This window comes from Reyranella sp. (assembly GCF_004296935.1).
Classification (GTDB): domain Bacteria; phylum Pseudomonadota; class Alphaproteobacteria; order Reyranellales; family Reyranellaceae; genus Reyranella.
The window spans coordinates 111,301-165,469 of sequence record NZ_SCVH01000075.1 but is presented as its reverse complement, the minus strand read 5'-3'; the positions used below and the strand labels follow the sequence as shown (position 1 = coordinate 165,469).

Here is a 54,169-nt window from a genome sequence, read left to right as displayed (position 1 = left end):
GATCTCCGAAAGCACCGCCTTCAGGCGCTCCTCGAATTCGCCGCGGTACTTGGCGCCCGCCACCATGGCGCCGAGGTCGAGCGACATCAGCTTCTTGCCTTTCAGCGATTCCGGCACGTCGTCGTTCACGATACGCAGCGCCAGGCCTTCGGCGATCGCCGTTTTGCCGACGCCGGGCTCGCCGATGAGGACGGGGTTGTTCTTGGTGCGGCGGCTCAACACCTGGATGGCGCGGCGGATTTCCTCGTCGCGACCGATCACCGGGTCGAGCTTGCCTTCGCGCGCCATCTGCGTGAGGTCGCGGGCATATTTCTTGAGCGCATCGTAGCTGCTCTCGGCCGACGCCGAATCGGCGGTCCGGCCCTTGCGCAGATCCTGGATGGCCTTTTCCAGCGCCGGAGCCTTTACGCCGCCCTTGGCCAGCGCATTGGCGGCCTCGGTACCCTTGGCGAGCACCAGTGCCAGCAGCATCCGCTCGACGGTGACGAACGAATCGCCGGCCTTCTCGGAGATCGCCTCGGCCTGCTCGAACAGCCGCGCCGTTTCGGGCGCCAGATAGACCTGCCCGGCGCCCTGCCCCTCGACCTTGGGCTGCTTGGCAAGATTGGCTTCGACCTCCCGATGCACAAGGCGTGAATCGCCACCGGCGGCCGTGATCAGGTTGGCCGCCAAGCCTTCCGGATCGTCGAGAAGGACTTTCAGAAGATGGTCGGGAACGAAGCGCTGATGACCGTCGCGCAGCGCCATCATCTGTGCGCTCTGCAGGAATCCCCGCATACGTTCGGTGTATTTCTCTTGGTTCATTGCTCTACCCTTTCATTCACGCCCCCGTCATGCGGCAGGCGAAAGAGCGGACCCCTATCCGGGCATCCTGCGACCGATATGGGAAGGGATCGCGCAGGTACAAGACCGGATCGAAGGTGCGGCTTTCCAGCGTAACTATGCCGGTCTATGGAGACCGGCCGATACGATCTGGATCAAGTGGACGGAGGGAAACAGCAATGTCTGGTGGACACGGTCACGTCGAGACGTCGAACAAGAAGATCGCCCTGCTGGTTGCCGTCCTGGCCGCCCTGCTGGCGGTCTCGGAGATGTCCGGCAAGAGCGCGCAAACCCATGGCCTCTCGAGCCATATCGACGCGTCCAATCTCTGGTCGTTCTTCCAGGCCAAGACGATCCGGCAGACCACGATGCGTACGGCCGCCGACGGTGCCGACGCCCAATACAAGGACAATCCCGCAAGCATGCCGGCAGCCCTGAAGGCCCAATCCGAGCAATGGCGGCGCACCGCGCAACGCTACGAGTCGGAGCCCGAGACCAACGAAGGCCGCAAGGAACTGATGGCCCGGGCCAAGGCGAAAGAGGAGTTCCGCGACCGCTCCCTGGCGGCCTACCACATGTTCGAGTACGGCTCGGCCTGCTTCCAGCTGGCGATCGTGTTGGCCGGCGCCGCGGCGCTGACCACGGTTGCCTGGCTCACCTTCGTCTCATTCGGCCTGGGGGCAGTGGGCATCGGTTTCACGATCCTGGGCTTCGTCGCGCCCAACCTGCTCCACATCTAGGAGCAACGAAAAACACCCGAAGGCAGCTACCCTCGGGTGTTTTTGAAACTCTCGTCCGGATCGACTATCCGCCGCGCCGGCCAGCCGGGGGCGTGAACGCCGGGATTTCGGGCTGATCGTCGGCTGCCGGATCCTCCTCGGATGATGCACTGCGTCCATTTTGCAGGAACGCGACACCGCCCAAACCGGGCTCGGCTTCGTTGACGTCGTCGCCTCGGCCGCCCATGCGCTCGCCCGGCGCATGACCGTTGGCATTGCTGGGCGGCGGGCCGGCCTGTTGGCCGCCCTGCTGACCTTGCTGGCCCTGGGGATTCGGTTGACCGCCGCCACCTTCTTCGTCGCCATAGCCGACATTGTTGCGCTGGCCGAAGCCGCCCATGGTCTGAATCATGCGGAAATAATGGTCGGCGTACTGCCAGTAGGCCTCGGCCTGGATGCGATCGCCTGAAGCGGCCGCCTCCCGGGCTAGGGCCTGATACTTGTCGAATACCTGATGCGCATTGCCGCGAACCCGGACGTCGGGGCCGCTGCTGTCGAACATCTGGTTCCGATTGGGCGGGCGATTGGGATTGTGGTGCTGCTGCTTGTGGTGGCCACCGCCACCGCCGCCACCATTGCGACCGCCGCGCGATCGCTGACGATTGTTTGGTCTCATTAACCTAGGGCCAGTTACACGCCGGACGGGGTTGTTGTTGTTTGCGACCCTCTGCCCTTCATGGGCGCCGTCACGGCTAAATTTCAGAGGGATATATTTGCCCGCCACCTCGCGGCTCGGGCTAAGCCCCCTAAGGGACAGTTCACAAGCTAGTCCTATTCCCCTCCCTTGCCAACTCCTTAATGCGTCGCGGCGACGATGCGATCGATCCCACCGAGATCCTTCCAGGGGGCCTCGACGGCGAACCCGGCCAACGAGAAAAGCGCCGATATTTCAGGGGCTTGTCCTTCGCCAGCTTCGACGAGGACCCGGCCGCCCGGAACGACCAGCCCGGCCGCTCCACGGGCGATGGCGCGATATGCCGAAAGTCCATCCCCGCCGCCGTCCAGGGCGAGCCTGGGCTCGAAACGGGCAACATCGGGCATCAGCCCCTCGATTGCACTCGTCTCGATATAGGGCGGGTTGGAGACAAGAAGGTCGAACGGGCCACCCAACCGCCCGGCCCAGCCCGGCTCTCGCCAATCGCCACCGGCAAGGCTCACCCGGCTGCCGACCCCGAGCGCATCCGCATTGGCTTCGGCCATCGCCAGCGCCGCCGGTGAGACATCCATGCCGATGCCGCGGGCGTTGGGAAACTCCCGGAGCAGCGTGAGCAACAGACAGCCCGAGCCGACGCCGAGATCCAGAATACGCCACGGTTCCGTCCGCCCCGGCATCAGCGCCAGCGCCGCCTCGATCAGCGTCTCGCTGTCGGGCCGAGGCACGAGGACGGCGGGAGAAACCTTGAACGGCAAACCCCAGAATTCGCGCTCGCCCAAGATATAGGCCATCGGCTCGCGCCGGATACGGCGCGCAGTGAGCGCACGCACCGCCTCGGCCACCGCGGGTGCCGCGACCTCGTCACCGTGGGCGATCAGCCATTCGCTCGGGACTCCACCCGCATGGGCCAGCAACAGGCGGGCTTCGAAGCGGGCATTGTCGATGCCTGCCGCGGTCAGGGCGACGGCGGCATCGCGGAGCAGCGCGTCGTAGCGCGCGACCCCGGACACCGACTAGGCCGCCAGCTCCGCCAGACGACCCGCCTCGTCGTCGGCGGTCAGTGCGTCGATCAGCTCGTCCAGCCCGCGGCCCTCGAGCACCTCGTCCAGCTTGTAGAGCGTGAGGTTGATGCGGTGATCGGTGACGCGGCTCTGCGGAAAATTGTAGGTGCGGATGCGTTCGCTGCGATCGCCGCTACCGACCTGGCCCTTGCGGTCGGCCGAGCGAATGTCGTCACGGCGCTGGCGCTCGGCGTCGTAGAGCCTGGCGCGCAGGATCTTCATCGCCTTGGCCTTGTTCTTGTGCTGGCTCTTCTCGTCCTGCTGACTGACCACGACGCCGGTCGGGATGTGCGTGATGCGCACCGCCGAATCGGTCGTGTTGACCGACTGTCCGCCCGGTCCGGAGGAGCGGAAAACATCGATCCGCAGGTCTTTCTCGTCGATCTTGATGTCGAATTCCTCGGCTTCCGGCAGCACAGCAACGGTCGCCGCCGACGTGTGGATGCGGCCCGAGCCTTCGGTAGCCGGCACGCGCTGCACGCGATGCACACCCGATTCGAATTTCAGCCGGGCGAAGACATTGCGGCCCGTCACGGTCGCGATCGCCTCCTTGTAGCCGCCGATACCGGTGTCGGAGAGTTCCATGATCTCGAACTTCCAGCCATGCTCGGCGGCATAGCGCTGGTACATGCGGAAGAGATCGGCGGCGAACAGGGCGGCTTCGTCGCCACCCGTGCCGGCGCGGATTTCCAGGATGGCATTCTTCTCGTCGGCCGCGTCCTTGGGCAGCAGCATACGCTTCACGGTCTGCTCAAGTTCGGGCAGGCGCTTGCGCAGCGCCGCCGCCTCTTCCTCGGCGATCGCTTTCATGTCGGGATCGGCCGCCATCGCCTCGGCGTCCTTCAGCTCCTGCTCGGCCTTGTGCCATTCGTTCACCGCCTCTACGAGCGGACCGAGATCGGCATACTCCTTCGAGGCCGCCACGAACTTCTGCGAGTCGAGCGTGCCTGCGGAAAGTGCCGCCTGCAGCTCGGCATGGCGGGTCACGATCTGGTTGAGCTTGAGCAAAAGCGACAAGACGTTCAGCCCTTCAATGCGCCGGCGAGGGCATCCAGTGCCACTTCGCGCTGGTCGCCGCTATCGAAATCCTTGAGCTGCGCCACGCCCCTCGCCAGTTCGTCGTCGCCGATGATGATGGCGGCCCGGGCATTGAGCTTGTTGGCCCGCTGCAAGCGCCGCTTCATGTTGCCGCGATAGTCCTGCTCGACCGTGATCCCCTGGCGGCGCAGCGCCCGGGCAATTCCCAGCGCCCTGGCCTCGGCGGCGGCGCCCAAGGGCGCGATCACGACCGGACGCGGCTCGGCCGGCGGCTCGTTGCACAGCATCATCAGGCGCTCGATCCCGCCAGCCCAGCCGATGCCGGCCGTCGGCGGTCCGCCCAGCTCGGCGATCAGCCCGTCATAGCGGCCGCCACCCAGCACGGTGCCCTGTGCGCCGATATGGGTGGTGACGAACTCGAAGGCGGTGTGGGTGTAGTAGTCCAGCCCGCGCACCAAGGTCGGATCGACCTCGAAGGCGATACCGGCGGCCACGAGGCCGTCCTTCACCGTCGCGAAGAAATCCCGGCTGGCCTGGTTAAGATGATCGGCAAACGACGGCGCCCCGGCATTGATGGCCTTGTCGCCCTCGTCCTTGCTGTCGAGAATGCGCAGCGGGTTGCGCTGCAGGCGGCTCTTGGAGTCCTCCGAGAGCTTGTCGAGGTGGCCAGAGTAGTAGTCGACCAGCACCTTGCGATAGACGCCGCGGCATTCCGGGTCGCCCAGCGAATTGATCTTGAGGACACAGCGCTCGAGGATGCCCAGCCGGTCGAGAATGTCGGCAGCAACCGATATCACCTCGATGTCGGCGCCGGGCTCGGGTGCTCCCAGCACCTCGATGTCGATCTGGTGGAACTGGCGCTGGCGACCCTTCTGCGGTCGCTCGTAGCGGAACATCGGACCGGCGGCGAAGACCTTCAATGGCAGCTGCTGGGACAGCTCGCCGTTCGATACGAACGCGCGGCAGATGCCCGCAGTGTACTCAGGCCGGAGCGTCAGCGATTCGTTGCCACGGTCGCTGAACGTGTACATCTCCTTGGAGACCACGTCGGTCGCCTCGCCGATGCCGCGCGCGAACAACTCGGTGAACTCGAAGATCGGCGTAGCCATCTCGCGGTAGCCGTAGAGCCGCGCCACATCGCGCGCTGTGCCCACCACATGGGAAAAGCGCCTGAACTCGTCGGGAAGAAGATCGTGCGTGCCACGCACGGGCTGAAGCTTGCTCACGGTAAATCGCCTTGGAAAAATGTCGACGGGAGGAGGTCGAAGGTCGCTACTCGGCCGCCGTACGATGTCGGTCGGCTTCGGCGACCTCGCCGGCCTTGGCAGCTTCGATCTCGGCCGCCTTCTTCTCGATCAGCGCCACCAGGTGGTCGACGACATTTCCATCCTTCAGCCGATGGTGCGGGACGCCGGCGATATAGACCTGATGGTTGTTGGCGCCGCCGCCGGTGAAGCCGATGTCGGTCTCGCGCGCCTCACCGGGGCCGTTCACGACGCAGCCGATCACCGAGACCGTCATCGGCGTGGTGATGTGGCCGACGCGCTTCTCCAGCGCCTCGACGGTACGGATCACGTCGTACTGCTGGCGGGCGCAAGACGGGCAGGAGATCACGTTGACGCCGCGGTGGCGCAGATTGAGCGCCTTCAGCATCTCGAAGCCGACGCGGACCTCTTCCTCGGGCTCGGCCGACAGCGACACGCGGATCGTGTCGCCGATGCCAGCCCACAAGAGCGAGCCCATGCCGATCGAGGACTTGACCGTACCGGTGCGCGTGCCGCCCGCCTCGGTGACGCCGACATGCAGCGGGTAGTCGCAGGCGTCCGCGAGCTGCTGGTAGGCCGCGACCGCGAGGAAGACGTCGGACGCCTTCACGCTGATCTTGAACTCGTGAAAATCGTGATCCTGCAGGATCCGAGCATGATCGAGCGCGCTCTCGACCATCGCCTCCGGACAGGGCTCGCCGTACTTCTCCAGCAGGTCCTTTTCCAGCGACCCGGCATTGACGCCGATGCGCATCGAGCAGCCGTGATCCTTGGCCGCCTTCACGACTTCCCGCACCCGCTCGGCGCTGCCGATGTTGCCGGGATTGATGCGCAGGCAGGCCGCACCCGCCTCGGCCGCCTCGATGGCGCGCTTATAGTGAAAATGGATGTCGGCAACGATCGGCACCTTGGACGCGCGGACGATCGCAGAGAGCGCCGCCGTCGACTCCTCGTCGGGGCAGGAAACACGCACGATATCGACGCCGGCCTCCTCGGAGCGGCGGATCTGCGCGATCGTGGCCTCGGCATCGGCCGTCAGCGTGTTGGTCATGGTCTGGACCGTGATCGGCGAGTCGCCGCCAACCGGCACGGACCCGACCATGATCCGCCGCGATTTGCGGCGCACGATGTCGCGGTAGGGTCTGATGCTCATGCCCGGCAATGTAGCTGTGGGTGGGCGGCTTATCCAGCCGCCGGGTCAGCCGTCCGGCCTAGCGCGCGTCGATGACGCGGTAGGCGATTCCAGCCGGCACGACATAGCTTTCGCCGGCACGAACGTAGGTCTGGGCGAGCACGTCGCCGTTGGGCGCCCGCAATTCCACCCAGCTGTTGATGCGCACGCTGATCGGCGTGTCGAACTTCACGGGCAGGCTCGGCGCGGATTCGGCAGCCGGCGTGCGCGCCACGGCTTCCTCGGTTGCTGGAGCCGTCGGCGCGGGTGTCGCCGGCGCGGCGACGCGCGGCGGCGCCTGCTCGACCTGTGCCGGCGGCTGCGCGGCCTGGGCCTGACCGATGGCGGGAACCGTCATCACGACTGGCGGCGGCGGCGCGGGCACGGCAACGACGACAGGCGGCGCGAGAGGCGCGGGTTGCACGACGCTATCCTGCCGCGGTGCCGGCCAAACTTCAGCGGGCAAAGCGCCTGAGGTGCTGCGAACTTCTTGAACGGACGGTGCCGCGGGAGCGGCCGTCGTTGATTGACCGTTGACCGCGGGCTGCGGCGCAGCGGGCGGCGGCGCCACGGGCCGCGTCGCCAGCAGGCGATCCGGCACGGGCGGAACCTTCTCGGCGATCACCGACTGCTCGCGCGGCAGATAATTCCAGACCGCGTAGCCTGCGCCGACGACGAGCAGGATGGTCAACACGGCGAGGCCGATCGGCGCACGCTTTTCGACAATCGGAAAATCCGCCGGCAGCGACACGGGGCGCTTGATGGGAACCGGACCGGAGAGATGATAGGCGGTCAGCACCTTCTCGGGATCGAGTCCGACGTGGGCCGAATAGGCGCGCAGGAAGGCCGGGATGTAAGCGGCACCTGGCAGCTTGTCGAAGCGACCATCCTCGATCGCCTCGAGGTGACTGCGCCGAATGCGCAAACTTTTCTCGACATCGGACAAGCCGAGGCCACGCGCCTCGCGCTGATCGCGCAGCAAACGACCGACCGCGCGGCCCGGTGTGGCCTCGCGTTCAACCGCTCGCCAATCGACCTGATCCGGCATGAATAGAACCTGCTTTCCCCTCGCGGCTAACTCTTAGCAGAGGCGCCATGGCAGGGCAAAAGCGATTCGACTTCTTGTCGCTAAATTTCGATCGCGTGGTCGGCTGCGAAGAGGCGCAGCGTCTCGCGCATGGGTCGGTCCGGTTGTGAAAGCGCAGCATCCATGAAACCAGTTGCCTCGGCGAGATCGAGTGACCGGATCATCGCCTTCACCGGTCCGATCGACCCGGGCGACATCGAGAGCGAACGCACGCCGACGGCCAGAAGTGCCAGCGCCTCGACCGGCCGACCGGCCATCTCGCCGCAGACAGCGAGGTCGACGCCGGCGGGCCGCGCCTTCTCGACCACAAAATGTAGCAGTCTCAACAGCGCGGGAGACAAGCTGTCGTAGCGGCCGGCCACGCGGCTGTTGCCACGGTCGGCGGCATAGAGGAACTGAAGAAGATCGTTCGTGCCGACCGAAATGAAGTCGACCTGAGGCAACAGACTGTCCAGCTGCCAGGCCAGCGCCGGCACTTCGAACATAACGCCAACACGCAACTGTTCGGGCATGGCCTGGCCACGCCGCCGGGCCCGGTCGAGCTCGAGGTCGAGCAGCTGCCGGGCGCTCTGAAGCTCGGCCACCTCGGCGATCATCGGAAACATGACCGACAGCGGCCGGCCATTGGCGGCCTGGATCAGGGCCCGAAGCTGCCGGCGCAGCATCGCCGGCCGGTCGAGGCCGATCCGGATGGCCCGCCAGCCCATCGCCGGGTTGTCGTCGCCGAAGGCCCCGACATAGGGAAGAACCTTGTCGCCGCCGACATCGAGGGTGCGAAAGGTCACTGGCCGGCCATCGGCGAGGTCAAGGACACGGCCATAGAGCCAGGCCTGGGCATCGACGTCGGGAAACTCCGAACGCACCATGAACGGGATCTCGGTCCGGTAGAGGCCGACGCCGTCGGCGCCGGTGTCGTCGAGATGCTGCATGTCGATCAGCAGGCCGGCATTCATGTTGAGCGCGATCCGCGCCTGGTCGCGCGTCGCCGACGGCAGGTCGCGCAGCGTCGCGTACTTGCGCCGCCGCTCGACCCGCGCCTCGATCGCGACATGGACCGTCTGCAGCACGTCCTCGGCCGGCCGCACCAGGACCTGGGCGTTGTCGCCGTCGACGACGATGGAATCGCCGGGCTCGACCCGCGACAGCACATCGGGGGCGCGGCCGACCACGGGGATGTCGAGCGCGCGCGCCACGATCGCGACATGGCTCAAGGCCGAGCCTTCCTCGAGCACGACGCCGCGCAGGCGCGTACGGTCGTAGTCGAGCAGCTCGGCCGGTCCCATGTCGCGGGCGATGACGATCATGTCGTCGGGCATCGAACTCGGATCGGCGGCGACCCGGCCGGTCAACCGGAGCAGCAGCCGGTTGCTGAGGTCCTGGAGGTCGCTCAGACGTTCACGGATGTAGGGATCGGTCGATTGGCCGAGCCTGGTGCGCACGTCGTCAAAGGCGCGCTGCACGCCGGCCTCGGCGGTGAGGCCCGAGGTCACGGCCTCGCGTACGCGCTCCATCCAGCCGCGATCGTCGACGAACATGCGAAAGGTCTCGAGAATCTCGCGCTGCTCGCCCGACTGCATGTCATGCGCCTCGAGCATGCGGTCGACGTCGGCCCGCACGCCATGCACCGCTTCCTCGAAGCGCTCCTGCTCCAGGGTCACGTCCTCGGCGACCACCCGCTGGATCACGATGCGCGGCTCGTGCAGCACGGCGCGGCCGACGGCGACACCGGGCGTCAGCTGCACGCCGTCGACGCGCAGCGGCAGCAGGCCGATGCCGTCGACCTGTTGCATCTCGTTGGGGCTCACGATGTGGCCGGCCGCGATCAGCTCGGCCAGCACCATGGCGATGGTCTGCAGCGTCTCGGTTTCCTCCTCGTCGTACTGGCGGCGGGTGCGGTTCTGCACGACCAGGACGCCGAGCACGCGACCGGCGCGCAGGATCGGCACGCCTGCGAGCGAGTGATAGATTTCCTCACCCGTTTCGGGGCGGTAGGCGAACTGCGGATGGGCCTGCGCGTCGTCCAGCGCCAGCGGCCGGCCGTGGGCGGCGATGTCGCCTACCAGGCCCTCGCCGACACGCAGCCGGGTGCGGTGCACGGCCGAGGGATTGAGGCCCTGGGTGGCGAACAGCTCGAGGACTTCGCCGGCGCGCAGCAGGTAGATCGAGCAGACCTCGGCCACCATCTCGTTGGCGACCAGGCGCACGACCTCGCCCAGCGTATCCTCGACGGAACCGGCACGCGCCATCGTGTCCCGGAGCCGCTTGAGGAGCATTCGCGGTCCGGCCAGTGGAGTTGCTCTCTCCATGGTCAGACCGCAGGATGCTTGAGTCGGATGACGACGAAGCTACGGTCGATGGCGCAGGCGCAAGCTCGCCACGCCGCCAACGGCCGGGCGTTGAGGGGGCGGGCGTTGAGGCAAGCCTTGCAGGTGAGTGCCGCGCGCATGGCCCGCTTATAGCAAGACCCGCGCCGAACTGCCTACCGGCTAATTCGCATAACCACCAAGGAAACTAATGCGATCAGGCGGCGTCGAGATCGTAAGCCGTATGTAATGCGCGGACCGCGAGCTCGGTGTACTCGGCCGCCACCAGGACGCTGATCTTGATCTCCGACGTCGAGATCACCTGGATGTTTATGCCCTTGGCCGCGAGCGTCTCGAACATCTTCAGCGCCACGCCGGCATGGCTGCGCATGCCGACGCCGATCACCGAGACCTTGGCGACGTTGATGTCCGACTTGACCTCGGCGAACTTGAGCTGGGCCTTGGCCTCCTCGAGCCGCTGCACCGCCCGGGCGAGATCGGCCCGCGGCACCGTGAAGGTGATGTCGGTCGAGCTGCCGTCGAGCGAGACGTTCTGCACGATCATGTCGACGTTGATGTTGGCCGCCGCCAGCGGCCCGAAGATCGCCGCCGCCACGCCCGGCTGGTCGGGCACGTGGGTCACGGTGACCTTGGCCTCGTCCTTGGAGAAGGCGATGCCGCTCACCACGGATTTCTCGAGTCCCTGAGCCATGATTTCGTCCTCGTCCACAACCAGCGTGCCAGGCAGATCGCTGCCCAGTGCGGCGTCGAACGACGACAGCACCTGCACGCGCACATGATGATTCATCGCCAGCTCGACCGAGCGCGTCTGCAGCACCTTCGAGCCCTGCGAGGCCATTTCGAGCATTTCCTCGTAGGTCACGCGGTCGATCTTCTGCGCCTTCTCGACGATCCTGGGATCGGTCGTGTAGACGCCATCGACGTCGGTGTAGATGTCGCAGCGGTCGGCCTTGAGCGCCGCCGCCAGCGCCACCGCCGAGGTGTCCGAGCCGCCGCGCCCGAGCGTCGTGATGCGGCCGTCGGGCGAGAGGCCCTGGAAGCCGGCCACGATCGGGACCTCGCCCGCCACCATGGTCCGCGCCATTTCGGCGGTCTCGATGTCGACGATGCGCGCCTTGGCATGCGCCCCGTCTGTGCGGATCGGGATCTGCCACGACACCCAGGAGCGCGCCTTGACGCCCTCCTGCTGCAGTACCAGCGCCAGCAGGCCGACGGTGACCTGCTCGCCGGTCGCCACGACGACGTCGTACTCGCTGGGATCGGGCAGGCTGGCCGCCTCGTTGACCCACTTCACGAGCTGGTTGGTGGCGCCCGACATGGCCGAAACCACGACCGCGACCTCGTTGCCGCGCGCGACCTCGGCCTTGACCTTGCGCGCAGCATTCCTGATCCGGTCGATGTCGCCGACCGAAGTCCCGCCGAATTTGAGAACGATGCGCGCCATGAACCTACTCGAAGGACAAGCCTCTGCCCGGAAAGCGGGCTATAGACACCGATGGCGCCATATGGGTCAAGGGTAGCCATGAGCCAGACCACGCATACTCCGCACAACTCCACGGTCGATCCGGCCGAGATCGAGCGCTTTTCGCGCATCGCCGAGGAGTGGTGGGACCCCACCGGCAAGTTCGCGCCGCTGCATCGCCTCGGCCCGGTCCGCATCGGCTATATCCGCGACCGCGCCGCCGCCCACTGGGGCCGCGAGGCGCTGTCGGGCCAGCCGCTGAAAGGCCTTTCCGTGCTCGACATCGGCTGCGGCGGCGGCCTGCTCAGCGAACCGATGGCGCGGTTGGGCGCCACGGTCACCGGCGTCGACGCCTCGGCCCGCAATATCGCCGTCGCCGGCCTCCATGCCGGCAAGCAGGCGCTCGAGATCGACTACCGCCAGGGCACCGCCGAGGCCCTGGCCAGCAGCGCCGCCCAATTCGATGTCGTGCTGGCGCTCGAGATCGTCGAGCACGTGGCCGACGTCGACCTGTTCCTCAAATCCTGCGCCCGGCTGGTGAAGCCCGGCGGGCTGATTTTCCTCTCCACCCTCAACCGCACCGCCAAGGCCTGGGCGCTCGCCATTGCCGGCGCGGAATACGTCCTGGGCTGGCTGCCGCGCGGCACGCACGACTGGAAGAAGTTCCTCAAACCCTCCGAGGCCGTGCGCGGCCTTGAGGCCGGTGGCATCACCACGAAAGAAATCGTCGGCGTGGTCTACAGCCCGCTCAGCCGGGCCTGGAGCCTGAACAAGACCGATCTGGACGTGAACTACATGCTGCATGGGACACGGGTTCACGTCGCCGGCAGGGTAACAACTTAGCTAACAACTCGTTGATTTACCTGGAAAATCATCCCATCGAGACAGTGACGCCGTGGGACACCGAATGACCTGTTTCACGTCGCCAGCCCCTGTCCTGGCCTATCAGTGCCCGGACAGACAATAGGATTACACGGCGGAAATCCTATCTTTTCCTGCTGCCGATGTCAATTGCCCCTGGGGATCCAGGGCAGGCGGCCGAACTCGATGCCCTCGTCGGCCAGCGCCTCGGCTTCCTCGTCGGTGGTCTGGCCGTAGATGCCGCGCTTGTCGCTTTCGCCGTAGTGGATCTTGCGCGCCTCCTCGGCGAACTTCTCGCCGACCGGCTCGAGGTTCTTCTCGACCTGCTCGCGGAGCTTGAGCAGCGTCTCGCGCATCTCCTTGGGAATGGCTTGGGCGAGTGCCGCCATCTGAGGATCGGGTGCCGGGGCCGGCGCGGTCTGGGTCGGCGCCTCGACAGGCGCCTCGACGCGCTCGCCGCGTCCCTGGCCGCCTTTGCCGATGCGCGGCGCCATCGGGGCGCGCACGACCTTGGCACTACCGCACGCCGGACAGCCGATCAGGGAACGCTTTTCCTGGCGCTCGTAGGTTTTGCCGTCCTTGAACCAGCTGTCGAACTCGTGGCCCTTGGCGCAACGCAGGCGATACAAAATCATGACAGTTCAAAAATGGTGGCTTGTCGGGCCGGACGCAAGGCCCGATTGTCGCGCCCCCTCACCCAGCAAGCCGCCGCCGAACCACCGATGGATCACCAACCTTCCAATACCAAAGCCGCCTTCTGGATGGCCGGATGGCTGTTGGCGATGCTGCTGATGGCGATCGCCGGGCGCGAGGCAACGCGCGCGCTCGATGTCTTCCAGATCATGGAGATGCGCTCCCTTATCGGCCTCCTCATGCTCTACCCGCTGATCCACCTGGCCGGAGGCTTCGCCGCGCTCAAAACCTCGCGGCCCTGGCAACATGTCGTGCGCAACGTGGCGCACTACGGCGCGCAGTTCGCCTGGTTCCTGGCGCTCACCCTGATCCCGCTGGCCCAGGTCATCTCGATCGAGTTCACCATGCCGATCTGGACGGCGATCCTGGCCGTGGCCTTCCTCGGCGAGCGCATGGGCCTCTGGAAGAACCTGGCCGTCGTGCTGGGTGTGGTCGGTGTCGTCGTCATCGTGCGGCCGGGCGCCAACGAGATCGTGCCCGGCCAGCTGATCGCGCTCGCCGCCGCCGTCGGCTTCGCCATCTCCGTCACCATGGTGAAGTCGCTGACGCGCACCGACAGCGTCGTGGTCATCCTGTTCTGGATGCTGGTCATCCAGTCGGCGATCGGGCTGGTGCCGGCCCTCGCCGTCTGGCGATGGCCCTCCGCCCCCATCTGGGGCTGGATCCTCGTCATCGCCTTCCTCGGCACCTACTCGCACTACTGCCTGACGCGGGCGATGCTGCATGCCGACGCGACCATCGTCGTGCCGATGGATTTCCTGCGCGTGCCGCTGGCGGCGCTCGCCGGATGGCTGATCTACAATGAACGGCTCGACACCTTCACCGTGCTGGGCGCCGCCTTGATCCTGTCGGGCAACCTGCTGAACCTGAAGGGCGCCGGAGGGCGCAAGCCATGACGATTTCGCCCTGGATCGCCACCTGGGCCGGTCTCGTGCCGGCCGGCGCCGCCGTTCTCGACCTCGCGGCGGGCAACGGGCGGCACACGCGCTTCTTCGCCGAGCGCGGTCACCCCGTGACGGCGATCGATCGCGACGTGAGCGGCCTCGTCGCTGCCGACACTGTCGAAGTCATCGCCGCCGATCTCGAGGACGGCTCACCCTGGCCGCTGGCCGGTCGCACGTTCGGCGCGGTGGTGGTGACCAACTACCTGCACCGGCCGCTGTTCCCTCACCTGTTCGCCGCGCTGCAGCCCGGTGGCGTGCTGCTCTACGAGACCTTCATGGTCGGCAACGAACGCTTCGGCAAACCGAGCAATCCGGATTTCCTCCTGAAGGACGGCGAGTTGCTCGAGCTGGTGCGCGGCCGCTTCTCGGTGATCGCCTACGAGGCGCGGATGATCAGCGAACCGAAGATGGCGATGGTCCAGCGGATCGCGGCGCGCTTGTCATCCTGAGCCGGCATTCTCCGACCCGGTCGCGGGCACGTATTTCGAGTTGCGCCGCCGCTGAAGCCGCTGGGGGCCATGACGGGCGCTGCCCGAGTGGCAGCGCCCTCGCGAGCAATGCTTCGTGCCTTCGGCTATTGGCGCTGCGGTGCAGGCTTGGAGGTGCCCAGTCCGGTGGGAGCCTGTCTCTGCGGCGGTGCTTCCGTCGCGACCCGGTTCGTAAGAACGGCGTTCAAGTCCGTCGTGTTGCGCGTCCCGGTGCCGGGCGATGTCCTGTCTGGCGTTTGGCCATTGCAGTTGTTGTTGTTGTCGCACGCGACGGCGCATGTCCCCTGCTTCCCGTCGGAACCCTTGCAGCTCTTCTGGCAGCCGTAGCCGCCGCCATCGGCGTGAACGGTGAACGAAGCGCCACAGGCGCTTCTGACTTCGGCAACCGAGTGCTTTCCAAGTTGGATCACCTCGGCACGAGCGCCGGTCGCAGCGACTCCGAGCATCGCAACGACGGCAATGAATACAGCGATTTTACGCAACTCACTCTCCTGATCTGTCGATCTTGTCCAACTGAACCGACATTCCCCAGATGAACTCCAAGACCGGGGCAAGATCTAGCATTGTGCCGGATTGCGGGGAAGCCATGGTCGGCCGACACACTTTTCCCGGCGCTCCTGCCGCGTTCAACGCCCAAAACGACGCCTGATCCATCGATTCGGCTCTTTTTCTCGCCATCCAGACACACTCCTCCCGTGGTGACGACGCATTCGCCCCGTCCGGTCCTACGCTGGGGCCTGTCGTCGTCGCAGCTCGTCGATCAGCCGCAGGATTTTCTCGAACAGTTCTCTCGGCACCGCGACCTCGGCCATCTGGAAGACGGCGTAGCGGGCATGACGCACGACCTTGGCCCCGATCTTGATCAACTTCTCCCGCAGGCTGGTCAGCGACCACTGCGCGACCACCTCGGGCAGCGCCAGCGTCCGCATGAAGTTGGCGAGATTGTAGGCCAGCGCGTGCAACTGGAGACGCACCGCATTGGCGGCGAACGAGCAGCATGACAGGCGCGTCCACTTGATCGCGTTCTTGCCTTCCTTGATCCACTGCTCGCACGTCCCGCGCCTGTTGTAGAAGGCAACGACCCGTTCGGTCGGTCGTGACAGGTTGGTGACGATGAAGCCGACGCGGGGATAAAGCTCGCCGGGGTGCCACTCGACCTTGGCGACGACGCGTCGTGGCATCGCCAAGCTCTGCGCCTGATAGCGGAAGCTGGCGTAGTATCGTTGGATCGTGATCGGCGGGCGGCCAACAGGGCGCTTGAGCAGGTAGCCGATGCGCTCTTGGAGGATGCGGTTGGCGGGCAGCCGGATCGTGTACTTGTAGTATTCGGCTTCCAGGAACTCGTAGACGTCGGGGTTGGCGAAGGCGGCATCGGCGCGGAAGTAGCGGCGCAGGTCACGCTCCCGGTAGCGGGCCACGACCGGTTCGAGCACGTCCCGCCAGCCATCCGCCGAATGACGTTTCCCGGACGCAGCGCAGAACGCTCCAGGTCGCCGAACTGGTTGAACACGAATAGCGGATGGTAGCAGGTGCCGGCGAAGTGGCCGTTGTAGGCGGTGCCTTCCTGATCGCCATGCGTCGGGCTGACACTCGAATCCATGTCGAGCACGATGGACCTCGGCGAGCGGCGACCATGAACGCAGTCGATCCACTGCCCGGAGAGATCGACAAGCGCGGCAAGGTTCCCGTCACTCGCCAGCCCCTCGGTCTCGAACCGCCCCATCTGGCTGGTCGAGGCCGCATCGCGCTCGACCGCCTTGCCACCGACGATCCAGCGCATTGCAGGATCACGCCCCAACCGGTCGGCGTCGTTGACGTCCTCGTATCCGGCAAGCCGACCGAACACCGACTGGCGCAGCATGCCCACCAGATCATGGCGACCGTTCCGGCCCGTGCGACCGTCAACCAGGTGTTGCCCCGCGATGGCCATCAGGCCGAGCGCGTCGCCGAGTTCGCGATAGGCCAGCAAGCCGGCATCGGAGGTGACACTCGAACCGTGGAACTCAAGCTTGAGGCGGTGATCGAAATCGAGCCGGAGAGCATCGGATTGGGCTTCACCCGCTGGCTGCGCCATCATCGCCTCGACCCAATGAGAAAAGATGCTGAATCCTATGGCTCAAATGGAGTCGATGCGGGCCAGTTCAATGCTTCATCGGGGAAATACGGGCTGAGGCATAGCCGAAGGATCCTTCGCTTATCAGATCCCTCGCAATTGCTCGGGATGACGGCCAAGGGCCGTCACTCCGCCGCCTTCGCCACCGCCGCCTTGTGCAGCACGGGCGCCGCGTATTTCCGGTCGTGCTGCAGCGACGGCACCATCCTGCGTGCCTCCTCGACCTTGGCGAGATCGACCTCGGCAATCACAAAGCCTGCCTTCTCGCCGCCGGCATCCGCCAGCACCTCGCCCCACGGGGCGATGGCGATGGAATGACCGTAGGTCTTGCGGCCCGAACCCTTGTGCGTGCCTACCTGCGCAGGCGCAAAGACGAAGCAGCCGGTTTCGATGGCGCGCGACCTCAGGATCGTGTGCCAGTGCGCCTGGCCCGTCGGCACGGTGAAGGACGAGGGAATCGCCAGCATCGTGGCGCCGGCGTGCGCCAGCTCGCGATAGAGATAGGGAAAACGCAGGTCGTAGCAGATGGTCATGCCGAGCACGCCCCACGGCGTCTCGGCCAGCACCGCACGGTCGCCCGGCTTGAAGGTCGCCGACTCGAAATAATTCTCACCACCAGCCAGGCGGACATCGAACATATGGATCTTGTCGTAGCTCGCCACGATGCCGCCCGCGGAATCGATCAGGTAGGAGCGGTTGCGGATCTGCTCCTCACCCGGGACCCGGACATGGATGCCGCCCAGCAGGAACCAGACGCCCGTCTCGCGCGCCGCCGCGCGGCAGGCCGCCAGCATGCCGTGGCTCTCTTCCGTCTGCGCCTTCTCCAGCGTCTCGGTGCGGTTGGCGCCGATCAGTCCGGTGTTCTCCGGCGTCATGATGAAATCGGCGCCGGCGTCGCGGGCGAGCCGCGCCTGCTCCTGCACGAAGGCCACGTTCTCGGCCATCTCGTTGCTGACGTTGGTCTGGATCAGACCGGCCTTGAACGTAGTCGCCATCGGATGGCCCTCCTCAGCCCGGCTGGGCGAGCAAGGCGTCGAGCTTGCCCGCCCGCTCGAGCGCCGCGAGTTCGTCGGAGCCGCCGATATGCTGGCCGTTGATGAAGATCTGCGGAACGGTCGTGCGCTTGGCGCGCTCGCGCATTTCCGTGCGCTTCTTGTCGTCCATCATGACGTCCGTCTCTTCGTACGCGGCGCCCTTGTCGTCGAGCAGCCCCTTGGCGCGGGCGCAGTAGCCGCAGAATGGCGTGGTGTAGATTTCGATCCTGGCCATCGTGGTCTCCTTGCTCTGACTATACCGTCGGCCGGACAACCCGCGCCAGCGTCAGCACATCGACGTGGCGGGCGCCGCCGCGCTGCAGAACCCGGGCACAGGCCTCGGCCGTGGCGCCGGTGGTCAGCACATCGTCGACCAGCACCACGGTCTTGCCCGCGAGCCCCGCCGCCCAGCGCGGATGGATGTCGAAGGCCTCGCGGACATTGCGCCGCCGCTCCCCGGCCTTGAGGCCGGCCTGCGAGCCCGTCCATCGGCACCGGCGCAGCAAATCCGGGGCCAGGCGATGCTCGACGCCCGGTGGCGCCGCCCGGACGAGAGCCCGCGCCAGCAGCAGCGCCTGGTTGTAGCGGCGGGTCAGCAGGCGCCGCCAATGAAGCGGCACGGGCGCGATCAGGTCGGCCTCGGCCAGAAGCTCGGCGCCGGCCCGCGCCATCCAGCCGCCGCAGGCCCGGGCGATATCGGTACGGTCGCCATGCTTGAACGGCAACACCAGCCGGCGGCTCTGGGTGTCATAGGCCAGCGCCGCGCGGGCCCGGCGAAAGCGCGGCCGCCGGGCGAGGCAGCCGGCGCAGAGCGCCTCGTCGCCGAGATGCTCGGCGAAGGGATCGCCGCAGCACGCGCACTGGGGCGATGAAATGAATGCGAAACCCTGCCAGCAGCCGGCACAGAGCGCGCCCGGCGCCTCGACGATTTCGGCACAGCCGAGACAGAGCGGCGGCAGCACGGCATCGAGCATCAGCCGGCCGGCGCTGGCGCAGACACTCAGGGCCGAGGACAGCATGGGCGGATTGGGCCGGCCAAATGCGCCGACAGAATGGCAGGGAAAGATCCCTCGCTGCGCTCGGGATGACAATATTGCCAAGGCAATGGTGTCATCTCGAGCCGAAGGCGAGGGACCTTCGGGGGCACCATCCCCTACCGGCGGCGGCACTTTCGCCTTACATACGGGCCGTGGCAGTTCCCGACCCCCTCCTGGTCTTCGACCGCACCGTGCTGCGCCGGCGGCGCGACCGCGCGGCACGCGGCTGGACGAGCCAGGCCTTCCTCAAGCGCGAGATCGCCGAGCGCCTCGTCGAGCGGCTGGACGACGTGCGCCGGGGCTTCGCGTTGGCGCTCGACCTCGGCTGTCACGGCGACGAGATCGCGACGGCGCTAGGTGAACGATCCGCCGTCGGGCAACTCGTGCGCAGCGATCTCGGCGAGACCTTCGCCCGGCGGGCCGCCGGCCCGGCCGTGGTGGCCGACGAGGAGGCCTTGCCCTTCGCCGCCACCAGCTTCGACCTGGTGATGAGCGCCATGGCGCTGCACTGGGTCAACGACCTTCCCGGCACGCTGATCCAGATCTGCCGCATCCTGAAGCCCGACGGATTGTTCCTGGGCGCCATGCTGGGCGGCGGCACGCTGTGGCAACTGCGCCAGGCGCTGGCGGCAGCGGAGAGCGAGATCGAGGGTGGCCTCAGCCCGCGGGTGTCGCCGTTCGCCGACCTGCGCGACGCGGCCGGGCTGCTGCAGCGGGCGGGCTTCGCCCTGCCGGTGGCCGACGGCGAGACGATCGAGGTGGAATATGAAAGCGCGCTGGCGCTGATGCGCGACCTCGGCGCCATGGGCGAGGGCAATCTCGTTCTCGAGCGCCGCCGCGGCATGGGGCGACGCGCCACGCTGCTGCGGGCGGCGGAAATCTACGGCGAGCGCTTTGCCGGGCCGTCCGGCCGGGTGATGGCGAGTTTCGAGGTGCTGTTCCTGCACGGCTGGGCGCCGCATGCCTCGCAGCCCAAGCCGCTGAAGCCGGGAAGTGCAGCCCTGAGATTGTCCGAGGCGCTCGGCACCGCCGAACACAGTGCCGGCGAAAAAGTGGAGCGGAGCTAGATCGTGCCTGTGGTCAAACTGTCGTTCAGCGCCCTGCTGGCGGAAAGCTTCGGCTTCTTCTTCGCCAATATCCGCCTCTTCTTCCATCTCGTGACGATCCCTTGGATCGTCTCGCTCGCCATCCGCCTCCTGGGCAGCGCGCTCAGCCAGGAGTCGATGGTGGCCGTGCTGGTGGAGAAGGCGCTCGATGTCGTGCCAACGGTGATGTTCATGGTCGGCTGGCAGCGCCTCGTGCTGCTGGGGCCGAATCGCGTCGAGCGCCTGCCGGGCCTCGGCTGGACGCCGCGCGAAACGGCGTACCTCGTCCACCTGCTCAAGATCGGCGGCATCACCTTCGTGCTGATCGCGGCCTTCGTCCTGACGATGGGCACGATGGACTACGGGCAGCTGACGACGCCGGGGGCGCCGATCGATCCCGCCCTCGCCCAGCGCCAGGCACTGGCGGCACCGCTGGGCGCCGGCTTCATGGTGTCGGTGCTGCTGGCTCTCCGCGTGAGCTATGGGCTCGCCGCCACGGCGGTCGATGTGCCGTTCTCGCCGCGCCAGTCCTGGGCCTACGGCCGCGGCAACGGCTGGACCATCATCGGCACCCTGTTCCTGACCTTCTTCGTGAGCGCCATCGCCACCGCCCTGGCCACCTTGGTCACACTCGGGCTCATGCGCGGCGCGCTGGGCGCCCAGGAAGCCGCCGTCGTCGTCACCTGGACGGTGGCGCTGCTGGTGTCCTATGCCGGCGCCGCCGTCGCCGCCACGCTCCAGGCCGTCATCTTCCGCACCCTGCTCGGCTGGCGCGAAGGTGCGGCGCTCCCCGCCACGACGTAACTCTCATCATGCTCCAGCTAGAGAAGATCCCTTAACAGGCCCACCAGCGGCAGGTCGGCGGGCGGCATCGGATATCTCGAGAGCTCGACGGGCGGTACCCATTTCAGCGCCTGGCCTTCGCGCGGTTGCGGCACGCCGTTCCACTTGCGGCAGACGAAGACCGGCATCAGCAGGTGGAATTTGTCGTAGCCGTGGCTGGCGAAGGCGATGGGCGCGAGACAGCTCGTGGCGGTCTCGATGCCGAGTTCCTCGTGCAGCTCGCGCACCAGCGCCTGCTCGGGTGTCTCGCCAGGATCGACCTTGCCGCCGGGAAACTCCCAGAGGCCGGCCATCGATTTTCCCGCCGGACGTTGAGCGATCAGGATGCGGCCGTCCGGATCGACCAGGGCCACGGCCGCGACCAGCACAAGCGGCCGCGAGCCCAGCGGCGGCGGGCCGCCCGGACATTCCTCATCGAAGGAGCCGCTCAAGAGCGGTAGCTGCCGTTGATGTCGATGTAGCCGTGTGTCAGGTCGCAGGTCCACACGGTGGCGCGGCCGCGGCCGATGCCGAGGTCGATGTCGATCACGATATCGGTGCCCTTGATGTGCTTGGTGACCGGCGTCTCGTCGTAGTTCGGCACGACCTGGCCAGCGTCGGTGATGCGCACGCCCCCGATCGAGATGCGGAGCTTGTCGCGGTCGGCGCGCTCGCCCGACTTGCCGACCGCCATGACGATGCGGCCCCAGTTGGCGTCCTCGCCGGCAATGGCGGTCTTGACCAGCGGCGAATTGGCGACGGCCAGGCCGATCTTGCGCGCGGCGCCATTGGACGAGGCGCCGCCGACATTGATGGTGACGAATTTGGTGGCGCCTTCGCCGTCGCGGGCAAGGAGCTGCGCCAGTTCGATCAGGACCTCGTCCAGCGCCCGCTTGAAGTCGACCAGGACGGGATCGTCGGCCTCCTCGATCGGCGCATGGCGGGCGGCCCCGGTGGCGACCAGCAGCAGCGTGTCGCTGGTCGAGGTGTCGCCGTCCACGGTCACGCAGTTCAGCGACTTGTCGGCGGCATCGGCCAGCAGCTTCTGCAGGACGCCGGCCGGCACCTTGGCGTCGGTGAAGACGAAGGCCAGCATGGTCGCCATGTCGGGCGCGATCATGCCCGAGCCCTTGAGGAAGCCGTTGATGGAAACCGCCTTCTCGCCGATCTTGGCCTGGCGGGTGGCGAGCTTGGGAAAGGTGTCGGTCGTCATCATGGCGGCGGCGGCGGCGGCCCAGCCGTCCTCCCGCGCCGATTTGATGAGCGGCGGCACGACGGCCACGATCTTCTCCCAGTCGAGCGGCTGGCCGATCACGCCGGTCGAGGCCATGAAGACCTCGTTGCGCGGACAGCCAAGCGCCTGGGCGATGGCGCGGGTGCTCTCCTCGACGGCCTTGTCGCCGGCCTTGCCGGTGAAGGCATTGGCGTTTCCGGCATTGACCACGATGGCGCGCACCTTGCCGCGCGCCAGATTCTTGCGGCACCAGTCGACCGGCGCCGAGCAGGTCTTAGACCGGGTGAGGACGCCGGCGATGGTGGCGCCAGCCGGCACCAGCGCCAGGAAGACGTCGTCGCGGTCCTTGTAGCGCACGCCGGATCGCGCGGCCCCGAGCTTGACGCCGGCGATGCGTGGCAGCGTCGGCGTCGTCTTGGGCGCGAGCGGCGATAGGGCGTGCGGAACAGCCATAGGACTCCCCTTTCGGAGGCCGGGCTTATCCCGGCCCATCCGAACGGGGGGAGACTACACCAGAAACGCCGGAAAACGTGAATTCTACTTGGTGGCGCCGGGAGGCGTCGCCGGGGCCGCCGCCGGCGGCCGGGCGGGCGTTGCCGGCTTGACCGCGGCGGGCTCGGGCTTGCTGCCGTCGATGTTGAACTTCTCGATCTTGGCGCGCGAGCGCAGCAGGTCGAGTTCGGCCGTCACCGCCTCGCGGGCCATTTCCTCGCGCAGCTGCTCGGCCAGCTCCTCGTAGGCCGGCGGCGGCGCCTTGCGGCGATCCTCGACCTGGATGACGTGGTAGCCGAACTGGGTCTTGATCGGCGTTTCGGTCAGCGCACCCTTCTTGAGGTCGAAGGCGGCGTCGGCGAATTCCTTCACCATGTCGCTCTTCTTGAACCAGCCTAGGTCGCCGCCTTCGGCACCCGACGCCTTGTCGGTCGACTTTTCCTTGGCCAGCTTGTCGAAAGCCGTGCCCTTCTTGATCTCGGCAATCAACGCCTTGGCCTCATCCTCCGTCGCCACCAGGATATGCCGCGCGTGCACCTCTTCTTCGGACGGGAGCGACTTCAGCCGTTCCTCGTAGCGCTGGCGCAGCTTGTCGGCGGTGACCTTGCGGGCGATCTCGCGCTGGATCCAGAAATCCTGCAGCACCTGCTCCTCGACGAAGGCCAGACGCTTCTTGTAGGCGGGATCCTCGGTGACCTTGCTCTTCTTGCCCTCCTGGACGACCAGCTTGCTGTCGACGATGCGGTCGAGCAGGGCCGGAAAGACGGCCTGGAGCGGCATGTTGCGATACTGCGGCGGCAGTGACTGTTGCGCGACCTCGAGCTCCGACAACCGGACCGGCACGCCGTTGACCGTGGCGATGATCGGATCCTTGGGCGCCGCCGGGGCCGGCGGCTTTGCGGCCGGCTTCTGAGCGGCGGGGGCCTGGGCCGCGGGGGGCGTGGCCGGCTTGGCGGCCGGCGCCGGCGGCTGTGCGGGGTTCTGCGGCTGGGCGAGGGCGGGGCCCGCGATTGCGGCGGCTGCGCAACACAAGACGGCAAGGCGCAGGGGGCGCAAGTAGTGGCTCATGACGGGCTCCGGAAACTTCTGTCTCGAGGATGGAAGGCAGCGCACATCGTTTACACAGGGCCACTCAGGCCAAGCAAGCACCGCCTCCGCAGTAGGGCAGTTGATGCGGGCCAATTGCGGCACTTTTTCGTGAGCATGGATTAAATATCGTTCATCAAGACCGTCGCCGCCGCGCGACGGCGGCGGCCCTCTCCCGGTGCGTTGACACTGGGGGGCACGCTCTCTATCTCTGCCTAGAACGGCGGGCCGAAGAGCCCGCCTAAGTCATTAGAATATCGAGGTTTTCATGCTGGCGGCGCTTGCTCGAACCCTGTTCGGGACGGCCAACGATCGCATCGTCAAAGGCTTCGACAAGCCGGTGGCGAAGATCAATGCGCTCGAACCGGCCTTCATCCAGCTCTCCGACGAGCAGCTGCGCGCCAAGACATCGGAGTTCCGCGAACGGCTCGCCAAGGGCGAGACGCTGGACGACCTCCTGCCGGAGGCGTTCGCCACGGTGCGCGAGGCGGCCAAGCGCACGCTCGGCCAGCGCCACTTCGACGTCCAGCTCAAGGGCGGCATGGTCCTGCACCAGGGCAAGATTGCCGAGATGAAGACCGGCGAAGGCAAGACGCTGGTCGCCACCCTGCCGGTCTATCTCAACGCCCTCGAAAGCAAGGGCGTCCATGTGGTCACGGTGAACGACTATCTCGCCCGCCGCGATTCGGAGTGGATGGGCCAAGTCTACACCTTCCTCGGCCTCACCGTCGGCGTGATCGTGCACGACATGGACGACGAGGCGCGCAAGGCGGCCTACGCCTGCGACGTCACCTACGGCACCAACAACGAGATCGGCTTCGACTACCTGCGCGACAACATGAAGTACCGCCTCGACGCGATGGCGCAGCGGCCCTTCCACTACGCCATCGTCGACGAGGTCGATTCGATCCTGATCGACGAAGCCCGGACGCCGCTGATCATCTCCGGCCCGGCCGAGGATTCCTCCGAACTCTACCGGCGCGCCGACACGGTCATCCCCAAGCTCAAGGCCGAGCACTACGAAAAGGACGAGAAGAACCGCACGGTCGTGCTGACCGATGCCGGCGTCGAGGCGGTCGAGGAGATCCTGCGCGTCGACGGCCTGCTGGCCGAGGGCATCACGCTCTATGCGCCCAACATGGTCTCGGTGCTGCATCACGTGACGCAGGCGCTGCGCGCCCACAAGCTGTTCGCCCGCGACGTCGACTACATCGTCAAGGACGGCCAGGTCGTCATCATCGACGAGTTCACCGGCCGCATGATGGCGGGCCGGCGCTACTCCGAAGGGCTGCACCAGGCGCTCGAGGCCAAGGAGAATGTCGAGATCCAGCGCGAGAACCAGACTCTGGCCTCGATCACCTTCCAGAACCTGTTCCGCATGTATCCCAAGCTGGCCGGCATGACCGGAACGGCGCTGACCGAGGCCACCGAGTTCGGCGAGATCTACCGCCTGGAAGTGGTCGAGATCCCGACCAACGTGCCGGTCGTGCGCAAGGACGCCGACGACGAGATCTACCGCACGCTCGCCGACAAGACGCGCGCCATCGTCAAGCTGATCGAGGAGTGCCGCGCCCGCAACCAGCCGATGCTGGTCGGCACGGTGTCGATCGAGAAGTCGGAGGCGCTGGCGGCCGAGCTGAAGAAGCAGGGCATCCCGCACAACGTGCTCAACGCCCGCTTCCACGACCAGGAAGCCGTGATCGTGGCCCAGGCCGGCAGGCCGGGCTCGGTCACCATCGCCACCAACATGGCCGGCCGCGGCACCGACATCCAGCTCGGCGGCAACGTCGACATGCTGCTGCGCCAGAGCGAGCCGGAAATCGTCACGAAGTACCCCGACGAGACGGCACGCAAGGCCGAGATCGAGCGCATCGCGGCGGAAATCCGCTCAGGCGTCGAGCGCGACCGCGAGATCGTGCTCAAGGCGGGCGGGCTCTACGTGGTCGGCACCGAACGCCATGAGAGCCGCCGCATCGACAACCAGCTGCGCGGCCGCTCGGGCCGCCAGGGCGACCCCGGCGCCTCGAAGTTCTTCCTGTCGCTCGAAGACGACCTGATGCGGATCTTCGGCAACAACAAGGTGCTCGACTGGGTCCAGAAGAAGGGCATGGCCGACGACGAGGCGCTGACGCACCGCTGGCTCAACAAGGCACTGGAGACGGCGCAAGGCAAGGTCGAGGCGCGCAACTTCGAGATCCGCAAGAACCTGCTGCGCTTCGACGACGTCATGAACAGCCAGCGCCGGGAGATCTACAAGGAGCGCATCGAGCTGATGGGCACCGAGGACGTGTCGGAGACGGTCGCCGGCATGCGCCGCGACGTCGTCGACTCGCTGGTGAGCCGCACCATTCCCGAGGACGTCTACGCCGAGCAGTGGAAGGTGGCGGAACTCAAGGACGAGGTGCAGCGCCTGTTCGGCCTCGACCTGCCGGTCGACCAGTGGGCCAAGGAAGAAGGCATCGCCGACGAGGAGATCCGGTCGCGCCTGAACGAGGCGACGGAGCGGCTGTTCGCCCAGAAGGCGGCGCAGTACGGACCGGAGGTCTGGCGCCAGGTCGAGAAGAGCGTGCTGATGCAGCTGTTCGACCAGAGCTGGAAGGACCACCTGCTCCACCTCGACCATCTGCGCCAGGGCATCGGCCTACGGGCCTACGGCCAGAAGGATCCGCTGAACGAATACAAGCGCGAGGCGTTCAATCTCTTCAACGACCTGCTGACGGGCCTGCGCGAGCAGGTGGTGGCGCTGCTGGCCACGCTGCAACTGCGCATGGAACCGCCGCCCATGCCCGAGATGCCGCGGAACATGCACGAGGTCCACGAGGACCCAGCGCTCGCCACGGCGATGAGCGACGATCCCGCCTTCGACCCGGCCGACCCCGACGGCGGCGGCGTCGCCACGCTGCACCGGCCGCGCGCCGCCAAGCCGGCGTTCGACGTCAACGATCCCTCAACCTGGGGCAAGGTTGCGCGCAATGCGGCCTGCCCGTGCGGCTCGGGCAAGAAGTTCAAGCACTGCCACGGCCGGGTCTAGCTTCCCCGGCGAGAGCGCGTCGCGACGTCGCTCCAGAAGGGCGAACACAAACAGGTCAGTTCGGAACCGGGGCCCGCCGGGAGGGTGACGGTGCCGGACCGGTCTTTCTCTGCGAAGGCGGCGCCCTGGGGTCTCTGGTCATGGCTCCCTCGCCTCCCCCTGACCCTTCGGAATAGAGAACATATCCGGGAAAACCGTCGCGGAGGATTTTTGTCTGCACGACACGGCCGGCGTCCGGCCGGTCAACGGCCTTCAGCAGTTCGCGAGCAGCCTCGGCAAACTCTTCCTCGGTGATGAGGTGGATCGACCAGGCCAGGACCGGGCATCCGTTTCCGTCGATGCGCCATTGAAGGTATTCCTTCATTTCGTCGGAGACCTTGTGCGCGAGAATGTCCTCCTTGAAGACGACCTGGGGACGGGCGAAATCGGCCAGATAACTTGCATAGAAGTCGCCGTACAGGATCTCCGAATAGCCGGGCTTGAACCAGGCGCGCGGCTGGGCGTTGATGACCGGAACCGGCCGATCCCGACATTCCGGGAACGTCCGGATCCACTCGGCGGATTCGCGAAACGGCTCGTTCCAGGGCCGGGCACGACCGGCCGTCATCGTGACGACCGTCCACAGCACGACCGCCGAGAGCAGCAGGTTTGCCGCCATCCGGACCGGCCGCTCGGCGTCGGGCACGCCGGCGTCATAGAGCTTGGCGCAGAACCCCCAGAGAAACGGCGCGCAAACCAGCAGGTTCCTGTCCGTAAAGTTCGGAGCGATCAGGAGCGAGCTGGCGATGCCGCCGACCAGGATGATGACCGGCACGCCAACGAACAGGGCGGTCTCCGGATCGAACGGAAACCGGCCGAGAGCAAGAACACCGGACGGCGGCGCAGACCTCGAGGTCGACCGCGAAGGGAGCACCGCCTGTCCGAGCCGGGCCTGCCGCACGACGAGGAACCACTGCGTGGCAAACGCACCGGCGCAGATTGCCAGCGCGAGCAACGCCTTGTTGGTGAATGAGTAGATCAGCGCGCTGTGCAACTGGGCGAGGTACCAGGAAGGATCGCCGTGAATCCAGTTGGTCGTCGTCGAATACTGCGAGAACACCTCGATGACGACCTTCACGTACAGCCCGATGGATATCAGCAGGACGGCAGCGAGTGCCGCCAGCACGATTCGCTGGCGGGGGCAGAAGAACCCGAGGACGATCAGCACGGCCAGGCATTCGTACATCAGGTAGAAGTGCACGAATGATCCGATCAGCATCAGCGCGGCCAGGCCGGTCAGTTCGCGGACCATCCCCACATCGTGCCGCGACCGCTTGGCCAGGATGGACAGGCTGACGGTGAGCATGGCGACGCCGATGAGGAACGACAGCGAATAGCCGCGCGCGTTCTGTGCCTGATAAAACCAGAAGAATGAGCCCGTTGCCATGGCGCCGCCGAACAGCCGCGCAGCCAGGCTGAAGTAGGACTTCGTCGCGACAATGAACAGCAGAACGGCGGCGACAGCGCACGAGGCGCTGAGGCTGCGCAGGCCGACTTCGTCGTCTCCGAACAGCTGGGCGTGGAGAAAGGCCAACATGTAGTAAACTGGCGGATGTACGTCGGTCACGATGCGGGCGACGAATTCGTCGAAACCGATGCCGATTTCGACGATCCATGCGGTGAAGAGTTCATCTATCCAGAAGCTGCTGACCTTCAGGCCGACGAAGGCACCGACCAACCCGACGGCGCAAGCGATGCCGAAGCATCCCACGGCAATCAGACGATCGACACTGTCCCGCATCGCAATTCCCCGCCCGGCGTGTCCCCACCGGCTCGCCCTGGATTTTCCTTAGCATACCCCGTGAGGCGAGCCATCGTTGCGAACGTCGGGGGTGGGCGCCTCAATCTCCGAGACGGAAGCGGATGCGCACCGTACGCGTCGCCTCGATCCCGGGTGCAGGCAACGTCGCGCCCTGCAGCAGACGGAGCGCCGCGGCGTCGAGCGCCGCGAAACCGCTTCCCTTCACCACGGCCGCTTCCGAGACCCGGCCATCGGAGGTGACGGTGAAGCGGACGCTGACCTCGCCCTCCTCGCTCCGCCGGCGCGCCTCGTCGGGATAGCGTCGATTGGCGGCGAGCCAGGCCGCGAGGAGTGCGTTCCATCCCGGCACGACCGTTGCCGGCGCATTCGCCGACACCGGCGCGGATTGCGCCGGCGCCGATTGCAGGACGGTCGGCGACGCGCGCTTTGGCTCCGGCCTGGGCTGTGCCGGACGCGGCGCCGGCTGTGCCGGCTTTGGCGGCGGCGGCGGCAAGGAGAAGTCGGGCGGCGCCAATTCTTCCGGCGGCGGCGGGGCAAAGTCGGGCAGCGCCGGCTCCTTCGGCGGATCGAGTGCCGCCGTTGCTTCAGGCTCTGGCTCAGGTGCAGGCGCAACGGCTGGACGACTCTCGCTTGCCGTGGCGACCGGCGCGGCATGGGGCTCGATGTAGACCGTGATGGCGGCGGAGTCGTCGAGCGCCAGTCGCTGCGAGCCAAACGCCATCAAGGCCGCCGCCACCGCAACGCCGTGCAGACTGAACGACACCGCAATCGCGGCGCCGAGGCTTCTTCCGGAAGCCGGCGCGATCCCGAGCGGTTGGTCAGATTGGCCAATTGTAATGTTATATTGTAACGTCACTGTCTGACAATACGAAATCGGATCACGCGCGACAAGGAGAACAGCAATGCGGCGGAGGATCGGCGGGTCGGCCCTGGGAGTGGCGGTGGCACTTGCGGCAGCAGCGCCGGTGGCAGCCCAAACCCAGCCGGATGAGGCCACGATCGACCTCGACGTCACCGCCAAGCGGCTCGATCGCGAGCGCAGTTCGATCCTGCCCAGCCTGGGCGCCACGCGCTACGATTTCGGCAAGACCGCCATCCAGAACACGCCCCAGGGCGAGAACGCACCGCTCAACCAGGTCCTGCTACGCGCGCCCGGCGTGGTGCAGGACGGCTTCGGCCAGATCCATGTCCGCGGCGACCACGGCAGCCTGCAATACAGGCTGGACGGCGTACAGCTCCCGGAAGGCCTGTCGCTGTTCAGCAACATCCTGTCGCCGCGCTTTGCCAACGAGATCTCGCTGCTCACCGGCGCACTGCCGGCGCAGTACGGACTGCGCACCGCGGGCGTGGTCGACATCGGCGTGAAGTCGGGCTCGACCAACCCCGGCGGCGAGGCCTCGGTCATGGGCGGCTCCTACAACTGGATCCAGCCGGCGCTGCAATACGGCGGCCGCTCCGGCGCGATCGACTACTTCGCGGTCGGCCAGTACGTCAGCAACGGCATCGGCGTCGAGAACCCGACGCCGGCCTACACACCGCTCCACGACGACACCGCCCAGTGGTATGCGCTGGCCAAAGTCACCGGCATCGTCGACGAGAATACGCGATTGAGCTTCATCGCCGGAGGCGCCAGCGCGCGCTACCAGATTCCCAACGTGCCTGGCCAGACACCGGCCTTCACGGTGAACAACATTTCCAACTGGAACAGCTCGATCCTCGACCAGCGGCAGTGGGAGGACACCTACTTCGGCATCGCCTCGCTGCAGAAGAGCACCCAGAACTTCAACATGCAGCTCTCCGGATTCACACGCTACTCCAACCTCTCCTACCAGCCCGATGTCATCGGCGACCTGCTCTATAACGGCATCCAGCCCTACGCCAACCGGACGAGCCTCGCTGCCGGCGTGCAGGGCGACGCAAGCCTGAAGGTGGCGAGCACCCATACGCTGCGCGGCGGCTTCCTGATCCAGCGCGAGCGCGTCACCAGCCTGACCAACGGCAATGTCCTGACGACGATGGCCGATCCGGACAACCCCGATGGCGATCCCATCCCGTCCGGCCAGACCACGGGCTTCACCCAGGGCTCCGACCTCGTCGGCTGGACCTACAGCCTCTACCTGCAGGACGAGTGGAAGGTGGTCCCCACGGTGACGGTGAATTTCGGCGCGCGCTTCGATGCCATCTCCGGCGTCACGTCGGAGAACCAGCTCAGTCCCCGCGTCAACGTCGTCTGGGAGCCCGATCCGAAGATCACCCTGCGCGCCGGATATGCCCGCTACTTCGTGCCGGCGCCGCTCAACCAGGTAAACCCCAACTCGGTCGCAGTGCTTGCAGGGACGACGGCGGCGCCTGGAGTGGCCCTGAATTCCCCGGTGTTGGCCGAGCGCTCCGACAATTTCGACGTCGGCCTGACGTTGAAGCCCGTCGAGGGGCTGACGCTGGGCTTCGCCGGCTTCTACAAGTTCGCCCAAAACTACCTGGACAAAGGCCAGTTCGGTGCGCCGATCACCCTCGTCTCCTTCAACTACGCCAATGCGCAAGTCGCCGGCTGGGAGCTTTTCACCAACTACGACAAGGGTCCCTGGTCGCTCTACGCCAACCTTGCCTGGATCCGCACCTCGGCGAAAAACATCAACTCCGCACAGTTCAATTTCGACCAAGCCGACCTCGATTATATCGCGAACAACTGGATTTTCACCGACCACGACCAAAGCTGGACCGGCTCGGCGGGCGCCGCCTACGTGTTCAACCAGGGAAGCGACTGGGCGACACGCGTTTCGGCCGACCTGCTGTTCGGTGCGGGGCTTCGCACCAGTATCGTCACACCCAACGACACTGCGCTGCCGGCCTACGCCACGCTCAACATGTCGCTCACCCAGAAGGTGCCGATCAGCGTTAGCAAGGGCACGCAGGTCCGTTTCGACGCCATCAACCTGGCTGACAGTATCTACCAGATACGCACCGGCGAGGGCGTCGGCGTCGGCGCGCCGCAGTACGGAATGCGCCGGGCCTTCTTCGTGACCCTGTCGCAAAAATTCTGACGCCGATCTGACATGATCCGGCACGGCTGTACGTGATAGACCTGCCCATATGCAGTCCCAAGCCATCCCCCATGTCGTGCCGCTCCAGGGCGGTTCCAATTTCCGCGATCTCGGCGGCTACCGCACCGGCGACGGCCGCGTCGTGCGCCACGGTGCGGTCTTTCGCTCCGCCCATCTCGGCAACCTGACGGACGACGACCGCACCGCCCTCGGCCGGCTGGGCGTCCGGACCATCGTCGATCTGCGCGGCGTCAACGAGGCGGCCGAGACGCCGCATGCCATCGCCGGCCTTTCCTGCCGCGTCGTCGGCGCCCATATCGAGCCCGGAGTCGGCGAGAGGATCAGGGGCGCCGTCGCCGACGGCAGCGCCACGCCCCACGTGATGATGGGCTTTCTCACCGATCACTACCGGGACTATCCGCGCCGCTGCACGCCGGGCTTCCGCACGCTGTTCACGACCTTGAGCGACGGCACGCATCGGCCGCTGGTGTTTCACTGCACCGCCGGCAAGGACCGCACGGGCTTCGCCTCGGCGCTGCTGCTCACCCTGCTGGGCGTGCCGTGGGACGCCGTGATGGAGGACTATCTCCGCACCAATGAGCTGTGGACCGGCCATATCGGGCGCTATCCCGAGCTCGACATCGACACCCGCGCCGCCATCGTCGAGGCCCGCACACCCTATCTCGAGGCGGCCTTCGAGGTGGTGCGCGCCGATTTCGGCGGGCCGGAACAATTCGCCGAACGCGCCCTGGGGCTCGACGTGCCGGCGCGCGAGCGCATCCGCGCCGATTTGCTGCAAGGGTGACTTCCGCGCTACGCCTTCGGCCATGGCCGAACCGCGTTACGACACTCCCGAGCCCTTCAAGGTCGATATTCCCGAACGGGCGCTGATCGATCTCGACGAGCGCCTGCGCCGCTGGCGGCCGGCGCCCGCCATCGCCGACAACGGCAGCTGGGCCTCCGGCACCGATCCTGACTTCCTGGCCGAGCTGGTCGCCTACTGGCGCCACGGCTACGACTGGCAGCGCTGCCAGGAGGCGATCAACCGCTGGCCCAACTACCTGGTCGATATCGGCCCGCAGAGGCTCCACTTCATCCGCGAGCCCGGCACCGAGGTCGAGGACGCGCCGCGGCCGTTGCCGCTCGTGATCACCCACGGCTGGCCAGGATCGATCGTGGAGTTCCTGCACATCATCGACGTGTTGGCCCATCCCGAGAATCACGGCGGCGATCCGCTCGATGCCTTCGACGTCATCGCGCCGTCGCTGCCCGGCTACGGCTTCTCGGCGCCGCCGGTTCGCCCTGACGGCACGCTGGGCCCGATCGGACCGCGCGCCATCGCCGGCCTCTGGCACAATCTCGTCCATGAGACGCTCAACTACCGCCGTCCTTTCGGCGCCCAGGGCGGCGACTGGGGCGCCGTCGTCTCGTCATGGCTGGCCTTCGACCATCCGCTCAAGGAGGAGAAGGACGACTGGCGCTCCGGCACGCTCGGCCTGCACCTCAACATGGTGGGGCTCCGGCCCGGCATCGATCTCAAGACGACCGCATTCAGTGCCGACGAGAAGGCCTGGCTCGCCAGAATGCAAGCTGAACTCGACGAGAAGACGGCCTACCAGCGCATCCAGGCGACGCGGCCGCAGACACTGGGCGTGGCGCTCGCCGACTCGCCGGTCGGTCTCGCGGCGTGGATCGTCGAGAAGTTCCAGGGCTGGAGCGATTGCGGTGGCGACCCGCACAACCGCTTCTCGATGGACCTGCTGCTGGACAACATCATGGTCTACTGGTTGACCGGCACGGCCGGCACCGCGACCTGGCTCTATCGCGGCGTCACCGAGCAGGTGCCGCGTGCCTTGCCTGAAGGCCAGCGTGTCGAAACGCCGACGGCGTTCGCCGCCTTCCCCGCCGATCTCGCCCCGCCACCACCCAGGGAATGGATCGAACGCGCCTACAATCTTCGCCGCCACACGCAGATGCCGAGCGGCGGACACTTCGCAGCGCTCGAGGAGCCCGACCTGCTGGTCGAGGACATCCGCGCCTTCTTCCGTCCGCTCAGGTTCGGAGCAGCGAACGACTGAGCGGCGGATCAGCGATCCCTGAGTTTGGGGTCGATCGCGTCGCGGAGCGCGTCGCCGAACAGGCTGATACCCAAGACTGCCATGACGATGGCGAGGCCGGGGAAGATGGCGATCCACGGCGCCGTCGTGGCGTACTCCTCCGCCCCGCCCTGCAGCATCAGGCCCCAGGCCGGCACCGGCTCCTGCACGCCGAGGCCGAGGTAGGAGAGCGAAGCCTCGGCCAGGATCGCCTGGCCGACGAAGGCCGACAGCAGGATCAGGAACGGCCCCACGACGTTCGGCACCATGTGACGCAGCACGATGCGGGTGTGGCCGAAGCCAAGCGCGCGCGCCGCATCGACATAGGGGATCTCGCGAACCGCCAGCGCGCTCGCCCTGACCACGCGCCCGCACCGCGGGATAAGCGGAATTGTGATGGCGAGGATGACATTGAAGACGCCGGTGCCGAACACCGAGACCACCGCCAGTGCCAGGATGATCAGCGGAAAAGCCATCAGCACGTCGAGGATGCGCTGAAAGACGAGGTCGAACCAGCCGCCGAAATAGGCGCTGGCCACGCCCAGTACCAGGCCGATCAAGCCGCCGGCAAAGGCCGCGCTGAAGCCGACCAACAGCGCCGTTCGCGCGCCGTAGACGAGGCGGGAGAAGATGTCGCGTCCCATCTGGTCGGTGCCGAGCAGGTGCGTCCAGCTCGGCGCCTGCATCATGGCCTGGAAGTCGTTCTCCTCGGGATCGAACGGCGTCAACACGTTGGCAAAGGCTGCGGCCAGGAACATCACGAGCATGATGGCGAGGCCCGCCGTGCCGAGCGGCTGACGGCGAAAGAAATTCAGCACCGCGTCGAGCGCCGTTTTCTTGCGCGGCAGCGTGTCGTCGGTGAGGGCGCCGGCGGGCCCGTTACGCGTGATGACGCTCATCAGGAGTACCTTATGCGGGGATCGAGCCAGGCGTAGAGGACGTCGACCACCAGATTGGAGACGACGAAGATGAGGACGACCAGCATGGTCAGTGCCTGCGTCAGCACGTTGTCCTGGTTCTGTACCGCCTGGACGAACAAGCGGCCGATGCCGTTCAGGTTGAACACCTGCTCGGTCACGACGAGGCCGCCGATCAGGAAGGCGAACTCGATGCCGATCAAGGTCACCACCGGCAGGAGCGCGTTCTTGAGCGCATGCCGGTTGACGATGATCTGTTCGACCAGTCCCTTCGACCGCGCGGTGCGGATATAGTCCTCACGCATCACCTCGAGCATGGCCGAACGGGTCATGCGCATGGTCACAGCCGAATATCGGTAGCCCACCGTCAGCGCCGGCAACGCCACGATCGAGAGGTTGCGGATCGGATCCTGCCAGAACGATACGTAGTCGATCGGCGGCATCCACGCCTTGCCGGTCGCCAGATAGGTTATGTCGAGCACCAGCACGATCGACATGATGCCGAGCCAGAACGACGGTGTGGCAATCCCGGCGACCGCCACCACGCGCACGACATGGTCGAGCCAGGTGTTCTCCCTCAGCGCCGAGATGGTGCCGAGCGGAATGGCGATCAGGACGGCGATCAGTGTCGCCATTACCGCGATCTGCAGCGACACCGGCAGCCGGGTCGCGATCTCCTGGATCACCGGACGTCCCGACCACATCGAAATTCCGAAATCGAAGGTGAAGTAATTTCCAAGGAAACTCAGGAACTGCACGAAGAGGTGGTCATTCAGCCCGAGCTGCTGGCGACAGGCATCGACGGCAGCCTGGCTCACGTGCGATCCGCCCGATCCCATGCGGATGACGCAAACGTCACCCGGGATCAGGCGCATCAGCACGAAAACCAGCGCCGCGGCTCCGACCAGCGTAGGCACCGCCAGCAGGAGCCGCGTCACGATATAGCGATACATCGGGTCTGCTCCCCGTCCCGTGTCACGCGCCCACTACTTGTCCAACCAGACGTTGGCGAGATCCTGGTTGAGGTAGTGACTCGGGCTGATCTTCCAGCCCTTGACGTACGAGCGGATCACGAGGATGCGATACCAGTAGGGCGTGACGATGCCGTGCGCCTCGGTGTCGAGCGTGTGCTTCTCGTACGCCCGCATGGCGGCGCGCTGCTTCGCCGGGTCGGTCTCCTGGGTCATCGCGTTGTAGAGCTCGATCGACTTCGGATCGTCATAGTCGCCGTAGCTCTCCGGATAGACCTTCTTCGGCAGGTACTTCGCGGTGTCGAGTACCGGGTTGACCACGCTCTGGCAGTTGGCGTCGACCACGACATCGAACGTGCCGCCGCGCATGGCGGCGAACCACGGGCCGGTCGGTACGACCTTCTGCTCCACGTTGACGCCGATCTTCTTCCACTCGCCGATCAGCCAGGTGCCGACGAACTTGTAGGGCTGGTCGACGTTGCGGTTGGTCAGTTCGAACTTGAGGTTCTCCTGCCCTGCCTCCTTGAGAAGCCGCTTGGCCTCGGCGCGCGACTTCTCGATGTCGGGCCCAAAGCCGGCGATCTGTTGCAGTTCTGCCTTGGTCGCGGCGAGCGGCGAGCCCGGGAAGACGATGCCGCCGGGCGTGCGCACGATGGCGATCTTGCTGAGCGCCGGAGCGCCGCCCCAGTGGTCGACCGCGAGCGACAGCGCGCGGCGCACCCGCACGTCGTCGAACGGCTTTTTCTTGTGGTTGTAGGTGACGATGTTGCCGCAGTTCCAGTCGCTATCCTGGACCACGACATCCTTGCCGGCCTCCTTGACGAGCTGATCGCGGGCCGACGGCGGCATGCCGCGGAACTCCATGGCCGCGCGATCGCCGCGGATCGCCTCGACGCGGACCGACTGCTTGTCGGCGAAGATGCCTTCGATGGCGTCAAGATAGGGCTGACCCTTGTGATAGTAGTCCGGGTTGCGCACGCCCTTGATCGACTGGCCGATCTCGTATGAGCCGAACTTGAACGGGCCGGAACCCATGATGTTCTTCTCGTACCACTTCTGATCCTTGTCGAGGATCTCCTTCTTGTAGATGTAGGTGAAGGGATCGGCGAGCGCGGGCAGGAACGCCGTCGTCGCGCGCTTGAGGCGGAACACGACCGTGTTGTCGTCGGGCGCCTCGATCTTGTCGACCATGGCGTAGTAGGTGACGCGGGCGCTGGTCACACCCGACGGCGGAAAGACGATGCGGTTCCAGCTCGCTGCCACGTCCCTGGCCGTGAGCTTGCTGCCATCGTGCCACTTCACGTCCGGACGGATCTTGAAAGTGTAGGTCTTGCCGTCGTCGGTCGGCTTCGGCATCTCGGTGCAGAGGTCGCAGACGAATTCGGTCGTCGAGGCCGGGTTGTCCGGCGGGACGCGGATCAGCACGCTGTAGAATGGCGCCGTCGCGTGGACCGTGGCGAACGTGGTCTCGCGATGGCCGTCGAAGCTCGGCGGCGAGTCCGCCGGAATCATGAAAACAAGCGTGCCGCCCTTTTTGGGCGTTTGCGCATTGGCGGGGCCCGCAGCGATCGCCGCCACCAGACCGAGTCCGGCCGCCCATAGTCCCAGTCGAACAACCATTGCTTCCTCCTGTTCCGTTGGTTTCTTGCGGTTCCCCGTTCTCTTGCGGTTCCTCGTTCCTCAGTTCACTTCGCTGCAGGCCACCCAATGGCCGGGCCGCAGCTCTCTCAGGACGGGCCTCGCCCGCTTGCAATTCTCGACTGCCTTGGGGCAGCGCGGATGGAAGACGCAGCCCGACGGCGGATTGATCGGACTGGGCACCTCGCCCGGGGCCGGGCGGAAGTCGCGCGTCGCCTCGACGCGGGGATCCGGGATCGGTACCGCGGCCAGCAAAGCCTGGGTGTAGGGATGCAGCGGATTGTCGAACAGCTCGTCGACGGCGGCCATCTCGACGATGCGGCCGAGATACATGACGGCGACCCGCTGGCAGAGATGGCGCACGACCGAGAGATCGTGGGCGATGAAGAGGTAGGTGAGATTGAAGCGCTCGCGCAGATCCTCGAGCAGGTTGACGATCTGCGCCTGGATCGAGACATCGAGGGCCGACACCGCCTCGTCGCAGACGATGAACTCCGGATCGAGGGCGAGCGCGCGGGCGATGCCGACCCGCTGGCGCTGACCGCCCGACATTTCGTGCGGATAGCGGTCGGCAAACTTCGGATCGAGGCCGCACACCGACAAGAGCTCGCGCACGCGCGCGTCGCGCTTGCGCACGTCCGGCTCGACGCCGTGCACCTTGATCGGCTCGCCGATGATATCGCCCACCTTCATGCGCGGATTGAGCGAGCTGTAGGGGTCCTGGAAGATCACCTGCATGCGCCGCCGCAGGCCGACCAGGTCCTTGCGTCCCATGTGGCTGATGTCCTGGCCGTCGAACAGGATCTGGCCGGCGGTCGGCGTCTCGAGCCGCAGGATGCAGCGGCCGGTCGTTGTCTTGCCGCAGCCGCTCTCGCCCACCAGGCCCAGCGTCTCGCCGCGGCCGATCGTGAAGTCGACACCATCGACCGCCTTCACGTCGCCGATCTTGCGCGACAGCACGACGCCCTCGCTGACCGGGAAATGCATGGCCAGGCCTCGGACCTCCAGCAATGGAGCCTCGCTCGCGGCGGCGCTCATGCCGCGACATCCCGCGCGGCGCCAAGTTCGGCGCTGCGGAAGCAGGCGGCGAGATGGCCCGCTTCGCCCGACGCAGCGAGCGACGGGATCGACTGGGCGCATTGCTCGACGGCGAAGCGGCAGCGCGGACGGAAGGCGCAGCCGCCATCGAGTCGCGTAAGGTCCGGTGGCTGGCCCTCCACCGGATCGAGGCGTGCACGGCGCGGCTGGTCGAGGCGCGGCACCGATTTCAGCAGCGCGATCGTATAGGGATGGCGCGGATCGTGATAGATCGCATCGGCCGGGCCCGATTCGACGATGCGGCCGGCATACATCACGTTCACGCGGTGGGCGTAGCGCGCCACCACGCCGAGATTGTGGGTGATGACGATCAGCGCGACGTTGAGCCTGAGCGTCAGCGACTTCATGAGCTCCAGGATCTGCGCCTGGATCGTGACGTCGAGCGCCGTCGTCGGCTCGTCGGCGATGATCAGCTTGGGACTGCAGGCAAGGGCCACCGCGATCATGACGCGCTGGCGCATGCCGCCCGAGAGCTGATGCGGATATTGCCGGAGTCGCCGCGGACCGTCGGCGATGCCGACCAACTCGAGCAGCTCGAGCGCGCGCTTGTCGGCCGCGGCGCGGTCGGCACCCTGGTGCGCTTCCAGCACCTCGGTAATCTGGCGGCCGATGGTCAGCACCGGATTGAGCGAAGTCATCGGCTCCTGGAACACCATGCCGATGTCGCGGCCGCGAATCTGGCGCATCTCCGCTTCGGACAGACTCAGCAGGTCCTTGCCGTCGAAGACGATCTGGCCGCTGGTGATGCGCCCCGGTGGATCGGCGACGAGGCGCAGGATCGAGAGCGCACTAACCGACTTTCCCGAGCCGCTCTCGCCGACAATGGCCACCGTCTCGCCCTGCTCCACGGCAAAGGAGATGCCGTCGACCGCGGGAACGCGGCCGGCTCCGGTACGGAACTCGGTATGGAGTCCCTTTACCTCCAGCAACGGCGGCATGCGGTCTCTCCGTGAAGCCTATGTTCATCCAGCCAACCGTCCGCAAGCGGGCTTGTCCCGCTGTCGAACGGCGTCACAGGGCCCCAAAAGAACCTGTGGGTATCTGCACCGATGGTATGTCTCTACGCGAAGCCTGTTTCCTCATCGCGCTGCCGCCGTCTCAATTTGCCAGCGGGCGCAGCCTCTTCCGGGCTGCGAGAATCGTACGGGAGTGGGCCGCGCACCGCAAGCCGCTTGAGCCAGCCGCCTAAATGAGGGCGCGCGGTCGCCGCGCCAGGAGCGCCGCCGCCACCGCGAACGCCGCCAGGATGCCGAACAGGATCAGCGACCCGGTGTAGTTGCCGCTCCAGTCGCGCAGCATGCCGGACGCCAGCGGGCCCGCCGCCTGTGCCGTCACCTGAAGGGCCAACACCACGCCACGGATCGCGCCGTAGCTTTCGCGGCCGAAATAGTCGGCCCAGGCCATGGGCAGCAGCATCATGACGCCGCCGATTCCCACGCCGAACACTCCGGCGGCGAGGATGGCGGTGAGCGCCGAGGAAACGCCGATCAGGCCGAGGCTGCCGATGCAGAGGCAGACAGCCGACGCCGCCATCAGGTAGCGCACCGGCCAGCTCCGCGGCAGGAAGCCGATACCGAAGCTCGCGACCGCCGAGAGCGCGGAGAAGATCGCGATCACCGTTGCAGCCTGGATCGGCGGGATGCCGCGTTCGATCAGATGCGGCGCCTGATGCAGGCTCACACCCGCCTGCACGGGATAGACCAGCACGGTGTAGAGCGAGAGCAGCCAGAAGGCCGGTGTGCGCATCGCCTCGGCCCGGCTCCAGCGCGGCTCGACGAGCGGCGGGGCATCGCCGGTGACGAGCCGGTCGGGCTGCAGGCCGACATCCTCCGGTCGCCGCACCAGCAGCAGCCAGCATGGCACGAAGCCCACGATCAGCACCGTGGCGCCGACCGCGATCCAGCCGGCGCGCCAGTCGGCGCCGGTCTCTGCCTGGCCCATGGCGAGCTGCGCGATCAGCGGCAGGGCCACGAGACCAGACATCTGTGCGAGCGTCGCGATCGAGGTGGCAACGGCGCGACGGGCCACGAACCAGTTGTTCAGCGCGCCGTAGAGGCCGAGATCGAACGGCCCCGCCCAGACCATGCGCGCGAAGCAGAACAGAACGTAGAACAGGAGCAACGACTGGATGAGCGACAGCGCCATGCAGGCGACACCGGTGCCGGCCACGGCAAGGCAGAGCACCAGCCGCGCGCCGCGGCGATCGACGAAGGGTCCGATCATCGGCGAGATGACGGCCGCCAGCAGCCCGCCCAGCGACACCGCGCCCGACATCTCCGTGCGCGACCAGCCGAACGCGTCGGTCATGGGCACGACGAAGATCGAGAGCACGGCGACGGCCGGACCCTGCCGCGCGAAGCCCGCGAGGCAGATGCAGCCCAACACCACCCAGCCATAGAAGAACGGCAGCCGCGGGATCAGGAACCGAGGCAGGGGCGGTGCTTGCATCTGGCTTACGCGAAGGTCGCGGTGGCCTGCGCGGCAATGGTGCCCTTGGGCGTCACAGTCCAGAGCTCGGCGCCACCCACTTTGCCTTGGCCGTCGGCAGTCGGCCGGCCGATCGCGTCGAACGGCGCCGTATCGAACAGCGGCGCGCGGGCGCGGATGGCGAAGGTCTTGATCTTGCGACCGGGTGCGGAGTCGCGCAGCAGGTCGAACAGGCATTGCTGGGCGAAGGGCCCGTGCACGACGAGGCCGGGATAGCCCTCGGTCTCGATGCAGTAGGTGCGGTCGTAGTGGATGCGGTGCGGATTGAAGGTGAGCGCGGAATAGCGGAACAGCATCACCGGATCGACCTTGAAGGTGCGCCGCCACGGCACGTCCGCAGGCGCGGCCTCGCGCACCGGCACACCGCTCTTGTCACCCGCCTTCACCTCCTCACGGAACACGGTGTTGGCGACTTCCGTCACCGCCAGGCCGCGCGGCGTGTAGATGCGGCGGGTCTGACTGGTGACGATCAGGTTGCCGGTGGCGCCGCTCCTGAGCTGCACATCGGAGAACTCGGTCTCGCGCCGGAGCTTGTCGCCGACCCTGATGTCGCCCTCGAAGGTGAAGGTCGAGCCGGCATACATGCGCCGCGGCAGCGGGATCTTGGGCAATACGCCGCCTTCGGTCGGCAGGCCATCCTCCGCCAGCACGTGGCGGCGCGCGTAGGAATGGAGAAAGCAGAGATGCCAACCCGGCGCGATCGGCTCGCCTTCGGCCGGCACCTTGTCCTGGCGGTCGAAGGTGGCGATCATGCCCTTGAGCGGCGCCTGGGTGACGACGTCCTCGTCCTCGATCTTGCGGCCGAGTTCCTTCTTCAGCGGTTCGATGTCGATTGTCATGGCGCTTCCTCCGGGCTTTGCGGCAGCGTAACCAATCCCGGCATGATTCGCGCGGCCCGTCCCCATGAAATTCCGCTGCTGCCGCAGATCGAAAACGCGGCCGACGAGCGCTATCGCCGCGTCGGCCTCGACCTCGTCATCCATATGCCCCCACATAGCCTGGCGTCGCTGGAATGCGGCCACCGCCACGACCTGCTTTGGGTGGCCACCTCGCCGCTGAACCGCGTCGTCGGCTTCGTCCTGATGGAGATCAAGGGTGGAACCGCCTGGATCGAGCAGCTCTCGGTCCTCGACCGCTGGCAGGGCCGCGGACTCGGTGCAACGCTGATCGACCGCTCTGCCGCCGCGGCGCGAGCGCTCGGCCATCAAGCCCTCTATCTCACGACCTATCGCGACGTGCCATGGAACGAGCCGTTCTACCGGCGGCGCGGCTTCGTCGAGGTAAAGCGCGGCAATCTTCCGCCGGCGCTACGCCGCGTGCTGCTCACCGAGATCGGGCACGGCCACCCGTCCTGGCGGCGCGCCGTGATGCGCCGCTCACTCGGCGGCGACGGCTAGCCCCATCTGCTCGCAGGTCGGCGCCACATCGGAGACGGTGGCGCGGCGCATGTCGCGGGCGTAGCGCTGGTCGTCGAAGTCCATGCCACGATGCATGGTGCAGCGATCATCCCAAATCACCAGATCGTTCACCCGCCAGCGATGGCTGTAGACGAACTGGCGCTGGGTGGCGTGGTTGGTCAGTTCCTCGACCAGCGCCTTGGCCTCGGCATCGTCCATGCCGCGGATCGCGCCGATGTGGCTGGCGATATAGAGGCTCATGCGACCGGAATCCTGCAGCCGACGCGCCATCACCTGCGGCACCGGCCTGAAAGCCTCGCGCTCGCCCTCGTCGAAGTCGGCGAAGCCCAGCTTGGCGCGGGAGTGCATGATCGAATGCTCGGCCACCAGTCCCTCGATCCGGCGCTTGGTGGCGTCGGGCAAGGCATCGTAGGCTGCGCGCATGTCGGCGAATTCGGTATGGCCGCCGATCGGCGGGATCGACCGGGCGTGCAGCAGGGAACAATAGGCGGGCAGCCGCTTGAACGAGGAATCGGTGTGCCAGAGCCGGTTGCCGAGATTGTACAGTCGCTGGCGGTCGTTGGTGGTGAGGATCCTGTTCTCGGCGTCGAGATTGCCGACGTCGGCCATATTCTCGTGCAGGCGCAGCTTGTGTTCCTTGCGCGCCTTGAACACCGTTGTCTCGAGCGGGCCGAAATTGCGCGCGAAGTCGAGCTGGCTGTCGTCGTCGAAGTGCTGGTCCGGAAAGACCAATACGGCATACCTGGTGAAGGCGGCACGGATCGCCGCGAGATCATCGGGGCCAAGCGGCCGGGCGAGATCGACATCGCCCACTTCGGCGGCGAAACTCGGCGTGGTCGGCTGGACGGTGATGGCCATGTTCTCCTCCCGGCCCGTTGTTTCCGGTCGATTGGAGCACCTAAAGGACATTCCGGCAATCGCGGGATATGATGGCAGCCATGATCGAGAAGCAGGAAGTTCAGGAAATCTTTCCGACCCCGTTGTGGATCGTCGACCTGAAGCCAGTGGCGGCGGCGGCGCTGAATATCGGGCTCAAGGCCGAGATCGAGCGCCTGATCGCGCCCCGACCCAACATCCCGGCCGGCAGCAATTGGCAGACTCCGCAGGACCTCCACACCAGGCCGGCCTTCGCCGAGTTCGTTAAGCTGGTCGAGACGGCAACGCGGGGTGTCACCCGCTTCCTGCAGGTCGATCAATATGCGATGGGCATCACCGGCTGCTGGGCGAACGTCAATCCGCCGGGCGCCTACCACCCGATGCATCATCACCCGAACAACTACCTGAGCGGCGTCTATTACGTGGCAATTCCGGCGCCCGGCTCGCAGATCTTCTTCCAGGACCCGCGCGGACAGGCCTCGATGATCATGCCCAAGCCGCGGCAGTACACCCGGCTCACCGCCAACGGCGCCCATGCCCAGAGCAAGGAGGGCCGGCTGGTAATCTTCCCGTCGTGGCTGAAGCACACCGTGCCGGCCAACGACGGCAAGAGCGAGCGCATCAGCATTTCGTTCAATCTCATGTTCAAGAACTTCAGCGAGACCATGGCGGCGCCCCTGTGGGACGCGACCGCGGGCAAGGAAAAGAGCTGAGCCATGCTTCAGGATCGTTATGGCAATGACCTGACCACGACCTCGACGGTCGCGCGCGACGCTTACCTGGCCGGCGTCGACAGCCTGATGGCGGCCACTCCCGGGATGGACACGGCCTTCCAGGCCGCGGTGACAGCCGACGAAGGCTTTGCGCTCGGCCACATCTCGCTCGCCCGTGCCAAACAGCTTCTGGGGCGCGGCCACGAAGCGAAGGCGCCGCTCGCCCGGGCACGCGAGCTGGCAGAGGCCGCGACGCCGCGCGAGCAAAGCCAGATCGCCATCTTCGAGAAGATCCTGACCGGCCAGGGTGCGGCCGCGCTCGAGGCGATCCACGAGCACATGAAGAGCTGGCCGCGCGACGCCATGGCGCTGGCGCCGGCGACCAGCGTGTTCGGCCTGATCGGCTTCTCTGGCAAGGCCGGCCGCGAGGTCGACCAGCTCGCCCTCCTCGAGCCGTTCGAAAGGCACTATGGCGACGACTGGTGGTACCGCACCCAGCTTGCCTTCGCGCAGATCGAGCTGCAGATGTTCGACGAGGGCCAGCGCAACATCGACCAGGCCCTCGCCGGCTATCCCAGCAGCGCCCATGCCGCGCACATCCGCGGCCACCTGTTCTACGAACTGGGCGAGCGCGAGGCCGGCCTCGCCTTCCTGACGGACTGGATGAGTGACTATCCGCGCGACGGCCTCATGCATTGCCACAACAGCTGGCACCTCGCCCTGTGGTCGCTGGAGACCGGACGCACCGCGCAGGCGTGGCGCATCTACGACGACGCGCTCAGCCCTGCGGCCGCGTGGGGACCACAGGTCAACGTCGCGACCGATTGCGCCGCCTTCCTCGCCCGCGCCGAGATGGCCGGCGAGCCGCGCCGTCCCGAGCGGTGGCGCGAACTCGCCGACTACGCCACCAAGTGGTTCCCCAGGACCGGCCTCGGCTTCGTCGACATGCACACGGCGCTCGCCTACGCCATGGCGGGCGATGGTGAGACGCTGGCCAAGTTCGTCGAAAGCCCGCGCGGCGCCACCGCCGACATGCTGCAGCCGATGGCCAGCGGCTTCGAGGCCTTTGCGCAGGGCAACTGGGTTCGCGCCGCGGCGGAGATCGAGCCGCTGCTGGCGACGCACGAGCGCCTGGGCGGCAGCCGCGCCCAGCGCGACCTGCTCGAGTATCTGGTGACGTCGGCGATGCTGCGGGCCGGTCGCGCCGAGGAGGCACGGTCTTTTATTTCAAGGCGCCGTCCGCAGAACGGCAGGGGCAGCGGCTTTCCGCTAGCTGGACTCTAGCCGCCGATCCCGAATTCCTCGGCGATCAGCTCATAGGAGCGTTTGCGCTTGGCGAAGTCGAAGCAGATCGTCACGACCATGATCTCGTCGACCTGGTAGCGGGCGGCGTGTTCCTCGAGGCCGGCACGCACCGTCCTGGGCGAGCCGACGAGCGAGCGGCGGCGCATCGAGGTGAGAAAGGTTTCCACGCGCGGATCCCTGGCGGCCTCCAGCGCCTCCTCGACGGAGGGTATGGGGCCGGGATTGCCGGTGGTGCGCAGGCGCATTGCCCAGACATCTCGGCTCTTGGCCAGCAGATCGGCTTCCTCGTCGGTCTCCGCACACAGCACGCCCATCGCCATCAGCGGCATCGGCTGCGCGTGAAGCGCCGAGGGCCTGAAATGGGCGCGATAGGCGCGTGTCACACCGTCGCCGCCGTCGGGATTTATGAAATGGGCGAAGCAGAACGGCAGGCCAAAGTGCGCCGCGAGCGCCGCGCTATCGTCGCTTGAGCCCAGCAGCCAGACATCCGGTGCGCTCTCGCCCACCGGTTGGGCCGTGACGCCACGGCCGGCATGGTCGTTGGGCAGTGCATCGCCGAGCCACGCCACGAGATCGCGCACCTGGACCGGGTAGTTGTCGGCATTGCTCCAGTTGGACTTGCCGTCGGCCAGGATGCGCATGGTGCGCTGGTCGCTGCCCGGCGCACGTCCAACGCCGAGATCGATGCGGCCGGGAAACAGCGTCTCCAACATGCGGAAATTCTCCGCCACCTTGTAGGCGCTGTAGTGCGGCAGCATGACGCCGCCCGACCCGACCCGGATGCGTTCGGTGAGGCCAGCCACGCGGGCGATCAGCACCTCCGGCGTCGAGCCTGCCAGCGCCTCGCTGCTGTGGTGTTCGGCCAGCCAATAACGGACATAGCCCAGGCGGTCGCAGAGCTGTGCCAGCTCGAGGGTTTCGCGCACGGCGTCGGCCGCCGTACCACCCTTGCGGATCGGCGACTGGTCGAGAACGCTGAGGCGCAGCGACAAAGGCGTCAGAGGCCCTTCTTGCCTATCGCCAGGAACTTGTCCTGCCGGCGCCGGCGCAAGGCATCGGCGTCATACTGCGACAGCTCGGTGATCGCCTCGGACACCACCTTGCCCACCAGGTCGATCGTCTCGTCGGCGCCGCGATGGGCGCCGCCCATCGGCTCGGGGATGACTTCGTCGATCACTTCGAGCTTCTTGAGGTCGCCCGCGGTTACCTTCATCGCTTCGGCCGCGTCCTGGGCATTGGCCGCGTCACGCCACAGGATCGAGGCACAGCCCTCCGGCGTGATCACCGAGTAGATGGAATTCTCCAGCATGTAGACGCGGTCGGCCGAGGCGATGGCGAGCGCGCCACCCGAGCCGCCCTCGCCGATGATCACGCTGACCATCGGCACGCCGAGCGAGAGACAGGTATCGATGGTGCTCGCCACGGCCTCCGCCACGCCGCGGGCCTCGGACTCCACGCCCGGGAAGGCGCCGGGCGTATCGACCAGGGTCACGACCGGCATCCCGAAGCGGTCGGCAAGCTTCATCAGGCGCTGCGCCTTGCGGTATCCCTCGGGCCGCGCCATGCCGAAATTGTGCTTGATGCGGCCTTCGGTATCTTCGCCTTTCTCCTGGCCGAGGACGACGACGCTGCGACCGTCCAGCCGGCCGATGCCACCCACGATGGCGGCGTCCTCGCCGAACGCACGGTCGCCTGCAAGGGGCATGTAGTTCGAGATCAGCCGGTCGATATAGCGTTGGGCGTGCGGGCGCTCGGCATGGCGCGCCACCTGTACCCGTTGCCACGGCGTCAGCTTGGCGTAGGTCGCGCGCAGCAGCTTGTCGACCTTGGCCTGCAGGCGCATCACTTCCTCGGCGATATCGACGTCACCGCTGTTGGGAAGATGCCTGAGTTCGGAGATCTTGCTTTCGAGCTCCGCGATCGGCTTCTCGAATTCGAGATAAGTGGTCATTGAATTTCAGGTGTCGCCCGGCATCCGAATCCTGTCAACCGGCGGCTTCAGCCAATCGGCCTGCGCCTGCGGCGAGCCAGCGGATGATGATCTTCCACAAGCGCGCGCAACTTTTCCGGCACGACATGCGTATAGATCTGGGTCGTGGCGATGTCGGCATGACCCAGCATGAGCTGGACGCTGCGCAGGTCGGCGCCGGCTTCCAGCAGATGGCTTGCGAAGGCATGACGCAGCACATGCGGCGACACGCGCGCCGGATCGATGCCGGCGGCCAGTGCCGCCTCCTTCAACAGCTGGGCGAACCGCTGACGCGTCAAATGCCCGGTACGGCCACGCGACGGGAAGAGATAGCGCGAGGTTTCGCCCTCCGCGAGCGCCCCAGCGCGCATGTGCAGCCACTTCGCGATCGCGACGCGGGCCGGATCGGAGAGCGGCACCTGTCGATCCTTGTCGCCCTTGCCGCGCACCACCAGCATCGTGGGATCGCGCTCGGCCGCCGCGAGCGGCAGCGCCACCAACTCCGAGACGCGCAAGCCCGAGCCATAGAGGATCTCTAGCAAGGTCTCCATGCGGCCGCCGTCCTCGCCACCCCTGGCCTGGGCCGCCTCGATCAGACGGTCGACCTCGACGCGCGACATCACCTTGGGCAGCGGCCGGCCCAGCCGCGGCGAGTCGAGGGTGCTCGCGGGATCGTCCTCGCGCAGCCGTTCGGCCAGGAGGAACCGGAAGAACTGGCGCATCACCGACAGCCGGCGGGCCACCGTTCCCGGCGTCATGCCGAGGTAGTCGAGCGACTTCAGGTAGGCCCGCAAAGCCGGCGCATCGGCCGTCGCCGGCCCCTGCTTGCGGCGGCCGAGAAAGGTCAGCAGATCCCGAAGATCACTGCGATAGGCGGTCTCGGTGTTCTTCGAGGAGCCACGCTCCGCCGTCAGCATTTCGATGAATGCCTCGGCCTCGCGGGCCAGCGGCGGTGCGGGCTTGCGCTTCACAGCCCGTGGGCGATCGCCGTCTCGACCGCGAACAGCCGCCCGGCGTGATCCTCGCCGACCTGGCGTAGCGCCCGCACGATGGCACCGACCGCCGCGGGATGGAGCTCGATCAGCGGCGTCTCGCCGATCGCGATCGAGGCCAGCAGGGCCGTCTCGGCGCGCCGCCGCCCCGAGGCCGCAGCCTGGAGGGCCTGCATGGTGGCGGCGGAAGGCGAGACCAGGCGGGCGTTGGCCGGCGGCGCTTCAGGCAGCTGGGTGGAGCCGCGCGGCACGTCAATGCCGGTGGCACGGAACAGCTCGAGCAGGAGGTTGCCGCGCAACGGCGCGCGCGACGCATCGTCCTGGCGCATCACCTCGTACCAGCGATTGACGTCCTCGGCCGGCAACTGCTTGGGATCGTCGATGCCGGCGATGGCGACCAACGGCATCAGCCGATCGAGCGCATTCGTGGCGCGGGCATTGTCGCGGGCGGCGCTGAGCGCGAGCTTCGTCCACGCCTTGGTCTGTTGCTTGTCGCCCAGCAGAAGGAATCCGCGCATCGCCTCCTGGGCGATGTTGGCGAACTGCGGCTGGGCTGGAATGTTGAGCAGCCCGATGGCGCTGGCACGCGCGATGGTGGGAAACAGCGAGCTGCCGCGCGCCTCGCCGTAGACCGCGATGATGGAGTTCACGACCTCCTGGGGATTGGCGGCGCGGCGGGCGTCGTAGACGAGCTTGGCGCGCCGCGCCATCGCCGGCGGCAGCACGACGCGGTCGCGCAGGGCCTCGATGTAGAGATCGCCCAGCTTCGTCGCCTCGATGATGGCCAGCGCCTCGCCACGTTCGGCAATATCGAGCCGCATTGGCATCGGCAGGGTGCGATGGGCGACCAGCGACCGCATCAGCGGTGGATGCGTCGTCTTGAGCACCGAGACCGGCGGCTGCACATAGGCGAGATCGAGCATGACCATCGCCGGGCCATCGAGCTGCGTCGGCGGCGCTGCCGAGGGCGGCAGGCCGCCGGCCGCGACCTCGACCAGCTTGGCCAGCAAGGGATCGTTGCCGCGCAACGCCGCCGCCGCCGCCATTGCACCGCCATTGTCACCGCCCGCGACCATGCAGGCCACGTCGGCCCGGCGCTTGAACGGTTCGGCGATCGGATGGCTGCGCGCGATCGCGCAAGCGCCTTCCTTTTCCCCCGCCATCATCAGGGAGTCGACCACGACGGCGGCGATCGCCGGGTCGGCGTAGCCGCCCGCCGACCGCACCATCTCGTTCAAGCTCTCGGCCTCGCCCATCGCGGCCAGGCGCTCGACCTTGCGGGCGAACAGGGTGGGCGGCGGGCTGCCATCGGGCGGGGGCGGGTTGAGCTGGCTCACCAATACCTTGAACTGCACATCGCGAAGCGCGCGGCTGCGCGGGGCGGCCGGCAACGCCGAAACCAGCCGTTTGGCCGTGGCCAGTGAAGTGCCCGACCAGGCGTCGGGCGGCATGCCGCCGGTGCTCACCGCAAGGAAGCCCGTCGGGCGGCCGTCAAAATTGATGGTTTGCGCCCAAGCCGCCAGCGCGAACGAAGCCAGGCCGATCGCCCCAGCGGAAAGAAGGCTAGCGCGCAAAGCGTTCATTGGACACAGGGACCTCGAAATGGCGCAACGGCGGGCGTGGCTCGATGACTGCCAGCGCCACCAGCCCGGCAATCAGCAGACCGACGACGACGACCGCCACCACCGGGCCAAGCCTCAGGGTGGGGACACGAAAATGGTTTCGGGAGCGGAACAGGGCCACGGCGCGGGCAAACTACCCGGCTGCCGCCTAAGCGGCAATTGCCCTGGAAGCCAGTCGCTTGAAACGGCGGGCAGAATGGGCGACATGCTTGCTTGCAGTCGTCATGGACGCCCCTCCCCCCTTCTCCGTGCCGCGCACCGTCGCCCTTGTGGGCCTGATGGGCGCGGGCAAGAGCGCGATCGGCAAGCGGCTGGCGGCACGCCTCGGCCTGCCGTTCGTCGACGCCGACGACGAGATCGAGCATGCCGCGGGCTGCACCATCGGTGAATTCTTCGAGAAATACGGCGAGGCCGAGTTCCGTACCGGCGAGCGCCGCGTCATCGCCCGCCTGCTCGACAGGCCGCCGCACGTGCTGTCGACCGGTGGCGGCGCGTATATGGATGCCGAAACGCGGGCCTTGATGCGCGCCAAGGCGGTGACCGTGTGGCTGCGCGCCGACCTCGATGTGCTGTTCGACCGTGTCCGGCGGCGAGCTCACCGGCCACTCTTGCGCCAGGGCGACCCCAGGGAGATTCTCGGCAACCTCATGACACAGCGTTACCCCGTCTATGCCGAGGCCGACATCGTCGTCGATTCGACCGCGCAGCCCGCCGACCGCACGACCGACCAGACGATCGAGGCATTGCGGACCTACCTGCAGGCCCAACCCACGGAAACGCCGAAATGAACGCCCCCCTGAACGCGTTGCGCATCGTCCATGTCGATCTCGCCGGCCGCGGCTACGACATCGCCATCGGGCCCGGCCTCATCGACCGCGCCGGTGCGCTCAGCGCCGGTTTGCTGGCCGCGCCACGCGTGACGATCGTGAGCGACGAAACCGTGGCGTCTCTCTATGGCGAGCGCCTCGCCGCCTCGTTCCGCAACGCCGGCGTCGCCGCCAACCTGGTCACCGTTCCGGCGGGCGAGCGCAGCAAGGAGTTCGCCTCCTTCGGACATCTGATGAACGAGTTGCTCGACCGCCGCCCCGACCGCAAATCGACGCTGGTGGCCTTGGGCGGCGGCGTGGTAGGCGACCTCACCGGGTTCGCAGCGTCGGTGCTGCTGCGCGGCGTCGATTTCATCCAGGTGCCGACGACGCTGCTCGCCCAGGTCGACTCCTCGGTAGGCGGCAAGACCGGCATCAACACGCGTCACGGCAAGAACCTCGTGGGTACGTTCTATCAGCCACGGCTGGTGCTGGCCGATACCGGCGTGCTCGACACGCTGCCCCGACGCGAGCTTCTGGCCGGCTACGCCGAAGTGGCGAAGTACGGGCTGATCGACGATCCCGCATTCTTCACGTGGTGCGAAAAGAACGGCGCGGCGGTCCTGGCCGGCGACGCCGCCGCCCGCGCCCATGCCATCGAGCAGAGCTGCCTTGCCAAGGCGCGCATCGTTGCCGCCGACGAGCGCGAGACCACCGATCTGCGCGCGCTCCTCAATCTCGGCCACACCTTCGGCCATGCGCTGGAAGCCGAGACCGGCTTCGGTCCCGACCTGCTACATGGCGAGGCGGTGGCCGCCGGCATGGCGATGGCGTTCGACCTGTCGGTCCGCCTCGGGCTCTGCCCGACGGCGGATGCCGCCCGCGTGCGCGCCCATCTAGGCGGCGTCGGGCTGCCGATGCGGCTGCGCTCGATCGGCGGCGACAACCGGCGGGTCTGGGAAGCGGCCCGCCTGATCGGCCACATGCGCGGCGACAAGAAGGCCGAGAGCGGCAAGCTCGCCTTCATCCTGGCGCGCGGCATAGGCGGTGCGTTCGTGAGCCGCGACGTCGACGAGGCCGTCCTGCACGACCTTCTCACCGACGCCGTCGCGGCCTAGCCCATGGAACCCGACCTTCACCTCGATGTTCCACTTTACGTCGCCGGCCCGCTGGTCCTGTTCTGCCTGCTGCTGGCGGCCTACCTGTCGGCGGCGGAGACGGCGATCACCGGCGCCTCGCGCCAGCGCATGCACCGGCTCGCCCAGCAGGGCAACAAGCGGGCAACCCTGGTGAACGACCTGCTCGACCGCAAGGACGAGACGGTGAGCGCCGTGCTGCTCGGCAACAATGTCGTCAACATCTTCTCGGCCTCGCTCACGACCGCGGTGCTTACGGAGCTGTTCGGCGCGGCGGGCGTCGTCTATGCCACGCTCGCGATCGGCGCGATGGTCGTGATCTTCGCCGAGGTCATGCCCAAGACATGGGCGCTGCTGCGCGCCGACCGTGTGGCGCTCATTCTGGCTCCGTCCATCATGATCACCGTGGCGATCCTGGGACCGATGGCGCGCGGCGTCGCCTGGATCTCCCGCTTCTTCCTCGGCCTGATGCGCGTGCATACCGATCACACGCACGATGCCGGCGAGCAGAACGAGCTGCTGCGCGGTGCCATCGAGATGCACGGCGAGGGTGCTGGTAACGCCGATGCACCGCACGAGAAGGCGATGCTGCGCTCGGTCCTCGAGCTCGGCGACCGGACGGTGGGCGACGTCATGACCCATCGCGGCAGCGTCGCGCTGATCGACGCCGACCAGCCCACCGACACGATCGTCACCCAGGTCCTGGCCGCGCCCTACACCCGGATCCCGCTCCATCGCGGCCAGCCCGACAATGTCGTCGGCGTCCTCCACGCCAAAGACCTGTTCCGGGCGGTAAAGGCGGCAGGCAGTCCCGAAGCGGTCAGGATCGACGATGTGATGACGCCGCCCTGGTTCATCCCGGAATCGACGGTCCTGTTCGACCAGCTTCAGGCGTTCCGCGCCCGCCATGAGCATTTCGCCATCGTCGTCGACGAGTACGGCGCGTTGCGCGGCATCGTCACGCTCGAGGACATCATCGAGGAGATTGTGGGCGACATCGAGGACGAGCATGACGCCATCAAGCGCGGCGTGGTTCGCCGCGACGACGGCAGCATGATCTGCCAGGGCGATGTGCCGATCCGCGACCTCAATCGCGAGTTCGGCTGGAACCTGCCCCAGGACGTCGCCATCACCATCGCCGGGCTGGTCCTGCACGAGGCTCGCCGCATCCCCGAAGTCGGCCAGATGTATGCATTTTACGGATTTCGCTTCGAAATTCTGAAGCGCGAAGGCACGCGCATCGCCGAGTTGCGCATCTTTCCGCCCGCCGCCATACAGGTCGGGTAGCATTCACCCGGGTAACTCTGCGAGAGGTTCAACCATGCCGCTTTCGCCGCCGGTCGGGCGACAGCACCTGCATACGCGCCGCGTCGTCTGCCAGGGCTTCTTCCGCGACGACGGGCTGTGGGACATCGAGGGTCGCATCACCGACGAGAAGACCTACGACCACGCCAACGAATGGCGCGGGGCGCTGAAGCCCGGCGACTTCGTGCACGACATGTCGATCCGACTGACGGTCGACCACAAGTTCACCATCGTCGACGTCGAGGCGGTGACCGACAAGTCGCCGTACCGGATGTGCGGCGACATTGCGCCCGATTTCCGCAAGCTGATCGGCCTCAGGATCGGCGGCGGCTTCCATCGCGCCGTCCGCGACCGCCTGGGCGGCGTCCACGGCTGCACGCATATCGTCGAGCTGCTGGGGCCTGTCGCCACCACGGCCTTCCAGACCGTATCGTCGGGCAAGGCCCGCGAACTCAACCGCGCCCATCGGGCCAAGAGCGGCGACCTGCCAAAGCCCGCGACGGTCGAGGCGGCGGCCAAGCCCCGCCGCAGGCCCTACGTCATCGACACCTGCCACGCCTGGGCCGCCGACGGTGCCGTCGTGAAGCGCTGGGCGCCCGATTTCTACACCGGCCCCGACGCCGAAGCGGTTCGCGCCGCGGCGGCCGGCAAGGAAGTGGAGATGGAAGGCTAGCTGGCGGCGCGCGCCGCATCCTCGGCCGGCGTCAGCGTGACCAGAGCCAGCGCATGCAGGCCGGCATCGAGTTCGTCCTTCAGCGCGGCATAGACCAGCCGCTGTCGTGCCACGCGGCCCTGGCCTTCGAAGGCCGCCGAGACGATCTCGACATTGAAATGGGTCTCGCCGCCTTCGCGCCAGCCGGCGTGGCCGTGGTGGCGCTGGGAGTCGTCTTCCACGGCAAGGCGCACCGGCGCGAAGCGCTGCCGGAGCTTGCTGTCAATCGCCATCGCCACCTTGCCCATCACGCGCCTCACTTGCCCGACAAAACCGTTGAACACATATTAGCCTGATGTCGAGACGGCGAGCGAAACCCTTGATGGCGACCGACGGCGCGCGGCTGCACCAGCGCGTCTGCGAGGCGCCCGGCTGCCGGCTGCAGGGCGAATACCGCGCGCCTTGGGCGCGGGACCGGCTGAACGACTATCGCTGGTTCTGTCTCGAGCACGTTCGCGAATACAACAAGAAATGGGACTATTTCGCCGGCCTGGGCGCCGACCAGATCGAGGCCCATATCCGGGCCGACACGACCTGGCGCCGGCCCGTCTGGCCGCTCGGCGCGCGGCGCAGCGGCAATGGCCATCCCCATATCAACGACCCGTTTGGCCTGGCCGACGACGCCGGCCTGGGCGAAAAGCCGCCCCCCATAAACGACGGCCTCGAGCAGCTCACCCCGGCC

General features: G+C 67.0%; 51 protein-coding genes and 1 pseudogene (1 of these 52 cut by a window edge). 18 read left to right on the top strand and 34 right to left on the bottom strand.

Going from position 1 to position 54,169, the window contains the following annotated elements:
• On the bottom strand, positions 1-804 hold an 804-nt coding region (locus tag EPO55_RS10665), incomplete at its 3' end, for a Clp protease N-terminal domain-containing protein (RefSeq protein WP_296336727.1).
• 197 nt (positions 805-1,001) lie between these two features.
• Between EPO55_RS10665 and EPO55_RS10660 the strand changes: the two genes are divergently transcribed.
• On the top strand, positions 1,002-1,562 hold the full coding sequence (locus EPO55_RS10660; protein WP_296336726.1) for a DUF4337 domain-containing protein: 561 nt from the start codon (positions 1,002-1,004) through the stop codon (positions 1,560-1,562).
• A gap of 64 nt (positions 1,563-1,626) precedes the next feature.
• Here EPO55_RS10660 and EPO55_RS10655 read toward each other — a convergent pair whose 3' ends face one another.
• The 8 genes from EPO55_RS10655 to EPO55_RS10620 all read right to left on the bottom strand — a co-directional run bounded on the left by EPO55_RS10655 (position 1,627) and on the right by EPO55_RS10620 (position 11,646).
• Positions 1,627-2,217 carry a DUF4167 domain-containing protein gene (locus EPO55_RS10655; RefSeq protein WP_296336737.1) on the bottom strand — a complete coding sequence of 197 codons (591 nt, stop codon included), beginning with the start codon at positions 2,215-2,217 and terminating at the stop codon, positions 1,627-1,629.
• 179 nt (positions 2,218-2,396) lie between these two features.
• Entirely contained in the window at positions 2,397-3,266 is an 870-nt protein-coding gene (gene prmC, locus EPO55_RS10650; RefSeq protein WP_296336725.1) for a peptide chain release factor N(5)-glutamine methyltransferase, read from the bottom strand.
• 3 nt (positions 3,267-3,269) lie between these two features.
• Positions 3,270-4,343: a peptide chain release factor 1 gene (prfA, locus tag EPO55_RS10645; RefSeq protein ID WP_296336735.1), complete on the bottom strand. Its 1,074-nt coding sequence runs from the start codon at positions 4,341-4,343 to the stop codon at positions 3,270-3,272.
• A complete protein-coding gene (gene hisS, locus EPO55_RS10640) occupies positions 4,340-5,581 on the bottom strand; it encodes a histidine--tRNA ligase (protein ID WP_296336723.1) in 1,242 nt (413 codons plus the stop codon). Before hisS ends, prfA begins: the two co-directional genes overlap by 4 nt.
• Before the next feature lie 46 nt (positions 5,582-5,627).
• Positions 5,628-6,773: a flavodoxin-dependent (E)-4-hydroxy-3-methylbut-2-enyl-diphosphate synthase gene (ispG, locus tag EPO55_RS10635; RefSeq protein ID WP_296336722.1), complete on the bottom strand. Its 1,146-nt coding sequence runs from the start codon at positions 6,771-6,773 to the stop codon at positions 5,628-5,630.
• A 58-nt stretch (positions 6,774-6,831) separates the two neighbouring features.
• A complete protein-coding gene (locus EPO55_RS10630; RefSeq protein ID WP_296336721.1) occupies positions 6,832-7,839 on the bottom strand; it encodes a helix-turn-helix domain-containing protein in 1,008 nt (335 codons plus the stop codon).
• 80 nt (positions 7,840-7,919) lie between these two features.
• Entirely contained in the window at positions 7,920-10,151 is a 2,232-nt protein-coding gene (ptsP, locus tag EPO55_RS10625) for a phosphoenolpyruvate--protein phosphotransferase (protein ID WP_296336720.1), read from the bottom strand.
• Positions 10,152-10,398: 247 nt separating this feature from the next.
• Positions 10,399-11,646, bottom strand: a complete 1,248-nt coding sequence (locus EPO55_RS10620) for an aspartate kinase (protein WP_296336719.1) — start codon at positions 11,644-11,646, stop codon at positions 10,399-10,401.
• A 78-nt stretch (positions 11,647-11,724) separates the two neighbouring features.
• On the opposite strand from EPO55_RS10620, the gene ubiG reads away from it, so the two are divergent.
• A complete protein-coding gene (ubiG, locus tag EPO55_RS10615) occupies positions 11,725-12,507 on the top strand; it encodes a bifunctional 2-polyprenyl-6-hydroxyphenol methylase/3-demethylubiquinol 3-O-methyltransferase UbiG (protein ID WP_296336718.1) in 783 nt (260 codons plus the stop codon).
• A 164-nt stretch (positions 12,508-12,671) separates the two neighbouring features.
• On the opposite strand, the gene EPO55_RS10610 is transcribed toward ubiG, so the two are convergent.
• Entirely contained in the window at positions 12,672-13,160 is a 489-nt protein-coding gene (locus EPO55_RS10610) for a DUF1178 family protein (protein WP_296336716.1), read from the bottom strand.
• 87 nt (positions 13,161-13,247) lie between these two features.
• Here EPO55_RS10610 and EPO55_RS10605 point away from each other — a divergent pair, with 87 nt between their 5' ends.
• Both EPO55_RS10605 and EPO55_RS10600 read left to right on the top strand, forming a co-directional pair.
• Positions 13,248-14,114, top strand: a complete 867-nt coding sequence (locus EPO55_RS10605; RefSeq protein ID WP_296336715.1) for a DMT family transporter — start codon at positions 13,248-13,250, stop codon at positions 14,112-14,114.
• Positions 14,111-14,611, top strand: a complete 501-nt coding sequence (locus EPO55_RS10600) for a class I SAM-dependent methyltransferase (RefSeq protein ID WP_296336714.1) — start codon at positions 14,111-14,113, stop codon at positions 14,609-14,611. Before EPO55_RS10605 ends, EPO55_RS10600 begins: the two co-directional genes overlap by 4 nt.
• 125 nt (positions 14,612-14,736) lie before the next feature.
• Here EPO55_RS10600 and EPO55_RS10595 read toward each other — a convergent pair whose 3' ends face one another.
• From EPO55_RS10595 to EPO55_RS10575, 5 genes and pseudogenes are all read right to left on the bottom strand, one after another.
• Entirely contained in the window at positions 14,737-15,132 is a 396-nt protein-coding gene (locus EPO55_RS10595) for a hypothetical protein (RefSeq protein WP_296336713.1), read from the bottom strand.
• A gap of 243 nt (positions 15,133-15,375) precedes the next feature.
• Positions 15,376-16,724: pseudogene (locus EPO55_RS10590) on the bottom strand (IS1380 family transposase).
• Between the two features lie 164 nt (positions 16,725-16,888).
• Entirely contained in the window at positions 16,889-17,758 is an 870-nt protein-coding gene (locus EPO55_RS10585; protein ID WP_296336711.1) for a carbon-nitrogen hydrolase family protein, read from the bottom strand.
• A gap of 13 nt (positions 17,759-17,771) precedes the next feature.
• On the bottom strand, positions 17,772-18,032 hold the full coding sequence (grxC, locus tag EPO55_RS10580; RefSeq protein WP_296336710.1) for a glutaredoxin 3: 261 nt from the start codon (positions 18,030-18,032) through the stop codon (positions 17,772-17,774).
• A 19-nt stretch (positions 18,033-18,051) separates the two neighbouring features.
• Positions 18,052-18,816 (bottom strand): ComF family protein, encoded by a 765-nt coding sequence (locus EPO55_RS10575; protein ID WP_296336709.1) that lies wholly within the window; start codon positions 18,814-18,816, stop codon positions 18,052-18,054.
• A gap of 170 nt (positions 18,817-18,986) precedes the next feature.
• Between EPO55_RS10575 and EPO55_RS10570 the strand changes: the two genes are divergently transcribed.
• Positions 18,987-19,901, top strand: coding sequence for a methyltransferase domain-containing protein (locus tag EPO55_RS10570; RefSeq protein ID WP_296336708.1), 915 nt, complete (start codon positions 18,987-18,989; stop codon positions 19,899-19,901).
• A 3-nt stretch (positions 19,902-19,904) separates the two neighbouring features.
• Complete coding sequence (locus EPO55_RS10565) at positions 19,905-20,723, top strand: hypothetical protein (protein WP_296336707.1); 819 nt, start codon at positions 19,905-19,907, stop codon at positions 20,721-20,723.
• A gap of 17 nt (positions 20,724-20,740) precedes the next feature.
• Here EPO55_RS10565 and mutT read toward each other — a convergent pair whose 3' ends face one another.
• The 3 genes from mutT to EPO55_RS10550 form a co-directional block, all read right to left on the bottom strand.
• A complete protein-coding gene (mutT, locus tag EPO55_RS10560; protein WP_296336733.1) occupies positions 20,741-21,148 on the bottom strand; it encodes an 8-oxo-dGTP diphosphatase MutT in 408 nt (135 codons plus the stop codon).
• A 41-nt stretch (positions 21,149-21,189) separates the two neighbouring features.
• Positions 21,190-22,428, bottom strand: a complete 1,239-nt coding sequence (gene argJ, locus EPO55_RS10555) for a bifunctional glutamate N-acetyltransferase/amino-acid acetyltransferase ArgJ (RefSeq protein WP_296336706.1) — start codon at positions 22,426-22,428, stop codon at positions 21,190-21,192.
• Between the two features lie 84 nt (positions 22,429-22,512).
• Entirely contained in the window at positions 22,513-23,535 is a 1,023-nt protein-coding gene (locus EPO55_RS10550) for a peptidylprolyl isomerase (RefSeq protein WP_296336705.1), read from the bottom strand.
• Positions 23,536-23,821: 286 nt separating this feature from the next.
• Between EPO55_RS10550 and secA the strand changes: the two genes are divergently transcribed.
• Positions 23,822-26,584: a preprotein translocase subunit SecA gene (secA, locus tag EPO55_RS10545; RefSeq protein ID WP_296336704.1), complete on the top strand. Its 2,763-nt coding sequence runs from the start codon at positions 23,822-23,824 to the stop codon at positions 26,582-26,584.
• A gap of 55 nt (positions 26,585-26,639) precedes the next feature.
• On the opposite strand, the gene EPO55_RS10540 is transcribed toward secA, so the two are convergent.
• Complete coding sequence (locus EPO55_RS10540; RefSeq protein ID WP_296336703.1) at positions 26,640-28,364, bottom strand: hypothetical protein; 1,725 nt, start codon at positions 28,362-28,364, stop codon at positions 26,640-26,642.
• A 100-nt stretch (positions 28,365-28,464) separates the two neighbouring features.
• On the bottom strand, positions 28,465-29,148 hold the full coding sequence (locus tag EPO55_RS10535; RefSeq protein ID WP_296336702.1) for an energy transducer TonB: 684 nt from the start codon (positions 29,146-29,148) through the stop codon (positions 28,465-28,467).
• A gap of 139 nt (positions 29,149-29,287) precedes the next feature.
• On the opposite strand from EPO55_RS10535, the gene EPO55_RS10530 reads away from it, so the two are divergent.
• Genes EPO55_RS10530 through EPO55_RS10520 form a run of 3 tightly spaced genes read left to right on the top strand, consistent with a single transcriptional unit; the run spans position 29,288 to position 33,504 of the window.
• Positions 29,288-31,426, top strand: a complete 2,139-nt coding sequence (locus tag EPO55_RS10530; RefSeq protein ID WP_296336701.1) for a TonB-dependent receptor — start codon at positions 29,288-29,290, stop codon at positions 31,424-31,426.
• 49 nt (positions 31,427-31,475) lie between these two features.
• On the top strand, positions 31,476-32,231 hold the full coding sequence (locus tag EPO55_RS10525) for a tyrosine-protein phosphatase (protein ID WP_296336700.1): 756 nt from the start codon (positions 31,476-31,478) through the stop codon (positions 32,229-32,231).
• Between the two features lie 22 nt (positions 32,232-32,253).
• Positions 32,254-33,504, top strand: coding sequence for an epoxide hydrolase family protein (locus EPO55_RS10520; RefSeq protein WP_296336699.1), 1,251 nt, complete (start codon positions 32,254-32,256; stop codon positions 33,502-33,504).
• A gap of 8 nt (positions 33,505-33,512) precedes the next feature.
• Here the strand turns inward: EPO55_RS10520 and EPO55_RS10515 are convergent, their stop codons facing one another.
• From EPO55_RS10515 to EPO55_RS10485, 7 genes are all read right to left on the bottom strand, one after another.
• A complete protein-coding gene (locus EPO55_RS10515) occupies positions 33,513-34,421 on the bottom strand; it encodes an ABC transporter permease (protein WP_296336698.1) in 909 nt (302 codons plus the stop codon).
• Positions 34,421-35,392, bottom strand: a complete 972-nt coding sequence (locus tag EPO55_RS10510) for an ABC transporter permease (RefSeq protein WP_296336697.1) — start codon at positions 35,390-35,392, stop codon at positions 34,421-34,423. Before EPO55_RS10510 ends, EPO55_RS10515 begins: the two co-directional genes overlap by 1 nt.
• Before the next feature lie 33 nt (positions 35,393-35,425).
• Positions 35,426-37,030: an ABC transporter substrate-binding protein gene (locus EPO55_RS10505; protein WP_296336696.1), complete on the bottom strand. Its 1,605-nt coding sequence runs from the start codon at positions 37,028-37,030 to the stop codon at positions 35,426-35,428.
• 60 nt (positions 37,031-37,090) lie between these two features.
• Positions 37,091-38,086 carry an ABC transporter ATP-binding protein gene (locus EPO55_RS10500; RefSeq protein ID WP_296336695.1) on the bottom strand — a complete coding sequence of 332 codons (996 nt, stop codon included), beginning with the start codon at positions 38,084-38,086 and terminating at the stop codon, positions 37,091-37,093.
• Entirely contained in the window at positions 38,083-39,084 is a 1,002-nt protein-coding gene (locus EPO55_RS10495) for an ABC transporter ATP-binding protein (protein WP_296336693.1), read from the bottom strand. The genes EPO55_RS10500 and EPO55_RS10495 overlap by 4 nt, the downstream gene beginning before the upstream one ends.
• 247 nt (positions 39,085-39,331) lie before the next feature.
• Positions 39,332-40,594: an MFS transporter gene (locus EPO55_RS10490; RefSeq protein WP_296336692.1), complete on the bottom strand. Its 1,263-nt coding sequence runs from the start codon at positions 40,592-40,594 to the stop codon at positions 39,332-39,334.
• Between the two features lie 5 nt (positions 40,595-40,599).
• The gene (locus EPO55_RS10485; RefSeq protein ID WP_296336690.1) at positions 40,600-41,472 is read right to left on the bottom strand and encodes a MaoC family dehydratase N-terminal domain-containing protein; all 873 of its coding nucleotides are present in this window, start codon (positions 41,470-41,472) and stop codon (positions 40,600-40,602) included.
• Positions 41,473-41,514: 42 nt separating this feature from the next.
• On the opposite strand from EPO55_RS10485, the gene EPO55_RS10480 reads away from it, so the two are divergent.
• On the top strand, positions 41,515-42,030 hold the full coding sequence (locus tag EPO55_RS10480; protein ID WP_296336688.1) for a GNAT family N-acetyltransferase: 516 nt from the start codon (positions 41,515-41,517) through the stop codon (positions 42,028-42,030).
• Here the strand turns inward: EPO55_RS10480 and EPO55_RS10475 are convergent.
• A complete protein-coding gene (locus EPO55_RS10475; RefSeq protein WP_296336687.1) occupies positions 42,010-42,909 on the bottom strand; it encodes a TauD/TfdA family dioxygenase in 900 nt (299 codons plus the stop codon). The genes EPO55_RS10480 and EPO55_RS10475 overlap by 21 nt on opposite strands.
• Positions 42,910-42,989: 80 nt before the next feature.
• Between EPO55_RS10475 and EPO55_RS10470 the strand changes: the two genes are divergently transcribed.
• Positions 42,990-43,640, top strand: a complete 651-nt coding sequence (locus tag EPO55_RS10470; RefSeq protein WP_296336686.1) for a TIGR02466 family protein — start codon at positions 42,990-42,992, stop codon at positions 43,638-43,640.
• Between the two features lie 3 nt (positions 43,641-43,643).
• On the top strand, positions 43,644-44,924 hold the full coding sequence (locus EPO55_RS10465; protein ID WP_296336685.1) for a tetratricopeptide repeat protein: 1,281 nt from the start codon (positions 43,644-43,646) through the stop codon (positions 44,922-44,924).
• On the opposite strand, the gene EPO55_RS10460 is transcribed toward EPO55_RS10465, so the two are convergent.
• The 5 genes from EPO55_RS10460 to EPO55_RS10440 are packed head-to-tail and all read right to left on the bottom strand — an operon-like array spanning position 44,921 to position 49,649.
• On the bottom strand, positions 44,921-45,937 hold the full coding sequence (locus EPO55_RS10460; RefSeq protein WP_296336684.1) for an LLM class flavin-dependent oxidoreductase: 1,017 nt from the start codon (positions 45,935-45,937) through the stop codon (positions 44,921-44,923). The two genes, EPO55_RS10465 and EPO55_RS10460, sit on opposite strands and share 4 nt — an antisense overlap.
• Before the next feature lie 5 nt (positions 45,938-45,942).
• Entirely contained in the window at positions 45,943-46,896 is a 954-nt protein-coding gene (locus tag EPO55_RS10455) for an acetyl-CoA carboxylase carboxyltransferase subunit alpha (RefSeq protein WP_296336683.1), read from the bottom strand.
• Positions 46,897-46,943: 47 nt separating this feature from the next.
• Positions 46,944-47,885, bottom strand: a complete 942-nt coding sequence (locus EPO55_RS10450) for a site-specific tyrosine recombinase XerD (protein ID WP_296336682.1) — start codon at positions 47,883-47,885, stop codon at positions 46,944-46,946.
• The gene (locus EPO55_RS10445; RefSeq protein WP_296336680.1) at positions 47,882-49,489 is read right to left on the bottom strand and encodes a hypothetical protein; all 1,608 of its coding nucleotides are present in this window, start codon (positions 49,487-49,489) and stop codon (positions 47,882-47,884) included. Before EPO55_RS10445 ends, EPO55_RS10450 begins: the two co-directional genes overlap by 4 nt.
• Positions 49,470-49,649 carry a hypothetical protein gene (locus EPO55_RS10440; RefSeq protein WP_296336679.1) on the bottom strand — a complete coding sequence of 60 codons (180 nt, stop codon included), beginning with the start codon at positions 49,647-49,649 and terminating at the stop codon, positions 49,470-49,472. The genes EPO55_RS10445 and EPO55_RS10440 overlap by 20 nt, the downstream gene beginning before the upstream one ends.
• A 103-nt stretch (positions 49,650-49,752) precedes the next feature.
• Here EPO55_RS10440 and EPO55_RS10435 point away from each other — a divergent pair, with 103 nt between their 5' ends.
• From EPO55_RS10435 to EPO55_RS10420, 4 genes are read left to right on the top strand one after another with little or no spacing between them, the layout of a single operon-like run.
• Positions 49,753-50,316, top strand: coding sequence for a shikimate kinase (locus EPO55_RS10435; RefSeq protein ID WP_296336678.1), 564 nt, complete (start codon positions 49,753-49,755; stop codon positions 50,314-50,316).
• Positions 50,313-51,452, top strand: coding sequence for a 3-dehydroquinate synthase (aroB, locus tag EPO55_RS10430; RefSeq protein WP_296336677.1), 1,140 nt, complete (start codon positions 50,313-50,315; stop codon positions 51,450-51,452). The genes EPO55_RS10435 and aroB overlap by 4 nt, the downstream gene beginning before the upstream one ends.
• A gap of 3 nt (positions 51,453-51,455) precedes the next feature.
• Positions 51,456-52,757, top strand: coding sequence for an HlyC/CorC family transporter (locus EPO55_RS10425; RefSeq protein WP_296336676.1), 1,302 nt, complete (start codon positions 51,456-51,458; stop codon positions 52,755-52,757).
• A gap of 34 nt (positions 52,758-52,791) precedes the next feature.
• A complete protein-coding gene (locus EPO55_RS10420; RefSeq protein WP_296336674.1) occupies positions 52,792-53,448 on the top strand; it encodes a DUF2889 domain-containing protein in 657 nt (218 codons plus the stop codon).
• On the opposite strand, the gene EPO55_RS10415 is transcribed toward EPO55_RS10420, so the two are convergent.
• On the bottom strand, positions 53,445-53,720 hold the full coding sequence (locus EPO55_RS10415) for a BolA family protein (RefSeq protein ID WP_296336673.1): 276 nt from the start codon (positions 53,718-53,720) through the stop codon (positions 53,445-53,447). The genes EPO55_RS10420 and EPO55_RS10415 overlap by 4 nt on opposite strands.
• Before the next feature lie 89 nt (positions 53,721-53,809).
• On the opposite strand from EPO55_RS10415, the gene EPO55_RS10410 reads away from it, so the two are divergent.
• Positions 53,810-54,169: the 5' portion of a J domain-containing protein gene (locus tag EPO55_RS10410; RefSeq protein WP_296336672.1), read on the top strand. It continues 195 nt past the right edge of the window; 360 of the gene's 555 nt are visible here — the first part of the coding sequence; the start codon lies at positions 53,810-53,812; its stop codon lies beyond the right edge, outside the window.

Coding starts and splice junctions, on each gene's coding strand:
- EPO55_RS10660 (WP_296336726.1), top strand. CDS start 1,002: ATGTCTGGTGGACACGGTCACGTCGAGACGTCGAACAAGAAGATCGCC.
- EPO55_RS10415 (WP_296336673.1), bottom strand. CDS start 53,720: ATGGCGATTGACAGCAAGCTCCGGCAGCGCTTCGCGCCGGTGCGCCTT.
- argJ (WP_296336706.1), bottom strand. CDS start 22,428: ATGGCTGTTCCGCACGCCCTATCGCCGCTCGCGCCCAAGACGACGCCG.
- EPO55_RS10465 (WP_296336685.1), top strand. CDS start 43,644: ATGCTTCAGGATCGTTATGGCAATGACCTGACCACGACCTCGACGGTC.
- EPO55_RS10490 (WP_296336692.1), bottom strand. CDS start 40,594: ATGCAAGCACCGCCCCTGCCTCGGTTCCTGATCCCGCGGCTGCCGTTC.
- EPO55_RS10530 (WP_296336701.1), top strand. CDS start 29,288: ATGCGGCGGAGGATCGGCGGGTCGGCCCTGGGAGTGGCGGTGGCACTT.
- EPO55_RS10540 (WP_296336703.1), bottom strand. CDS start 28,364: ATGCGGGACAGTGTCGATCGTCTGATTGCCGTGGGATGCTTCGGCATC.
- ispG (WP_296336722.1), bottom strand. CDS start 6,773: ATGAGCATCAGACCCTACCGCGACATCGTGCGCCGCAAATCGCGGCGG.
- grxC (WP_296336710.1), bottom strand. CDS start 18,032: ATGGCCAGGATCGAAATCTACACCACGCCATTCTGCGGCTACTGCGCC.
- EPO55_RS10520 (WP_296336699.1), top strand. CDS start 32,254: ATGGCCGAACCGCGTTACGACACTCCCGAGCCCTTCAAGGTCGATATT.
- EPO55_RS10420 (WP_296336674.1), top strand. CDS start 52,792: ATGCCGCTTTCGCCGCCGGTCGGGCGACAGCACCTGCATACGCGCCGC.
- secA (WP_296336704.1), top strand. CDS start 23,822: ATGCTGGCGGCGCTTGCTCGAACCCTGTTCGGGACGGCCAACGATCGC.
- EPO55_RS10425 (WP_296336676.1), top strand. CDS start 51,456: ATGGAACCCGACCTTCACCTCGATGTTCCACTTTACGTCGCCGGCCCG.
- EPO55_RS10610 (WP_296336716.1), bottom strand. CDS start 13,160: ATGATTTTGTATCGCCTGCGTTGCGCCAAGGGCCACGAGTTCGACAGC.
- EPO55_RS10455 (WP_296336683.1), bottom strand. CDS start 46,896: ATGACCACTTATCTCGAATTCGAGAAGCCGATCGCGGAGCTCGAAAGC.
- EPO55_RS10470 (WP_296336686.1), top strand. CDS start 42,990: ATGATCGAGAAGCAGGAAGTTCAGGAAATCTTTCCGACCCCGTTGTGG.
- EPO55_RS10480 (WP_296336688.1), top strand. CDS start 41,515: ATGATTCGCGCGGCCCGTCCCCATGAAATTCCGCTGCTGCCGCAGATC.
- EPO55_RS10575 (WP_296336709.1), bottom strand. CDS start 18,816: ATGCTGTCCTCGGCCCTGAGTGTCTGCGCCAGCGCCGGCCGGCTGATG.
- EPO55_RS10505 (WP_296336696.1), bottom strand. CDS start 37,030: ATGGTTGTTCGACTGGGACTATGGGCGGCCGGACTCGGTCTGGTGGCG.
- EPO55_RS10435 (WP_296336678.1), top strand. CDS start 49,753: ATGGACGCCCCTCCCCCCTTCTCCGTGCCGCGCACCGTCGCCCTTGTG.
- EPO55_RS10500 (WP_296336695.1), bottom strand. CDS start 38,086: ATGAGCGCCGCCGCGAGCGAGGCTCCATTGCTGGAGGTCCGAGGCCTG.
- EPO55_RS10515 (WP_296336698.1), bottom strand. CDS start 34,421: ATGAGCGTCATCACGCGTAACGGGCCCGCCGGCGCCCTCACCGACGAC.
- EPO55_RS10620 (WP_296336719.1), bottom strand. CDS start 11,646: ATGGCGCGCATCGTTCTCAAATTCGGCGGGACTTCGGTCGGCGACATC.
- EPO55_RS10605 (WP_296336715.1), top strand. CDS start 13,248: ATGGATCACCAACCTTCCAATACCAAAGCCGCCTTCTGGATGGCCGGA.
- ptsP (WP_296336720.1), bottom strand. CDS start 10,151: ATGCTCCTCAAGCGGCTCCGGGACACGATGGCGCGTGCCGGTTCCGTC.
- EPO55_RS10655 (WP_296336737.1), bottom strand. CDS start 2,217: ATGAGACCAAACAATCGTCAGCGATCGCGCGGCGGTCGCAATGGTGGC.
- EPO55_RS10510 (WP_296336697.1), bottom strand. CDS start 35,392: ATGTATCGCTATATCGTGACGCGGCTCCTGCTGGCGGTGCCTACGCTG.
- EPO55_RS10475 (WP_296336687.1), bottom strand. CDS start 42,909: ATGGCCATCACCGTCCAGCCGACCACGCCGAGTTTCGCCGCCGAAGTG.
- EPO55_RS10495 (WP_296336693.1), bottom strand. CDS start 39,084: ATGCCGCCGTTGCTGGAGGTAAAGGGACTCCATACCGAGTTCCGTACC.
- EPO55_RS10600 (WP_296336714.1), top strand. CDS start 14,111: ATGACGATTTCGCCCTGGATCGCCACCTGGGCCGGTCTCGTGCCGGCC.
- EPO55_RS10630 (WP_296336721.1), bottom strand. CDS start 7,839: ATGCCGGATCAGGTCGATTGGCGAGCGGTTGAACGCGAGGCCACACCG.
- ubiG (WP_296336718.1), top strand. CDS start 11,725: ATGAGCCAGACCACGCATACTCCGCACAACTCCACGGTCGATCCGGCC.
- aroB (WP_296336677.1), top strand. CDS start 50,313: ATGAACGCCCCCCTGAACGCGTTGCGCATCGTCCATGTCGATCTCGCC.
- EPO55_RS10445 (WP_296336680.1), bottom strand. CDS start 49,489: ATGAACGCTTTGCGCGCTAGCCTTCTTTCCGCTGGGGCGATCGGCCTG.
- EPO55_RS10550 (WP_296336705.1), bottom strand. CDS start 23,535: ATGAGCCACTACTTGCGCCCCCTGCGCCTTGCCGTCTTGTGTTGCGCA.
- EPO55_RS10525 (WP_296336700.1), top strand. CDS start 31,476: ATGCAGTCCCAAGCCATCCCCCATGTCGTGCCGCTCCAGGGCGGTTCC.
- EPO55_RS10585 (WP_296336711.1), bottom strand. CDS start 17,758: ATGGCGACTACGTTCAAGGCCGGTCTGATCCAGACCAACGTCAGCAAC.
- EPO55_RS10485 (WP_296336690.1), bottom strand. CDS start 41,472: ATGACAATCGACATCGAACCGCTGAAGAAGGAACTCGGCCGCAAGATC.